Origin of the sequence: Seleniivibrio sp. (assembly GCF_021209385.1) — a bacterium.
Classification (GTDB): Bacteria; Chrysiogenota; Deferribacteres; order Deferribacterales; family Geovibrionaceae; genus Seleniivibrio.
Map to the genome: position 1 here is coordinate 1 of NZ_JAJOIL010000016.1, position 57,671 is coordinate 57,671.

General features: G+C 47.1%; 51 protein-coding genes and 1 pseudogene. 21 read left to right on the top strand and 31 right to left on the bottom strand.

Going from position 1 to position 57,671, the window contains the following annotated elements; genetic code table 11:
- Positions 1-624 precede the first annotated feature (624 nt).
- Positions 625-3,681 (bottom strand): DUF1566 domain-containing protein, encoded by a 3,057-nt coding sequence (locus LRY47_RS04480; RefSeq protein ID WP_295222966.1) that lies wholly within the window; start codon positions 3,679-3,681, stop codon positions 625-627.
- A 284-nt stretch (positions 3,682-3,965) separates the two neighbouring features.
- Between LRY47_RS04480 and LRY47_RS04485 the strand changes: the two genes are divergently transcribed.
- From LRY47_RS04485 to LRY47_RS04505, 5 genes are read left to right on the top strand one after another with little or no spacing between them, the layout of a single operon-like run.
- Positions 3,966-4,412, top strand: coding sequence for a hypothetical protein (locus tag LRY47_RS04485; protein ID WP_295222968.1), 447 nt, complete (start codon positions 3,966-3,968; stop codon positions 4,410-4,412).
- A 39-nt stretch (positions 4,413-4,451) separates the two neighbouring features.
- Complete coding sequence (locus tag LRY47_RS04490; RefSeq protein ID WP_295222970.1) at positions 4,452-5,720, top strand: tetratricopeptide repeat protein; 1,269 nt, start codon at positions 4,452-4,454, stop codon at positions 5,718-5,720.
- 10 nt (positions 5,721-5,730) lie between these two features.
- On the top strand, positions 5,731-7,302 hold the full coding sequence (locus tag LRY47_RS04495) for a FapA family protein (protein ID WP_295222971.1): 1,572 nt from the start codon (positions 5,731-5,733) through the stop codon (positions 7,300-7,302).
- A complete protein-coding gene (locus LRY47_RS04500) occupies positions 7,303-8,601 on the top strand; it encodes an oligosaccharide flippase family protein (protein WP_295222972.1) in 1,299 nt (432 codons plus the stop codon). It begins immediately after the preceding gene.
- Positions 8,602-8,603: 2 nt separating this feature from the next.
- Positions 8,604-9,017, top strand: a complete 414-nt coding sequence (locus tag LRY47_RS04505; protein ID WP_295222974.1) for a SoxR reducing system RseC family protein — start codon at positions 8,604-8,606, stop codon at positions 9,015-9,017.
- On the opposite strand, the gene LRY47_RS04510 is transcribed toward LRY47_RS04505, so the two are convergent.
- A complete protein-coding gene (locus tag LRY47_RS04510) occupies positions 9,004-10,014 on the bottom strand; it encodes a transglutaminase-like domain-containing protein (RefSeq protein ID WP_295222976.1) in 1,011 nt (336 codons plus the stop codon). The two genes, LRY47_RS04505 and LRY47_RS04510, sit on opposite strands and share 14 nt — an antisense overlap.
- Positions 10,015-10,082: 68 nt before the next feature.
- On the opposite strand from LRY47_RS04510, the gene LRY47_RS04515 reads away from it, so the two are divergent.
- Positions 10,083-11,450 (top strand): TIGR00341 family protein, encoded by a 1,368-nt coding sequence (locus LRY47_RS04515; protein WP_295222978.1) that lies wholly within the window; start codon positions 10,083-10,085, stop codon positions 11,448-11,450.
- Positions 11,451-11,452: 2 nt separating this feature from the next.
- Here the strand turns inward: LRY47_RS04515 and LRY47_RS04520 are convergent, their stop codons facing one another.
- Positions 11,453-12,742 (bottom strand): hypothetical protein, encoded by a 1,290-nt coding sequence (locus LRY47_RS04520; protein WP_295222979.1) that lies wholly within the window; start codon positions 12,740-12,742, stop codon positions 11,453-11,455.
- Positions 12,743-12,916: 174 nt separating this feature from the next.
- On the opposite strand from LRY47_RS04520, the gene LRY47_RS04525 reads away from it, so the two are divergent.
- Positions 12,917-14,443, top strand: a complete 1,527-nt coding sequence (locus LRY47_RS04525; RefSeq protein ID WP_295222981.1) for a tetratricopeptide repeat protein — start codon at positions 12,917-12,919, stop codon at positions 14,441-14,443.
- A gap of 682 nt (positions 14,444-15,125) precedes the next feature.
- On the opposite strand, the gene LRY47_RS04530 is transcribed toward LRY47_RS04525, so the two are convergent.
- The 11 genes from LRY47_RS04530 to LRY47_RS04580 all read right to left on the bottom strand — a co-directional run bounded on the left by LRY47_RS04530 (position 15,126) and on the right by LRY47_RS04580 (position 28,396).
- A complete protein-coding gene (locus tag LRY47_RS04530) occupies positions 15,126-16,136 on the bottom strand; it encodes a hypothetical protein (RefSeq protein ID WP_295222983.1) in 1,011 nt (336 codons plus the stop codon).
- A 6-nt stretch (positions 16,137-16,142) separates the two neighbouring features.
- Complete coding sequence (gene dapB / locus LRY47_RS04535) at positions 16,143-16,943, bottom strand: 4-hydroxy-tetrahydrodipicolinate reductase (RefSeq protein ID WP_295222985.1); 801 nt, start codon at positions 16,941-16,943, stop codon at positions 16,143-16,145.
- Entirely contained in the window at positions 16,940-17,812 is an 873-nt protein-coding gene (dapA, locus tag LRY47_RS04540) for a 4-hydroxy-tetrahydrodipicolinate synthase (RefSeq protein WP_295222987.1), read from the bottom strand. Before dapA ends, dapB begins: the two co-directional genes overlap by 4 nt.
- A gap of 27 nt (positions 17,813-17,839) precedes the next feature.
- Positions 17,840-18,658 carry a diaminopimelate epimerase gene (dapF, locus tag LRY47_RS04545; RefSeq protein WP_295222989.1) on the bottom strand — a complete coding sequence of 273 codons (819 nt, stop codon included), beginning with the start codon at positions 18,656-18,658 and terminating at the stop codon, positions 17,840-17,842.
- Between the two features lie 6 nt (positions 18,659-18,664).
- The gene (lysA, locus tag LRY47_RS04550) at positions 18,665-19,924 is read right to left on the bottom strand and encodes a diaminopimelate decarboxylase (RefSeq protein ID WP_295222991.1); all 1,260 of its coding nucleotides are present in this window, start codon (positions 19,922-19,924) and stop codon (positions 18,665-18,667) included.
- Positions 19,925-20,008: 84 nt separating this feature from the next.
- Positions 20,009-21,742: an ABC transporter transmembrane domain-containing protein gene (locus LRY47_RS04555; RefSeq protein WP_295222992.1), complete on the bottom strand. Its 1,734-nt coding sequence runs from the start codon at positions 21,740-21,742 to the stop codon at positions 20,009-20,011.
- A 67-nt stretch (positions 21,743-21,809) separates the two neighbouring features.
- Positions 21,810-22,472: a tetratricopeptide repeat protein gene (locus LRY47_RS04560; protein ID WP_295222994.1), complete on the bottom strand. Its 663-nt coding sequence runs from the start codon at positions 22,470-22,472 to the stop codon at positions 21,810-21,812.
- Positions 22,438-23,088: a DNA-3-methyladenine glycosylase gene (locus LRY47_RS04565; RefSeq protein ID WP_295222996.1), complete on the bottom strand. Its 651-nt coding sequence runs from the start codon at positions 23,086-23,088 to the stop codon at positions 22,438-22,440. The genes LRY47_RS04560 and LRY47_RS04565 overlap by 35 nt, the downstream gene beginning before the upstream one ends.
- Positions 23,085-24,104 (bottom strand): ankyrin repeat domain-containing protein, encoded by a 1,020-nt coding sequence (locus LRY47_RS04570; protein ID WP_295222998.1) that lies wholly within the window; start codon positions 24,102-24,104, stop codon positions 23,085-23,087. The genes LRY47_RS04565 and LRY47_RS04570 overlap by 4 nt, the downstream gene beginning before the upstream one ends.
- Positions 24,105-24,205: 101 nt before the next feature.
- Positions 24,206-26,413, bottom strand: a complete 2,208-nt coding sequence (locus LRY47_RS04575) for a molybdopterin-dependent oxidoreductase (protein ID WP_295222999.1) — start codon at positions 26,411-26,413, stop codon at positions 24,206-24,208.
- 15 nt (positions 26,414-26,428) lie between these two features.
- On the bottom strand, positions 26,429-28,396 hold the full coding sequence (locus LRY47_RS04580; RefSeq protein WP_295223000.1) for an FAD-dependent oxidoreductase: 1,968 nt from the start codon (positions 28,394-28,396) through the stop codon (positions 26,429-26,431).
- Positions 28,397-28,685: 289 nt separating this feature from the next.
- Here LRY47_RS04580 and LRY47_RS04585 point away from each other — a divergent pair, with 289 nt between their 5' ends.
- Both LRY47_RS04585 and LRY47_RS04590 read left to right on the top strand, forming a co-directional pair.
- On the top strand, positions 28,686-29,204 hold the full coding sequence (locus LRY47_RS04585; RefSeq protein ID WP_295223002.1) for a hypothetical protein: 519 nt from the start codon (positions 28,686-28,688) through the stop codon (positions 29,202-29,204).
- Positions 29,201-30,085: a formyltransferase family protein gene (locus LRY47_RS04590; RefSeq protein ID WP_295223003.1), complete on the top strand. Its 885-nt coding sequence runs from the start codon at positions 29,201-29,203 to the stop codon at positions 30,083-30,085. Before LRY47_RS04585 ends, LRY47_RS04590 begins: the two co-directional genes overlap by 4 nt.
- Here LRY47_RS04590 and larA read toward each other — a convergent pair.
- From larA to LRY47_RS14145, 5 genes and pseudogenes are all read right to left on the bottom strand, one after another.
- Positions 30,065-31,357: a nickel-dependent lactate racemase gene (gene larA / locus LRY47_RS04595; RefSeq protein ID WP_295223005.1), complete on the bottom strand. Its 1,293-nt coding sequence runs from the start codon at positions 31,355-31,357 to the stop codon at positions 30,065-30,067. The two genes, LRY47_RS04590 and larA, sit on opposite strands and share 21 nt — an antisense overlap.
- A complete protein-coding gene (moaA, locus tag LRY47_RS04600) occupies positions 31,317-32,306 on the bottom strand; it encodes a GTP 3',8-cyclase MoaA (RefSeq protein ID WP_295223007.1) in 990 nt (329 codons plus the stop codon). The genes larA and moaA overlap by 41 nt, the downstream gene beginning before the upstream one ends.
- On the bottom strand, positions 32,293-33,060 hold the full coding sequence (gene tatC / locus LRY47_RS04605; protein WP_295223009.1) for a twin-arginine translocase subunit TatC: 768 nt from the start codon (positions 33,058-33,060) through the stop codon (positions 32,293-32,295). The genes moaA and tatC overlap by 14 nt, the downstream gene beginning before the upstream one ends.
- Complete coding sequence (locus LRY47_RS04610) at positions 33,053-33,379, bottom strand: twin-arginine translocase TatA/TatE family subunit (protein ID WP_295223010.1); 327 nt, start codon at positions 33,377-33,379, stop codon at positions 33,053-33,055. The genes tatC and LRY47_RS04610 overlap by 8 nt, the downstream gene beginning before the upstream one ends.
- A gap of 137 nt (positions 33,380-33,516) precedes the next feature.
- Positions 33,517-33,570: pseudogene (locus LRY47_RS14145) on the bottom strand (CRISPR-associated DxTHG motif protein); the annotation flags it as partial.
- Between the two features lie 180 nt (positions 33,571-33,750).
- On the opposite strand from LRY47_RS14145, the gene radC reads away from it, so the two are divergent.
- From radC to LRY47_RS04660, 10 genes are all read left to right on the top strand, one after another.
- On the top strand, positions 33,751-34,416 hold the full coding sequence (gene radC / locus LRY47_RS04615; protein ID WP_295223011.1) for a DNA repair protein RadC: 666 nt from the start codon (positions 33,751-33,753) through the stop codon (positions 34,414-34,416).
- Positions 34,413-35,300, top strand: a complete 888-nt coding sequence (locus LRY47_RS04620) for a complex I NDUFA9 subunit family protein (protein WP_295223012.1) — start codon at positions 34,413-34,415, stop codon at positions 35,298-35,300. Before radC ends, LRY47_RS04620 begins: the two co-directional genes overlap by 4 nt.
- 100 nt (positions 35,301-35,400) lie before the next feature.
- Complete coding sequence (gene ndk, locus LRY47_RS04625; protein WP_295223014.1) at positions 35,401-35,814, top strand: nucleoside-diphosphate kinase; 414 nt, start codon at positions 35,401-35,403, stop codon at positions 35,812-35,814.
- 69 nt (positions 35,815-35,883) lie between these two features.
- Positions 35,884-37,260: a threonine synthase gene (gene thrC, locus LRY47_RS04630; RefSeq protein WP_366043266.1), complete on the top strand. Its 1,377-nt coding sequence runs from the start codon at positions 35,884-35,886 to the stop codon at positions 37,258-37,260.
- Positions 37,250-38,272, top strand: a complete 1,023-nt coding sequence (gene queA / locus LRY47_RS04635; RefSeq protein ID WP_366043268.1) for a tRNA preQ1(34) S-adenosylmethionine ribosyltransferase-isomerase QueA — start codon at positions 37,250-37,252, stop codon at positions 38,270-38,272. Before thrC ends, queA begins: the two co-directional genes overlap by 11 nt.
- 235 nt (positions 38,273-38,507) lie before the next feature.
- Positions 38,508-39,617 carry a tRNA guanosine(34) transglycosylase Tgt gene (gene tgt / locus LRY47_RS04640; RefSeq protein ID WP_295223019.1) on the top strand — a complete coding sequence of 370 codons (1,110 nt, stop codon included), beginning with the start codon at positions 38,508-38,510 and terminating at the stop codon, positions 39,615-39,617.
- Positions 39,618-39,938, top strand: a complete 321-nt coding sequence (gene yajC / locus LRY47_RS04645) for a preprotein translocase subunit YajC (RefSeq protein WP_295223020.1) — start codon at positions 39,618-39,620, stop codon at positions 39,936-39,938.
- A 2-nt stretch (positions 39,939-39,940) separates the two neighbouring features.
- Complete coding sequence (secD, locus tag LRY47_RS04650) at positions 39,941-41,485, top strand: protein translocase subunit SecD (protein WP_295223022.1); 1,545 nt, start codon at positions 39,941-39,943, stop codon at positions 41,483-41,485.
- Positions 41,486-41,501: 16 nt separating this feature from the next.
- Positions 41,502-42,395 carry a protein translocase subunit SecF gene (gene secF, locus LRY47_RS04655; RefSeq protein ID WP_295223024.1) on the top strand — a complete coding sequence of 298 codons (894 nt, stop codon included), beginning with the start codon at positions 41,502-41,504 and terminating at the stop codon, positions 42,393-42,395.
- Positions 42,396-42,485: 90 nt separating this feature from the next.
- The gene (locus LRY47_RS04660) at positions 42,486-44,699 is read left to right on the top strand and encodes an ATP-binding protein (protein WP_295223026.1); all 2,214 of its coding nucleotides are present in this window, start codon (positions 42,486-42,488) and stop codon (positions 44,697-44,699) included.
- Here the strand turns inward: LRY47_RS04660 and LRY47_RS04665 are convergent.
- From LRY47_RS04665 to LRY47_RS04675, 3 genes are all read right to left on the bottom strand, one after another.
- Positions 44,665-46,662: a PAS domain-containing sensor histidine kinase gene (locus LRY47_RS04665; RefSeq protein ID WP_295223028.1), complete on the bottom strand. Its 1,998-nt coding sequence runs from the start codon at positions 46,660-46,662 to the stop codon at positions 44,665-44,667. The two genes, LRY47_RS04660 and LRY47_RS04665, sit on opposite strands and share 35 nt — an antisense overlap.
- A gap of 112 nt (positions 46,663-46,774) precedes the next feature.
- Entirely contained in the window at positions 46,775-47,254 is a 480-nt protein-coding gene (locus LRY47_RS04670) for a bifunctional nuclease family protein (protein WP_295223029.1), read from the bottom strand.
- Between the two features lie 79 nt (positions 47,255-47,333).
- Complete coding sequence (locus tag LRY47_RS04675; protein ID WP_295223031.1) at positions 47,334-47,816, bottom strand: redoxin domain-containing protein; 483 nt, start codon at positions 47,814-47,816, stop codon at positions 47,334-47,336.
- 121 nt (positions 47,817-47,937) lie between these two features.
- Here LRY47_RS04675 and LRY47_RS04680 point away from each other — a divergent pair, with 121 nt between their 5' ends.
- Entirely contained in the window at positions 47,938-48,174 is a 237-nt protein-coding gene (locus LRY47_RS04680) for a metal-sensing transcriptional repressor (protein WP_295223033.1), read from the top strand.
- Between the two features lie 583 nt (positions 48,175-48,757).
- Here the strand turns inward: LRY47_RS04680 and LRY47_RS04685 are convergent.
- From LRY47_RS04685 to LRY47_RS04700, 4 genes are all read right to left on the bottom strand, one after another.
- On the bottom strand, positions 48,758-50,026 hold the full coding sequence (locus LRY47_RS04685; RefSeq protein ID WP_295223035.1) for a helix-turn-helix transcriptional regulator: 1,269 nt from the start codon (positions 50,024-50,026) through the stop codon (positions 48,758-48,760).
- Positions 50,027-50,215: 189 nt separating this feature from the next.
- Complete coding sequence (locus tag LRY47_RS04690; protein ID WP_295223037.1) at positions 50,216-50,704, bottom strand: aminoacyl-tRNA deacylase; 489 nt, start codon at positions 50,702-50,704, stop codon at positions 50,216-50,218.
- A gap of 1 nt (position 50,705) precedes the next feature.
- Positions 50,706-51,176 (bottom strand): pyridoxamine 5'-phosphate oxidase family protein, encoded by a 471-nt coding sequence (locus LRY47_RS04695; RefSeq protein ID WP_295223039.1) that lies wholly within the window; start codon positions 51,174-51,176, stop codon positions 50,706-50,708.
- Positions 51,163-51,639 carry an EVE domain-containing protein gene (locus tag LRY47_RS04700; RefSeq protein ID WP_295223041.1) on the bottom strand — a complete coding sequence of 159 codons (477 nt, stop codon included), beginning with the start codon at positions 51,637-51,639 and terminating at the stop codon, positions 51,163-51,165. The genes LRY47_RS04695 and LRY47_RS04700 overlap by 14 nt, the downstream gene beginning before the upstream one ends.
- A gap of 76 nt (positions 51,640-51,715) precedes the next feature.
- Here LRY47_RS04700 and LRY47_RS04705 point away from each other — a divergent pair, with 76 nt between their 5' ends.
- On the top strand, positions 51,716-52,345 hold the full coding sequence (locus LRY47_RS04705; RefSeq protein WP_295223042.1) for a queuosine precursor transporter: 630 nt from the start codon (positions 51,716-51,718) through the stop codon (positions 52,343-52,345).
- On the opposite strand, the gene LRY47_RS04710 is transcribed toward LRY47_RS04705, so the two are convergent.
- The 5 genes from LRY47_RS04710 to LRY47_RS04730 all read right to left on the bottom strand — a co-directional run bounded on the left by LRY47_RS04710 (position 52,338) and on the right by LRY47_RS04730 (position 57,557).
- A complete protein-coding gene (locus tag LRY47_RS04710; RefSeq protein WP_295223044.1) occupies positions 52,338-52,952 on the bottom strand; it encodes a class I SAM-dependent methyltransferase in 615 nt (204 codons plus the stop codon). The two genes, LRY47_RS04705 and LRY47_RS04710, sit on opposite strands and share 8 nt — an antisense overlap.
- Positions 52,953-53,013: 61 nt before the next feature.
- Positions 53,014-54,750 (bottom strand): ATP-binding protein, encoded by a 1,737-nt coding sequence (locus LRY47_RS04715; protein WP_295223045.1) that lies wholly within the window; start codon positions 54,748-54,750, stop codon positions 53,014-53,016.
- Positions 54,751-54,910: 160 nt separating this feature from the next.
- Positions 54,911-55,705 carry an ABC transporter ATP-binding protein gene (locus LRY47_RS04720; RefSeq protein WP_295223047.1) on the bottom strand — a complete coding sequence of 265 codons (795 nt, stop codon included), beginning with the start codon at positions 55,703-55,705 and terminating at the stop codon, positions 54,911-54,913.
- Positions 55,702-56,592 (bottom strand): ABC transporter permease, encoded by an 891-nt coding sequence (locus LRY47_RS04725; RefSeq protein WP_295223048.1) that lies wholly within the window; start codon positions 56,590-56,592, stop codon positions 55,702-55,704. The genes LRY47_RS04720 and LRY47_RS04725 overlap by 4 nt, the downstream gene beginning before the upstream one ends.
- Entirely contained in the window at positions 56,592-57,557 is a 966-nt protein-coding gene (locus tag LRY47_RS04730; protein ID WP_295223049.1) for an ABC transporter substrate-binding protein, read from the bottom strand. The genes LRY47_RS04725 and LRY47_RS04730 overlap by 1 nt, the downstream gene beginning before the upstream one ends.
- Between the last annotated feature and the right edge of the window lie 114 nt (positions 57,558-57,671).

Consider the following 57,671-nt stretch of genomic DNA (forward strand, 5'->3'; position numbering starts at 1 on the left):
TCATACCCACGTGTCCGGGGATAAGATCGGTGAAACTGGAACAGATGCCTATGTGCGCTCTGCCCATGCTGCTTTCCGGCATACCCGTGCCATACATAAGTGCTCTGGCGGGTGCTCTGTCTATGCCGACTTTTGTTCTGTCGCTTCTCATATTCACCTCTTATAAAAAACTGCGTCGTGCAGTTTTTTATCAAACGCTTAACACAGGCAGAAGCCTGTGTACGCTCACACTACGCTTGGTTTCACCGCAAAGCGGCTCAACCAGCACTCCGTGTCGGCGCGTCCTGCGCCTCCGACACTTTCACCTCTGTAAGAAAATCCACCCCAACCATCCTTTTAACAAAGAAGGGAGCTTTTTCTCCCCCTTTAGCAAAGGGGGAGAAAGGGGGATTTACATTCTCTTTTGCAATCGTTGCAGACTGCTTCGTGCAAGCCCTCGCAGAGACAAAAAGCCGTCATTGCGAGCGTAAGCAAAGCAATCTTATTTCAATACACCCCGAAAAGTTCAGGGCGGCTTAAAAAATTTAAGTCATATAATCTATCACAGCATGGGGCGTATATCAAACACTAAAATAATCTTTTTAGCGAAAAAAAGGGGCGCACGCTGCACCCCTTAATTGATTTTTACAGTCCGCCCCGGACACACCGGACATTGTAACTTTCCGAAGATTTAGCACCGAAATACATAGCGGGATAATCGAACCAGATTGTCCATGCAGCCTCGACTGCGCCGAAAACCTTATATGTGGACGAAGACCAGTAGCCGCTCCAGGCGGTATTCTGGAACACTGAGCTTATTGCAGGTTCGTGAGCGCTTTCTTCCCTGATAGACAAAAGCTCTCTGATGTTGGGCATTCTCCAGTCAGCATAGCCGCCAAGTTCTTTGTTTTCGCAATAGCTTATTGCGTCTGCCCACACATCTGAAACTGATGCGGCCTCTGCATCGTCCTGCCACATAAGCCCTGTGTTATTGTCAGTCACTATCTCTTTCGTATCATTCCTCACGAAATCTGCAGCGGGATATGAATTACCGCGGACACATAAAACATGAAGCAAATCAGTTCCGATATACGTCTGCGAAACACCGTCACGGAAATACATTCCCCAGTAATTTCCGTACGTACCATCGCCTTCTGCTGTTGACGACCAATAGTATGACTGGCTGACATTTACGAAGGCGGAATTTAACGCCGGACTGAACCCGTCGTAATTTACGATGGTCTCCAGTTCTTCGATTGACGGAAGCCTCCAGTCGCTGTAGCTGTCGATGGTAAGGTCTGCACAGATAGTTACAGCATTGTCCCATGTATCCGAATAATCATCCCCGTTATCCTGCCACATAAGACCGTTCACATTGTCCACGATAGCGGCATCTGTTACGCTCTCTCTGGTGTAGTCAGGATCTGCACCCGCCTGATATGCTCCGTCCTGCCCGCTTAAAAGACATGCCGCAGCATCAAGGAGCGTTCCTGCACTGTCCCAGCAGCTTGTCTGCCCCGTTTTGGTCATTACCCATGAAACTATCGTAAGATCGAACGTAAGCGTGTTTACACCGCCTGTTCTGCCGTCGGATACTGTTATGACTACATCTTCATATACACCCGCTTCCGCTGTTCCCGAAACCGCACCTGTAGAGGTGTCGATTGTCATCCACGTCGGATTGCCGGATATGCTGAATGTAAGGGTGTCGCCGTCATCGTCACTTGCCGTGGGCGTGAAGCTGAAAGCCTCACCGCTCATAACTGCAGTCGGTGTGCCGCTTATGGACGGTGCATGGTTCTGAACTTCTATATCGAACGATGCCAGAGATACGCTTGCCGTACCGTCTGAAACGCTGATAACTATATCGCTGTAAGTTCCGCTCACCGTGGGAGTACCAGCAAGCGCTCCTGTAGTTGTGCTGAACGTTGCCCAGTCAGGCTTATTCTCAATGCTGAAAGTAAGAGTATCGCCGTCCGCATCAGCCGATGTGGGCGTGAAGCTGTATGCAGTGTTGACATACAGGGATGTCGTCGGAGTACCTGATATTGTCGGGGCATTGTTGGGGTCTTCAACCGTTATGCTGAACGCCGCAAGGTCTGTTGTGGCTATGCCGTCGCTTACGGTTATTATTATATTGGTAAACGTTCCGGCAGTTGTCGTTCCTGTCAGCCCACCTGTTGTTGTGCTGAATGTCGCCCAGCTCGGTTTGTTCTGTATGCTGTAGGTCAGAGTGTCGTCGTCTGCATCACTTCCCGTCGGTGTGAAGCTGTATGATGCTCCTGTATCCGCCGATGCCGACGGAGTGCCGCTTATTGATGGCGTACGGTTTGTCACCGTGATTGTAAATGCGCCCATACTTGTGTTGTCAGTACCGTCTGAAACCGTTATCACTATGCCGCTGTATGTACCCGCAACCGCTGTGCCTGTCAAGGCTCCGGTACTCTGGTTGAACACCGCCCAGTCAGGCTTGTTCTGTATCGTAAACGTAAGGGTATCGCCGTCGGCATCAGCCGATGTCGGCGTGAAACTGTACGAAGCGTTACGGTATACTGCTGTCGTCGGCGTGCCGCCGATGGTCGGTGCATTGTTTTCAGCAACCGTCTCTGTCACAGTAATTGTGAACGGAGTCAGACTCGCTGAATCCGTCCCGTCCGATACGCTGATGGTTATTCCGGCATAAGTGCCTGTAACAGCCGTTCCGGTCAATGCTCCGGTTGCCGTGTCAAAGCTCGCCCAGTCAGGCTTGTTTTCTATGCTGAATGTCAGAGTATCGCCGTCCTCATCACTCGCCGTTGGGGTGAAGCTGTAGCTTTCGCCATCGGCTATGGTGTATGTGGGCGTTCCGCCGATTGTCGGTGCATTATTTACGGTTTCGTCGTCACCCGGTGTCGTCTGGCAGACATCGTTGCTTTTGACTATCTCACACACTGCCCCGAGACTGCCTAACCCGCCTGACGGGATAAAACAGGTCATCTGATAGCTCGCCAAAGCGGCGTTGGCATAGGTCATGCCGTAAACTTCCGCCAGTTTTGTTGTCATGGCAGTTTCAAGAGCATCACCGTTCCATGAACTGCCTATCTTCATATATATATTGCTGTCAACTGTCAGACCGCCGAATATAAATATCTTTGACAGTCCCACTGCTGATATTGCGTCGGATATTTCCGCAGCGGTGTAGCAGTCTGTTGACCAGCCCGTGCCGGTTCGTTCAGACGAGCCCATATATGCGCTGTTGAGATTCTTCGCATCGCTGCTGAAACCTGTCGGCAACCCGCCGTTCCGTTTGAGAACCAGCCCAAGATTATAGGAAGTCGCCCGCTCGGAACTGTATTTCACTTTTTTGTATCGGGGATATTGTGCCGCCAGCTCGGAAGGAGTGCCAATCAGCACGATATCTTCGTAAGTACCGCTGGCGTCCGATATGTAGACAACTGATTTGCCGCCGCTCTCCGTGTAAGTCAGCTTAACACCGCTGACCGGCTGCCCGTCCTCGTTCAGAGCGGCAACTTCATAAACGATCCCCAAAGAACTGCTTGTAATGTAAGATTTTCCGGAACTGTCCGTAACGGCGGATACGCTGTCTCCGCTGAATGTAACCTCGGAACTAAGATTCTCATCCGATGAAGAACCGCTGTCTAAATTGAAACAGCCTGAAAGCACAAGAAAGCATGCAAAAATAGCAATATGAATTAGTCTCACTGTAAATACCCCCGCATACATAAAAATAACCATATAGAGATAACCGAGTTAAACACATAAGTTTTAATTGTCAACATGCATATATGTGAATTTTAACAAAAAGAATATCAGATCACTTTTTCTTTCATTTTATCAATTTGTTTAAACATCAGCGAAAAAATATGTTGTTTTTATGTGTTTTGATGCATGCAGAATTCTGAAACCGTGTAACAGAGGCAAACGTCTAATATTAATTGCCTCGCCCCCGCCCGCATGATATAAAGGTATATATTCACGGGGGAAATATGACGTTTGAAAACTACTTTGACATGGCAGTAAAGACTTTCAGATCAATGGCAATGGGGCTTTTTCTTTATCCGCTCTTCGTTGCTCTTGCCGAAACGCTGGATATGAAGGTGCATTATTACCTGCCCAGACCCACTGTCGACCACTTGGGGATAGCTTTCATCATCATAGCTGTAATTTTTTTCCCGCTGTCAAACGCACTTCTGCCGCTTCTGCGCAGAAAATGCGGACGTTCGTGTGATCTCGGCAAAAAACTCATGATAGCCTCCGTCATAACCGCGGCAATGGCGGAAACAATAGCGCTGTTCGGACTTGTCATATATATAGTGTCAGCGGACGTGCGTTTCTTCTATCTTTTCTTTGTTCTCTCTCTTGTGCATCTTTTCATGCACAGACCGAAGATGGAGCAGTGGCAAAGGTATCTTGACGATCTCAATAAAGATTAAGTTCTTTTAAAATTGGTCTTTTCTTGATAAAATAAAAGTATGGCATACAGAAGTTATATAAAAAAAGTCCCCGGATTCACCTTTCTGGGACCAACCCTTATATTTGCCGGAATGCTAACCGCTTCGGACACAGGGCTTACCTATGCTCTGAATCCTGAGATGGTTCTGGACGAAATGAGCCGCAATTTTGCTGTGTTCTATTTCGTCTCCACAGCATTTTTCAGCTTTCTTCTCATGCATGCGGGTTATCTGCTGTACAACGGTATGGTATACAGCAGGTATTATGCAAGCATAGTTCTATACGCATGTCTGACTGCTGTTCTTGCCCGTGTTTTTCTTCTCGGCACAGAGCCTGCGCCATGGAAAATATATCTGGAGGCAGGATGCCTGGCAGTCGCTCTTCTTTACCTTGGTCAGAAACAGTTCCGTGTACGTTTTGAATACAAACGCAGCATTCTGGGCGTCACAGTCTTTTTTACATGGGTAATGGTGATGATGTCCGCAGGATACGCGTATATGCGTCTTAAAGACGGCTATACAGTTCTGCCGATCAACAGAATTTCATTTGAAGAATCACCATATAACGTAAACCTTACCCCGCTGCCTTTCAGCTTCGGTTTGCGGGTGCCGCCGAACTTCCACCTCTCTTCAATTGAGAACGAGGCAGGAACTCTTTCCGTTACATTCCACAATCCCGACTACGGATATATTATATTAAGCAATTTCTCCGCAATAACCCCCGTGTTCAAACGTATGAGAATATTGGGTTTTCACGATGAACTGGATTTCACCCGCAGGTTTTTCAACGAGACCGTCGGACTTGTTCCGCTATATCTGCGCAAGGCGATGACCAGCATGAACGTAAAGGAATACGACAGGGTTGACGTTGGCGGCATGTCGCTCCTTCTTGAAAAATCCGACGGCGACAACTCCATCGCACATATATTCCGCGGAAAAGAGCTTCTCGGTGAGGTAAATATCCTCTCCATCTCAATGAACGACACCGGACTTTACAACGAAATATTCTCCACGCTGAAAAGCCGTGAGCCGGAGACAGACGCACAGAAACTCTTTGAAGAGGGACTGAAACTCCAGAAAGACGAACACATTGAAGAGGCGAAAAGGCTTTTCGCATGCGCATCGGTGATAAATCCTGAAGACGCTGAATACAGATATGTGCTGGCGGAAACACTGGCGCTCACAGGGTACGTCTCAAGCGCAAAAAAACAGCTCGAAACATGCATCAAACTGTCTCCCGGACATCAGAGAGCGCAAAAGCTTATGGAAGCGCTCAACAAACTTAATTAGGGCAGAAAAAATGCCTGTAACAACCCTTAAAACACTTACTCCGCACAATGAACATGAGCTGAAAAAACTCCTCGAACACGTCTACGGCATAGAACAGGACTGGATAAACTTAACCTTCGACGAACAATGGCTTGCAACTATTGAAATAGAAACTGAAATGGACATAGACGCCCGCGTTGCCGTTGTTCTCTCCGAAGACAAAATGAAAGCTGAATTCTCACTCTTTCCTGCCATCAACAAAGGAAAAACCCTTAACAACGAAGCTGTTGAGAACTATCTCATAAAAGAGAAACGGCTCTCGAAGGAACTCTTCCACTGGGACGTCATAAAGCACTCAATTCAGTATTACCTGTCGGGTTATATTGTCGAAAAGGTTCTGATATCCGAAGGAATACCCGTAGAGGACGGTCAGGATGCATGGATGACCCTGCATTTTGAGATGGATGACAGGCGCCCGCGGGAACTTGACGACGGCAGAGTGGATTTCAAGGATATAAACCACATAGTAACGGCGGCGGAGAACGAACTGCTGATCTCTTACCACCCCGAAACGTCCGGCAGGGACGGAACCAAAGTTACCGGAGAAAAGATACCCGCCATACGGGGCAAAAAACTTGTAATTCATAAGGGCAGAGGCATATATTTCGACGAAGAGCGTCAGGGGTATGCCGCAAAAGAGGGCGGATACGTCATCTTTGAAAGCAACAGACTGAGCGTTAACCCCATCTATTCGGTCTACGGCGACGTGGACTATTCTGTAGGCAACATAAAATTCGACGGCACCGTATCCGTATCCGGCGACGTGCTGAGCGGATTTGAGATACACGCCAAAAACATTGTGGTTTGGGGAATTGTGCGTGACGCGCTCCTCACCGCTACGGACGACATCACCGTTAAAACCGGTGTAAAATCCACAGGCAAATGCGTTCTGAAAGCCGGAAGACATATCACCGCCGGATTCATAGAGAATTCCGACGTTGAGGCGGTTACAAGTATAACAATAAAAAATTACTGCATTAACTCGCATCTCAGATGCGAAGGCGAAATAACAGCCACATCCGGCGACGGCACCATAAGCGGCGGCGAGATAAGGGCGTTTTCGTCAATACACGTCCGCAGGCTTGGACTTGAGCAGGGACCGCAGTTCAAAGTTTTCGTCGGTGTAAAACATACTCTGGAAAGCAAACTGGAAACCGCGATGGCTGATAAAGACAAGCTGGAACAGATAATAAGGGAAGCCGACGAGAAAATCCGTGCGCTGGCAAAGGCAAACCCTGACATAAAAAAGAATCCTAAGCTGAAATCCATCATAACATCCAGAACCCTTCTGATGAAAAAATACGAAACTATGGATGAGCGGGTAGATCAGATGATAAAATCGTCGATGCATCCTATGCCTTTCATCCGCGTTGACCAGTCGGTACACGACGGCGTTACAATAGTTTTTTACGGCACCGAGAAAAACTTCACCGAAACCGAAGGATCGGGAAAGTTCGTATTTGACAAAGCGACAGGTAAAATTGTAAAGCTGAAAGCGGACGCCGTTCTGGAAAGCACGGTAACTGAAGTCAAGCTGGACTAAGTGAAACAATACATTGATAAACTGAAACAAAGACTGCAGGGCGACGGAGCGGCGGGAGTATTCCGCAACATGCTCATCCTCGCAACCGGAACAGGGGCGGCAAAGGCAATAGGCTTTCTGGCATCACTTGTGGTCACAAGGCTTTTCACGCCGGAGGACTTCGGCGTAATGTCCCTTTTCATAGCTTTTACATCGCTGATAGCCCCCATTTCAACCCTTTGCTATTCGTATGCAATTCCTCTTCCGAAAAACAGACACCTCGCGGTGAACATCATTCTGATGAATTTTTGCATAACAGCCGTAATGACAATGCTCACGGCTCTGGCATTCATCTTCGCAGGAAATTACATATTCCGCGCGGCAAACGCCGACGGTCTTCAACCATATGTCTGGCTTATAATTCTGACTCAGTTTTTCGCAGGAATATATGAAACGCTCAGCAGTTTCGCCACACGCGAACGAGCTTTCAAACCCATCGCCAGAACCAAGATGATACAGGCGTTCTTCGGGGCGCTGGTAAAGGTGGTTTCAGGTTTTGCCCACTTCGGCGTTCCTGGGCTTTTAATAGGTCAGGCATACACTCAGGCTGGAGGCAGTTTTGTTTATTACAAAGCATTTAAAGAAACACTCCGCACATCATTGCACAGGGTAAGCATAAAAAGAGTAATAAGAACCGCAAAGATATACAGAGATTTCCCTATGTACAGACTGCCTTCGCAGTTTCTGCTGACATTTTCCATTCAGGCGCCTCTGCTTATGACCGGAAAACTATTCGGTATGGCAACAGTGGGGCAGCTGGGGCTTGCCACATCTGTTCTGTCACTGCCTGTCATACTTTTCGGTGTGTCCGCAGGACAGGCATATTATGCAGAAGCCGCGCGCATAGGTGCAAACAATCCCAGAGAGATATACGATCTTTCAAAAAAGGTCGCTAAGAAACTGTTCATAGTCAGTCTTCTGCCGTTCGCGGTTTTACAGCTTGCAGGCGAACCTCTTTTCGTGCTTGTTTTCGGCAAGGCATGGCACCAGTCCGGTTCATTCGCCTCCATGCTTTCCGTATCGCTCCTTGCACAATTCGTCGTAGTGCCTATCGTAAATGTTCTAAGCGTTCTGGGCAAACAGGGCATGTTCCTTATGTTCAACATCATGCGCACGGTCAGTATAGTCGTTCTGTTCTCGGTGTGCGGCTGGTTCAGCATGCAGGCGGACACTGTTATACTGATATACAGCTTCGTGCTGGCATTAAACTATGCGCTGATGGCGTTTGTGATCTTCAGAGTGATACGGAGCAGATTTTAAAAATGGCGGAACTTCTTAAACATACAGGCGTGGTTATCAGCGTTGATTCCAACCGTACGGCAACTGTCGAGGTGATGCGCGAACACGCATGTACCGGATGCGGTGAAAAATCATCATGCACAATGTCCGACGGAAACAATGTACGCATCACATTTAAAAACGCAAACGACCTTGCAAAAGGCGACCATGTTGAGATAGCCATCGACAGCAGGAGCTTTTTCCGCTCACTGCTGACAGTTTACGCCGTCCCTCTGGTTCTGATGCTGGTCTTTGCCGCCGTTGCGGATTCCGTTCAGAAAAATCAGCTCGTCACAGCCGCTTCGGCACTCGCCGCACCAGCCGTATACTTCCCTATGCTGAAAATATTCCGACGCGGAAAAGTTTCGCAAACCTACCGAAAAGTCACCACGCCCTGACTACCTCTTTTTTCGCATGCACAAATTTCGGCATCTCTTCGCCTATATCCGCACCCGAACCCCTGTATGACGGGTCGAGCATTATACACGGCATCTTGTCAAACTCATACTGGCGAACGTTCGGAGCATGAACCGATTCTATCTGAACCTTCACGTCTGCATCCCCTTTGCCGGAAAGCATCAGCACGGCACCGTTTGAAGGAAACGCGCACTCTTTACTGAAGACCGTTACATCATCCGCGGAACAGTCGGGATAATAAGTCGAAGGTTTCTTCTCCATATGCCTTTTCTGGTCGAGCTTTGACGGAAACACCATAATGCCGAACCGCTGGTTCGACTGGGCTATGATGCGCACACGGCTGTTCTTGCCAAGTTCCATCAGCATGTACTTATTATCACTGACCTGAGTTGCTTTATCGTACACAACGTTATAGACAGGCTCGAAAACATGACCGCCGTTCAGCCCGCACGCCATGACATACATATGCTTCGGAACCGCTATAAGATATGGTTTCACTCCGTTCACACTGTTTAGCATGGAGGCGAGGAGAATTGACAGATCTTCACAGTCGCCGCCCTTTCCCAGTGTTTCATAAGGCGGAAGAATATTGTTAACCCCGTTGGGTTCGCCCACATACGGAACGTTGCCCCTGACATACTCAAATATCTTCTGCACCTTGCAATATGTATCATCTCCGCAGGAGGCTGTAATATTTGCAACAAGCGCTTCCAGAGCGGGATCATCCTTATAAACCTTTGAACTGTACTCATAAAACGGCGAACTCCTGTCCGTCGTTTTAAGAAAAGATTTCAGCGATGATTTCCCGTTTTCAGGCTGTGTCTCGGTCTCCGTAACTGTCAGCACAGGAGGGTGTTCCTCTTTCACGACCTTTTTCAGTGCAGAAGAGTTGTTCAGAAACGCGACATAATGGTCGGGAAAAAATGCAACGTACATCATCAGAAGAAAAATTATAAAAGATACTATTTTAAATTTCATGACAGCTCTTTATATTTATTGTCAGTTTTAATATTTAACTGATACAATTTGTGATACAGGAGTATCATATGACAAAATTTGAGAGATTTCTCCAGTTTTTCAATATAGAAACTGAACCGCAGTTCTTTGAGGATCTTTATCTCCAGTCGGAAATGACTAAAACCTATACGGTTCTTCTTCTGCTGGCGAACTTTATAGCCCTTTTCGGGCTTATAACAAACAGCGTGGCGGTGATCATCGGCGCGATGCTTATATCCCCTTTGATGGGTCCCATCATCAGCTTCGGTTTCGCATACATCACATCCGAAAAGATACTCATGAGGCAATCGCTCACTACAATCGGGAAAAGCCTCGTATACGTTATACTGTCCGCCGCTGTCCTCTCGTTTATCTCACCGCTTAACGAAATGAATGAGCAGATACTTGCCAGAACAAAACCTAACCTCTATGACCTTTTCATAGCCGTGTTCTCCGGTCTTGCTGTTGCCGTCAGCTACCTTTCAAAACGGGCAAGCTCTTTCTCCATAATCACCGGAGTCGCCATTGCAACGTCGATCATTCCACCCTTAAGCGTAGTGGGATTCGGCATAGGTACGGGCAACTGGTCGGTGTCTGTGGGATCGTTTCTGCTGTTCTTCACCAACTTCACGGCGATAACCGCCACAACGGCTTTGAGCGGTATTCTGTTCGGAAACCAGTATTTCCAGCATCTTAAAGATTTCAACTACGTCAAAAAACGGCTTATCATGATAGTTCTGCTGATACTTGCCATCTGCCTGCCCCTCTCTTTCACCCTTAAACAGTCGGTGGAAAACATTAAGATACGCAGAATCGTAAACAGTGCAGTGGGCAGTATAAAAAACGCAACGGTATTCAACGTCAGCTACAGTATGGACAAGGACAAGCTCACTCTGAATCTTGCCCTTGCCTCCAGCAAGCCGCTCACCCACGACGAAACACTTCTGCTCCGGTCTGAGATAGAAAGCAGACTGGGCAAAAAAAGTAACATAAACATCACACAGGTGGCACTGAAAGAGGATATCATCAGCAACACCAGAACCATAGTTAAGGCCGAAAAGCGGATAGTACCCGAAGAGACGGTGAAAAGCGCATCAGATAGATTTCTCAAAAAGACGGTCGGGATAAAAAGCGGCATAGAAAAACTTCTGGCTCCGGCAGAGGTGACAGATTACAACGTGGTGCTTAAATCAGACGGCACAGCAGTGATGCAGCTTAAAGTGATAAGAGAAACACCTGTTTCGCCGGAAGAACTTACGATGCTGTCAAAATTCGTCTCTACCAATTTCAAATACAACATGACGGTGGAAGCGGAAACCACCGTTCCTGTTATAGTGGAAGAAATACCTGAACAGCAGCCGGAAGCTGAAAAAGAACCTGTGAAAAAAGAGGAACCGAAAAAACTGAAGAAAAAGTAACGTTAGTCCTTTTTCTGAAGATTGTTGTAATATGTGCGCATTTTTTCTGTGAGAAATTCGCAAGGGTAGTAGATCCCTGCGGCGTTACCAACACCGAAGTCACCCTCGTCGGTGGAAATGCTCTGTTTTTCGGGTATGAATGTTTTGTGCAGACCTGAATAGGCACACTCTTTGTCGCATATCAGCCTCACCGGCATCATGTCGCCTGTAATACCCCATACAAGGGGCTTCTGAGGACATGCCTGCCTGAGTTTGAAAGCGTATTCAAGAAGCTGCTGTTTCTTCATAGGCAGAAACAGCCTGCCCAGCAGTTTTACTGAATCTATATCGGCATATCCGGCATAGGCGAGTTCATACATCACCTTATGTACCTCTATGCTCCCTGTAGTGTACTTATTCTTCTTAACTATATCCACAAACAGATTGACCGTCATAAGGATACGCATGAACGGGTTCTCCGCATTCTCCTGAATGTTAAAAACAGGAATTTCGTTATCATCACGATAGCTGTATCTGTGGAGTATCGCCCTGTAAACCTGCGGGTCGCGGCAAAGTTCCGATGCTATCTGAGCCGACTGGTGGCTTTTAAGCGACGCGTCAGAATCCTCCATTGCATATCCTGTAAAAATACCGGAATACTGCATGAAGGTTGTAAAAGTCATATTATGCATAAAATATTCTTTATCGGTGACGGAAGAGAGTCTGTTAAGATGCATGGAGGCAATGATAAGTCCGAGAAAGGTTGTATACACCGAGTTGGAAAACATATTCATGTGTCCGTCGATGTTACGCGCCATTTTAAGCAGAACCGTGATCCCCTTCGCGTTATCCATCACCTTTGCCAGAAAGCTTTCGAGACTTTTGCCTATCTTCGTCTTGTGGTCAACGTATTCATGGAATGCCTTGAATTTACCGCCGGCATTTTTAACCCTGTCCAAAGCTCTTTCAATACGTCCCTCAACTTTCAGTCTGTAAAGTTCCAGCACCTCGTCCGATACCTGAACCGCAAAAGAGGACGTTATGAATGACGGATTGGCAACATATCTTTCAAGGAGCGATTCAATATATTTCTCTACAGGAACATCTTTGTTTATCAGTATGTTCCCGCCCATATCACGAAGCTCGTTCGCCATGGGAACGTTGTGGGTAAATATGCTTATATTGTGGTATTTCAGGTATTTGACAAATTCAGACGCACCCTGAACCGTCAGGCGGTCACGAAGTGTGCCTTCAGACAGATCCAGGTCGGCAGCAAGCATTTCAAAAACGTTGGCGTGGGAAATAGTCTGCATCAGCAGCCTCTTTAATCATCTGGTTAAAACAATTGTATTAAAAAAAATCATGAATATCAACATATATTTACTGCATAAAAATTGTGCAGATGAACAAAAAAAAGGCAGTTTTCTATCATTTGTCATATGTGCATACTTGTGCTATCTTTGAAAAAACATCAGACGGACGTGAAAATGCAGAACGCAACACCCGAACAGATACTCCATGTGGCGATGCAGTACCACAAAGAGGGAAAACTGGACGCCGCCGAAAAGCTTTACAGGACAGTTTTAGAGGTTAAACCACATGCGGCGGAAGCATGGTTTTATCTGGGGATGATACAATATGCCAAAAGAAACCATTTTGAGGCGGAAACATGCCTTAAAAAAGCTCTGGAACTCGACCCGAAGAACGCCGACTACAGCAATAACCTCGGCGAAATCTACAGACAGAACGGAATGCTCGATCAGGCGGAATACTACATCCGCAACGCAATAGTAATAAACCCAAATCAGGCGGACGCATACGCAAACCTTGCACTCATCTGCAAAGCACGGGGCGATTACGACTCAGCAAAACTTCATTTCTCCCGTTCTCTCGACATAAACCCTAAAAACATCAACACTATAGTAAACGTGGGCAGACTGTTTTTAACGCTTGAGGAATACGACGATGCCGCAGAATGTTTTGTAGCGGCACTCAGCATTTCACCTGACAATCCGGACGCACTGCGCGGATGCGCACAGAGCCTCTATGAAAAGGGAGAATACAACACAGCCGCAGCCATGCTGAGCAAGCTCACCGCAGGCAAACCGGACATGCACAGGGAAAAGGTCGATCTGGCACTCATAACACTCCGCAACAAGGACTTCCGCAAAGGTTTTCAGCTGCTGGAATCCCGACTTAAACACCTTCCGCACATTATGCAGGGGGATGAAAAAACTCTCTGGCGCGGAAATGACCTTAAAGGCAAAACGATCTATATCTATGACGAAAAAGAGGGACTGGGAGGCTTCGGAGACACTCTGATGTTCGTCCGCTTCGTGCTCGACCTTGAAAAATATAATCCCGAAAGAATAATTCTGCGGGTTCAGCCGGAACTCGTTTCGCTGACAGCCGCAAACATGCCGGAAAAAGTAACGGTCGTCGCAGAAAACTACGAGTCATTCAACTTCCATTCGCCCCTTTTAAGCCTGCCTCTGGTACTTAACGTCAGAGCGAAATCAATGACGCACGCCGATGCATACCTTAAAGCGGACGGGGCAAAGACAGCACATTTCTTTGATAAATCAACAAAAAACATAGGCATAGCATTTGCGACGGATAAATCACACATCAAACACGAAACACGGAGTATCCCTCAGGATGCATTTGCTCCGCTTCTCTCAAAAGATGGTGTAAAGCTTTTCTACATATCAAAACAGGAACCCGACGCACCCCTTGACCCTGCCATAACCGATATGCGCCCGCACATAAGCACTTTTGCCGACACGGCGGATGTAATAGCAAATCTTGATATGGTTATAACTGCCGACACAGCGGTTGCCCACCTTTCAGGAGCCATGGGTAAAGAGACCGCGCTCCTTCTGAACAGGCTCCACGACTGGCGCTGGTTTAACATAAAAACAGGTCAGAAAACCGTCTGGTATGAAAGTGTCACCGGATATGTGAAAGAGGATGAAATGAGTTGGGAAGACCTGATTAAAACAGTCACAGTATAATAGTTGAAATAAGTCACAGGATGTGGCTCACGGAAACAATTTTTAGTGATTTATTACCAGAGCATTTAACGAAATAAATGTCATATGCCGTGCAATAAGACAAATGCGAGATCGCGTCGTCGCTGTGCTCCTCGCGAAGACGAGCTTTCTATTCGTCTTTGCGAAGCCCTTTAGGGGTGAAGCAATCTCGTCTTTCAGTATACGACATAACTTAAGTTAAGTACTCTAAAAGATGGAGTGTGAGCAAAACAAAGGCTTTGTCGTTGTTTCGAGTTATTAAAAAAGTACACATATGCAATTTTTTAAATGCTTTTTTAACAAAAAAATTGGCGGAGGTTTCAGGACCTCCGCCTTTTTGTTTGCCCATCATCGGGCAGAATCTCCTGTGTCCACAGGCACCCTTAGCTGCGCTGCAAATCACATTTGCTTCCTCCCTTGTCTTTGAATTAAGACAGCAAATAACAAACTTCAGGGTGTATATATCGGATGATTTCGTCCGGGAAATTTCTTTCCTTTTCTGGCTTCATAATCGGACTATTCTCATCTTCTGATTACTAACATATAACATGGCGTTGTTAATTCAATATGTAAATATTGTTTACATCATTATTTTTTTATTGCATAACGAATTGATTTAAAAGAACTTTTAATAAGGCTGTTTAATTTAACCTGTGTAATAGCGTTATTGCTGTGAATTGTCAAAGAGATGTAATATATCTTTATTCATCTTTCCGTGAACGCTTATCCTATCCACACTATCGTCGTCTTCACACAGATCGTAGAACTTCTCGCGTTTGTTTTCGGCGCAAGGCGAGATGAACACCATATGATCTGCATTTTTTATAACTGTCAGTGTCTTATTGGGGATGATGGATGCAACGTAAAGAGCGTTCTTATCGCCTGTGACTACTGAATCGAATTCCGCCGCATAGACTGAGACAGGAATTTTTACGTTTTTAAACGAATCCCCGCCGAACAGCACACCATATGCCGGAGCCATAAGAACTGCCGCACGCAGATTCGGCAGAGTAAGGTTTATGTCCGCGTTTTTGAGCTTTGCAAGTTTCCTTTGATTTATAGGCAGGCAAAGAAGAACAGGCGAATCAGGTCTCTCGCAGAAGCTTTTCAGCAAGCCAAGATCGACCTTTCCGCCAGCAAGTACAGCCGCCGTGTAGCCGCCCATAGAGAAGCCCGCGACGTATATGTTACTGAATGCTTTCTTGTTAACAGTTCCCGACTTTCTCAGGTCTTCAAGCGAAAGAACGGCAAGTTTCGGACGAAGGTGTGCGGGATGAAAAACGGCATCTCTCTGTTTCAGTCCCCACATGTCGGGATATGTGAGCGTTACGACGGCATAACCGTTCCGAGCCAGATATTCAGCCGTATCGTGCTGTCCGTACATGTTCCCGCCGAAACCGTGTGAGAGAACCACAACCCCTTTAATATCCGCAGACACGGGTGAGTTCTTTGCCGCCGATATCTCATAAAGACCGAACTCATGTTTTGTTTCAGCCTGTTTTGTCGGATACCAGAGAGCGTATTCAAAATCGTGTTCCTGATAGGGTAGAGAAAAATATCTGATTCCGGCATTAGAGGCGAAGGCTGTGACTGAAATGAAAAAAAACAGAAGTGAAAGGACGGAAACAAAAGAGACTGCCCCGCCTCCGGTTTGCAGAGTACGAAGCAGTCTCATATTATTTTACAACCCTAAAACGTCGAACATGTTGTAAAACCCGTTGGGCTTGTCAGCAACCCACACCGCCGCGGAGATGGCTCCGTTTGCGAATGTGTCTCTGGTGTGCGCTCTGTGGGTTATCTCGATGCGCTCGCCCTGCCCGCAGAACATTACGGTGTGTTCACCGACTATGTCCCCAGCGCGGAGGGTCTGCATACCGATCTCTTTATCGGTTCTGGGACCGATGATACCGTGGCGGCAGTATGCGCCGTCTTTTTCAATATCCCTGCCCAGAACGTTTGCGATAACTTCACCCATCTTCATGGCTGTGCCGCTGGGTGCGTCCTTTTTCAGCCTGTGGTGGGATTCCACTATCTCGATGTCATATCTTTCGCCGATTGCTTTTGCGACCATCTCAAGCACCTTAAAGGTGAGGTTTACGCCAAGACTCATGTTCGGCGAAAACAGAACGGGTACCTTTTCGCCGAGCTTTCTGACCTCTTCGGTCTGTGCGGCGCTAAGCCCCGTGCTTCCGATCACAACAGGCTTTCCAACCTTTCCGTAGGCTTCAAGGTTTTTCATTGTCACCTCTGCGCCTGTAAAATCTATGAAAGCGTCGCAATCGCCGAGAGCTTCCTGCATATCGGACGTTATCTTAACACCTATTTTCCCGATGCCCGCAACCTCTCCCGCGTCATGCCCCAGAAAGGGACACGCGGAGTGTTCCAGAGCGCCGGAAACGGTGCATCTTTCGTCTTCGTTAATAAGAGCTATGATGCGGCGTCCCATTTTACCTGCCGCACCCACCATTGCTATTTTCGTCATATAATGCCGACCTGTTTCATCACGGCAGTGAGTTTCGCAGTTCCGGCTTCCGTCATAGGTATAAGGGGAAGGCGGATCTCAGATCCGATAAGTCCCATCATCTCCAGCGCTTTTTTAACGGGGATGGGGTTTGTTTCAAGGAACAGCGCATTGAACAGGGGCAGCAGTTTGTAGTGCAGTTCTCTGGCTGTCTTCATATCGCCTGCAACGAAAGCGTCGTAAAGAGCTGCGGCTTCCGCGGGGCAAACGTTGACAGATGCGGAGATGACACCGCTCGCGCCGATGCACATCAGCGGATAGTAAAGTGAATCCTCGCCTGCGAACAGACCGAAACCTTTTTCTGCATTGCCGAGGATTGCGCCTGCCTGATCCATTGAACCGCTCGCCTCTTTAATAGCGACGATGTTCGGGATTTTGGAAAGGCGGACAACTGTGTCGGGCAGCATGTTAACGGATGTTCTGCCGGGAACGTTGTACATAACTATCGGGATGTCCACTCTTTCGGCAACGTATTTGAAGTGCTGATAAAGCCCTTCCTGAGTGGGTTTGTTGTAATAGGGCGTAATGATAAGCGCACCGTCTGCACCTGCTTTTTTAGCGTGTTCAGTAAGGAACACTGTCTCATGTGTGGAATTTGAACCTGAACCGGCAATAACCGGAACACGTTTTTTTGTCTGGTCTATAACTATGTCGATAACTCTGCAATGCTCTTCATGGGTAAGAGTAGCGGATTCGCCTGTGGTTCCACAGGGAACTATGCCGTCCGTACCTCTGGCTATCTGGTATTCAACCAGATTTCTGAGAGCTTCTTCGTCGACCTGATCGTTTTTAAAAGGTGTAGCAATGGCAACAATACTGCCTTCAAACATTGGAATTCCTCCGGTATATATTCTTTGTCAATAATTTACAGCTTCTTCTGTCAGCTCGCCCGTGTATATGACTCTGGCTTCGCCCTCCAGATACACTTTGTCGCCTTCAAGATAAACCTTAAGCATTTTGCCGCTGGTTGTCTTTATGGTGACTGGGCTTTTCAGAAGTCCTTTAGATACGGCGAACATGGCACATGCAACGGAACCCGTTCCGCAAGCCATAGTTTCGCCTTCAACCCCTCTCTCATAGGTTCTCACCCTGAGATGTCCGTTGTTGTCCACGCCGCAGAAGTTCACGTTTGTTCCTTTTGGCGCGTAATATTCGTGGTATCGCAGAGCGGGACCGTATTTCATAATATCCACACTCTCTACGTCGTCGGAGAAAACAACGCAATGGGGAACACCCGTGTTTACGCTGTTAACCTCAAGTTTTTCACCCTTAACATCAAGGGTGTACGATTCTTTATAGTCAAAAGGCTGAGTCATTCGCACTTTCACGTCAGGCTCGCCTTTGATCTCCGCCTCTATTATCCCCGCAAGCGTCTCGAAAGACATTTTTTCGCCTGCGATACCGTTAAGGTATGCGAAGCGTGCCGCACAGCGGGAGCCGTTTCCGCACATCTCCGCAACGGAGCCGTCGGAATTATAAAACTGCCATGAAAAATCCGTTCCCTGTTTCGGAGCCTCAATCAGAAAAAGACCGTCCGCACCCACAGAAACACAGCGGGCGCAAGTCTTCACAACGAAATCAACAAGGTTGATGCCGTCCATTTTTCCGTCTCTGTTGTCGATGATGATGAAATCGTTTCCGGAGCCGCTCATTTTGTAGAAAGGGATTTTTCTCATATATTTTTACCTGTTCCTCAGAAATGCCGGAACCGATTCGGGTCCGGTCAGATCAGCATAGGTTTCTCTTCGTCTTATTATATAATACTTTCCGCCGCTCACAAGAACTTCCGCAGCTCTCGGGCGGGAATTATAGTTGCTCGCCATGCTCATACCGTACGCACCGGCGCTCAGAACAGCGTAAAGCCCGTCCACAGGTACATCCGCAATATCCCTGTCCCGCGCCAGAAAATCTCCTGTTTCGCAGATGGGACCTACCACATCACATGTTATCCTGTTTTCCGTTTCATACACAGGCTTTATGCCGTGGTATGCATCGTAAAGTGACGGTCTCGCCAGATCGTTCATGGCTGCATCAACAACCTTGAAATGCTTTGTACCCGAATCTTTTGTATAAAGCACACGGGTAACAAGAACCCCTGCATTGCCGGAAAGATTTCTGCCCGGCTCAAAGATAAGGGTTATGTCAAGATCGCCTACAGCATCCAGTATCGCTTTGGCGTAATCCTCATGTTTCGGTACAGTCTCGTCTTTATATGTTATGCCGAGACCTCCGCCCATGTCCAGATATTTTATATTAATTCCGTCAGCCCGCAAGTCTTTAATAAGGCTTACCATAATCTTTGCGGCATCCGCAAAGGGGGAAACATCCGTAAGCTGTGAACCGATATGGCAGTGAACACCCTCAACATCAAGACTGTCAAGCCCTGCGGCATATCTGAACTGTTCCCGCACTGTCTCAACAGATATTCCGAATTTATTCTTTTTAAGTCCTGTGGAGATGTACGGATGTGTCTTGGGATCAACGTTAGGGTTAACCCGTATCGCTATCTTTGCGCGCTTGCCCAGCTTTCGTGCTTCGTCGTTAAGTACGTCAAGCTCCTGCTCAGATTCGGCATTGAACATAAGTATGCCAGCCTCAAGCGCCTCGTGTATCTCCTGCCTTGTTTTGCCCACTCCGGCAAAAACTATCTTCTGCGGGTTAATCCCTGCCTTAAGCGCTCTGTCAAGCTCGCCGCCTGAAACTATGTCCGCACCAGCACCGAGAGACGCAAGAAGGCTCAGAATACCGATATTAGGGCATGATTTGACCGCAAAGCAGATTATCCTTTCGCGTCCTTCAAAGGCATTGCTGAACGTATTGAAACTGTCTGTAAATGATTTTGCGCTGTAGACATAAAATGGCGTGCCGATCTCGGAGGCTATCTGCTCAAGAGAGGTATCCTCACAGTACATTGTTCCGTTTTGATAAGTGAAATAATCCATTAAGGCTCCCGAAAATCACCAGATATCAAAATCCTGCAAAAGTATTATGAACGCTACCACCGCCCCGCACTTTTGTCAAAGTGATTAATCCCCGACGCTCCCGAACTGAAGACGGCAAAGATTTGAATAAATATCACTGCTTTTAAGGAGTTCATTGTGTTTTCCGGTCGCCATCACACGTCCGTTGTCAAGAACGACTATCATGTCCGCGTTAACTATAGTTGAAAGCCTGTGAGCGATCACAAAGCTTGTTCTTCCCTTCATAAGGTTTGTAAGAGCCTGCTGAACGATGCGTTCGGATTCAGTGTCCAGAGCGCTTGTCGCCTCGTCGAGTATCAGTATAGGCGGGTTCATCAGAAGCGCCCGCGCTATAGTGAGCCTCTGTTTCTGACCGCCGGAAAGCCTGTCGCCACGCTCGCCTATGACAGTGTCGAAACCGTCGGTAAGTTCGTTTATGAACCCTGTTGCATATGCGCTGTCAGCCGCGGAACGTATCTTGTCCATATCCGCTTCCTCAACTCCGTACGCTATGTTATTTTTCACAGTCTCGTTGAACAGAAAAGGTTCCTGCGAAACTATGCCTATGTTGCGGCGCAGAGAGTTCAGGCTGAACTCGCGAATGTCAGTTCCGCCTATGGTTATGTGACCGCCAGTAACGTCGTAAAATCTGGGTATCAGCGCCGCTATGGTACTTTTACCCGCACCGCTGGCACCCACCAGCGCCACCGTCATTCCCGGCTCAACAGTGAGGTTCATGCCGTTAAGGACAATATCCTCACCTGTCTGATATTTGAAGAAGACGTTATCAAAACGTATCTCTTTGCCCTCAGCGTTGCACTCAAGGGTTCCGTCGTTGTCGAGCATCTCGTTCTGTTCGTCCAGAAGCTCAAATATTCTGTCGGCTGACGCAAACGCCGTCTGCACGGTGGTGTTGTCACCGATTATCTTTTTAAAAGGCTCGAACATAAGCCCGAACGCCGTTACGAACGAGAAGAAAGTACCAGGCGTAGTGTTGCCCTTTATAACCTCAAAACCGCCGTAAAATATGATCCCCGCCACAGCGAACCCTGCGATGGTCTCCATCATGGGTGAGCTGAAAGCCGTAACGGCAAGTTTTTTCAGTTTATAATGCACTTCCTGATTGTTCAGGCGTATGAATTTGTTTATTTCGCGGTCTTCGGAAGCGAAAGCCTTAACGACCTTAACGCCTGTAAAGCTCTCCTGAAGAGCTGATGAAACAACCCCCACCTGCTCCTGTTCTTTGCGGCTGTATCTTTTTATCATCTTGCCGGATTTTTTGATGAGGAAAAGCATTATAGGCAGAGCGATGAATATAGTTGAACCGAGTTTAAAATCCTGATAAAGCACAACGCCGATAAGGAAAAATACGGAAAGCGAGTCGCGGAATATTTTCACAGCGGATGGAATTGCGTTCTGCATGTTGTTCGCATCACTGATGATGCGCGCCATCATGGTTCCCGTCTCGTTGGTGTCATAGTAGCGCATGGGCAGGTATATCATTTTCGCATAAAGCTCTTCACGCAGTTTTTTGACCGCCATCTGAGCGGCGTACTGCATCTGATGCACCTGAATGAAACGCGCTCCGCACCGGAACGAATACATCACAACAATAATGATTGGGATAAGCCGAAGCATATCCTCTTTTTTCGCGATGAAGATGTCATCCAGAACGTGTTTGACAATGTATGCAGTCGCGCCGTCGGTCGCCGAAACAAAGGCGGACGCTATGAGCGCGAAGATTATTTTTTTTCTGTTTGGTTTGAAATATTGGTATATACGTTTAAATCTGCTATTCATTAGATTATTGTTACAGAAGTGCTTAAATATTTTCAACCGATTTTAATAAAATCACAAAAAAACCGTTTCACCGATACTGCTTCGCCGCCTCTTTGAACCACCGCAGAGCCTCTTTATTGTCCCGTTTGGTGCCGCGTCCGGCGCTGAGCATGCACCCGAGATTATACATAGCCTCGCCGTGTCCCTGCTCCGCCGCCTTTGTGTACCAGTAGACCGCGTCCTCATCGCTCTGTATTGTTCCTCTGCCGCCTGCGAAAAGCAGTCCGAGCTTGTTCTGTGCCGCAGCAAATCCCTGTTCTGCGGCTTTTTCAAAATAATCAAAAGCTTTCTCTGGATCCTTTTTGCCTGTATGCCCTCGCAGGTAATAAAGCCCGGCTTTATACTGCGCCTCTGCAAGCCCCTTCTGCGCCGCCGCCTCAAACATTTCAAGCGCGCCGTCAGCCCGCTGTTCCATGTATATCCCATGCCTCATGTAGTTGCCGAGAATAAGCATAGCATGGGGAGAACCGAGCTTCGCACTGAGAAAATACAGATTTATCGCCGCACGCACGTTCTTCTGTACCCCCTGCCCATTTTCATACATGGTTGCAAGTGTCAAACATGCCGCAGGATTCATCGCGTGCCTGCGAAGCACTTTCGCCGCCTTGCGAAACTGCCCTGCGGAATAAAGCTCACCTGCATATTCTATTGTAGGGTTAAAGAAATTTCTGATTCTGCGAAATAATCTCATTGTATCCGTACACACCGTAACAGCCCTTTTTAGGTTTTGCGGTGCATCTGTCCTGATATTTTTCATCTATGAAGCGGAACGGAAGATGCTCGTCCCTGCCCTGCGGAATCCCAAGACGCACGGTCTGAACTATGCGCTCCGGTCTGTATCCGTCGTCGGTCACACGGATATCGGTTTCATCTATCTGTTTTCCGTCATAATCCTTAACATCCATGCCGAGTGACCTGCAAACAAGCGTCTGACCGGAAGCAAGCCTGTTAACATCTCTCGGTCTGCCGTCGGGCATGGGGTTGTTTCTCTTCATGCGTTCCAGCGGTTCGCCCAAGCAATCCGTCACCGCCGATTTTATAAGCACCGCGTTGCCCTCTCCGTGCGCTGAAAAATTAAGCGAAGGTTTTCCGCGTGCGTAATACATGTATATCGTGCCGCCGTCCATGAACAATGCTTTGCGTTTTTCCGTGAATCCCAGTGAAGCATGACTGCCCCTGTCCGTTATAAAATAGCACTCAGTCTCCGCAATGCGAAGGCGCATACCGTCTCTGGTTATAATCTTGCCCAGAAGCTCAATGGCTACGAGCATAGCGTTGCGGTTAAAAAAGGCGGAGGAAAGATTCATTGCAGGTTGCTTCTGAACTGCGTCGGCTGCTGGTTCTGCTGTTGAGGCACAGGCTGCGCCTGCATCGGCTGTGTCTGCGCGGGAGCGGCAGGTGTCGTCGGGACAGGCTGGTTGAGCAACGGCTGTGCTGGTGTCTGCGTATCGACAGGAGCCTCCGGCATGGGTTCGCCCACGACGGTGCCGTCCTCTGCCTGCTGACCTGAAAGTATCTCCGCTATGTCCTCATGACCGAAGCGGAAGGCGTAGTCCTGTGCCGTCTGCCCTACGTTGTCGCGGGCGGTCTTGTCAGCGCCGAGGCTGAGTAGGGAAAGCACTATTTTTGTATATCCGTTGGCAGAAGCCTCTATAAGAGCCGTGCGACCAAGCTTGTCTTTAACGTTTACGTTGGCGTTATTGTGCAGAAGGAGTTCCGCAAGGTCTTCATGCCCGTAATGGGCGGCTATCATGAGCGGTGTTTGTCCTTCATTATTCGGCTTGTTTGGATTCGCTCCCCTTTCAAGGAGCAGTTTCGCAAGGTTCAGCCGTTCCTGTCTGGATGCGTGTGCTGTAGGTGTCATGCCGTTTACATCGGGAATGTTAGGATTTGCTCCGCCGATGAGAAGGGTTTTGACAGCCTGTTCCTTGCCCATGTATACGGCAAGATTCAGTGCCGTGAACCCAAGCAGATCCTGTTTATTAATACCGGAGCTGTCTGAGTTCATAAGCTCCATAAGTTTTTTTTCATCACCCTTCATAACAGCCTGCATCATGGGTGTGCGGCTTTCGGAATAGGTGGGGATATCAACTGACGGCGGTTCATCCATGCCGCCCTGCTCCTGTGCTGAAAGATCCTCCTGCCCCTGTTGAGCAGTTTCCTCATCCTTCAGCCCTTTTTTCTTTTCAGGATCCCAGTCCGGATATATCGCTTTGATTATTTTATTAGTAACGATGGGTCTGTCGAGGGTAGAATCTATTATCAGAAGAACTATGATAACAGCAAGAAGAACAGCAGAAATACTCAATACCTTTTTGTTCATCAGTACCCCGTTCTCAGAGTATAATCATTAAACGGCATAGTGGCAATAAAAAACAAAAGCCGGCACAAAGCCGGCTTTTTCGTATTGATTTCAGAGAATTATCAGAATTCTTTTGTTACGCAGAGAACACCTTTTGCGATATCGGCACATTCGGCACAAGTGACCTTTTCAGCCACAACCGGAAAGTGGAATTCCCTGTGTTCTTCCGTAGCGGGAAGGTATGACTTAGCAGTCATAATATTCGTATGATATCTGGGGTTAATTGGCATGATACACTCTTTCTCTGCGGGTTTCGCATAGGCGTATGCCGTCTTTTCCCATCTGTTTGTCTTAACTTTTGCGATGTGTCCGTCAACTTCGCCCATTTCCATATCCTGAGCGCCGAATATGGGAGCCACTTCGCTTTTAAATGTTTCGTAAGCACATGAATTGACGTCGGAGCCGATTATCTCGCCGAGATAAGCCGCAGTCTGAACGTGTGTCTTCTGTGTGCCTTTCGCCATCACAACACGGTTGACAGGAACAAGTCTGCCGTCCAGAGTTGTAAAGGTTCCCACTGTTTCAAGGCTGTCTTTAACGCCGAGAACGACCTGAGCATTCTTGGCAGAACCGTCTTTGAACAGGTCAACTGCAACGAAAGTTCCGGCTTTACTGAACGCCGCCTCAAGGCTTTTTGCATGAGGACAGCTCTTAACGCCGTTGAATCCGGCGCTGATGAGCAGTTTTATCTTTCCTGCATTAAGGTCTGATTCAAGCTGTTTCGCAGTGTATCCGCCCATGAAACCTGCAACGATGGCGCCCATATAGTTCACCTGATCGTTCAGCACTATCACGGATTTCAGTTTATCCTGACCTATGAAGTCGCAGAAGGCAAGTACCGCTTCTGCTGGAGAGCCTGACTGCATATATTCGTTACCGACTATCACAGTTACCTTTTTCGCTTTCGCAAGGTGAGCGGGGATATATCTTTCTGGATCGTTTTCAACCTCTATAACCTTAGGGTTTGAAGAGGGCTTCGGAGCGGGTGCGTCCTGTTTCACAATTTCCAGAGCGCCTGCGAAGTCACCGTATTCAGCCATGAATGATTTTGCAACGAACGAATCGTATTCATATTTTCTTGTGCCGACAGTGTAGAGCAGAGCATCGTTCTTTATGACCGCGTTCATCACTTTATGCTTAACGCCGACACATTCCCTGCGGAGGTCAGCGCCGATAACAAATATCATGTCGCTGTCCGCAACGTCGTCAAGAGTGCCGATGTTCTCCATAGTGCCGAATTTTTCAGCATATTTTTTGTAGAAATCACCGTAGTAAAGGTCAGTTTCAGACACATAATTTGAAGAACCGATAGAAGTCATAAGTTTTTTATATGCCGCGTATGCTTCATTTGTGAGCGATGCGGATGCGATGAGAGCAACCTCCGAGCCTTTCAGTCCGGCTATCTTGCCTTTCAGAAGAGCAGTTACTTCATCCCAGTTAGTGTCTGTGCCGTTGATGGCGGGATTAAGCGCGCGTGAATCGGCATCCAGATATTTATAGGCGAATCTGTCGGACGACGATATCTGTCCGCTGCCAACAGCTGTGGCACGCATTATCTGTCCGTTCATAGTGCCGTATTCAACCTGTTCGCCGCACGGAGAGAAAACGGAGGATGTAACAGTGTTTTCCAGATCCCATACTCTTGCGGCATGGTGGAACTGGGCATCCAGAAGAGCGCCCACGGGGCATCTGTCGATGCAGGTTCCGCAGAAATCGCATTTCAGAGTATCGCCCCTTGAAGGAGTGACGTGATTAAAAAATCCTCTGTCCTCCATCTTAAGAGCGGAGCATCCTGTCATTTCGTGACAGGATTTTATACATTTTTCGCACAGAACGCAGAGGTTCTGGTTATAGACTATCTTGTTCCATTTAACCACCGGGTCTTTCGGCTTGTCAGAAGTGACTATTTCTTCCATCATACCAAATTCGTACGCAGTATTCTGGAGTTCGCACTCGCCCGCCTTATCGCATACGGGGCAGTCCAGAGGGTGCTTAATGAGTATGAAGTCGAGCATCTGTTTTCTGTTCGCCCACACCCTTTCGTTTTCTGTGTCAATCTTCATTCCGTCCATTGCGTATGTAACGCAGGCAGCCTGAAGTCTGTCGGCTCCTTCAACCTCAACAAGACAAAGTCTGCAAGCGCCCGTGGGGGTGATATCTTTCAGGTAGCACAGCGTAGGGATCTTTATCCCGTTTCTGTTTGCCACGTCGAGAATGGACTCACCCTCGCTGAAAGAATAGGGTTTGTTATTTATGATAATTTCAGCCATTTTGTCCGCTCCGCCTTATTTCGTTCCCAGACCGACCATTGCCATCCGCACACAGCGGAGGCATCTGGTAGCCTCGTCATAAGCCTGCTGAAGTGTGAAGGATCTCTCCACCTCTTCATAGTTGTTGCGTCTGTCTTCGCCCGACATTTTTGCCTGATGGGTTCTGTGGATTGTTGGTGTCTCAAGTTCACAGACCTTTTCCGCCTTGTCGAACACCTTGTTCTTATAGAGAGAAACCTCAAGTGTTTCCTGCTCCGTAAGATAGGGTGCGCCCGATTCAAGGAAACGGTCTATCATTATTGCAGACCAGCGGGCAGCGCCGATAGCCTTAACAACAGTCATGGGACCCCATTCGCAGTCGCCTGCGGAGAATACTTTCGGGTCGGTGGTATCATAAAGGTCGTCTCTGACCTTGAATGTGTTCCATTTTGTAACAGCTATGCCATCCTTTTCCGTAAGGAAGGACAGATCAGAGAACTGACCGATAGCGGGGATGATCACGTCGCAGGGGAGTATTTTTTCAGAACCTGCTTTCGGTTCGGGTTTGCGTCTGCCGGATTCGTCAGGTTCACCCAGAACCATCTCAACAACCTCAACGCCTACAACTTTTCCGTTCTCAGCTATTATTCTGGTGGGGTTCCAGAGGAAATGGAAGTTAACGCCCTCTTCCATAGCGTCGTCAATTTCCCATGGTTCTGCAGGCATTTCCGCGCGGGAACGTCTGTATACGAGGTTGACGTCTGTGGAACCTTCGCGCATTGCAACGCGAACGCAGTCGATCGCAGTGTTACCGCCGCCCACAACAACGACCTTTTTACCTTTAACGCCCGTATCCTTGCCCTCTGCCTGTTCACGGAGGAAACCGATACCGCTTGCAAAAACTCCGTCGTATCCCTCTTTTTCACCTTCGATGCCCATGTCTCTCGATTTCCATGCACCTATGGTGACAAGAACTGCGTCGTAGTTCTTTTTCATATATTCAATTGTGATGTCGTCTTTTTCGTCGCCCAGTTTCTTGCCGTATTCAATCTCAACGCCAAGTGACTGGATTATGTCCACTTCGCGGCGCAGAAGATGGCGGGGCTGTCTGTAATCAGGGATGCCCAGAGCCACCATACCGCCTGGTTCCTGCATCCATTCGTATATTTTTACCGAATAACCCATAAGAGCGAGGTAGTACGCGGCTGTGAGCCCTGCGGGACCCGCACCCACGATACCGACTTTTTTACCTTTGTCGGCAGCTTTTTCTGGCAGTTTCGGAGTTTTATTGTTGTAATATTCAAAATCCCATGGTGCGCGTTTGAGAACCATGATGCTGACGGGAGTGTCGTCAACAAGTCCTCTGCGGCAGTTCGCCTCGCAGGGGTGGGGGCAGACGCGTCCGCATACGCCCGGAAGGGGCATTGTCTCGCGGATTGTCGCCAGCGCTTCCATATATCTGTGATCTTTTATCTGTTCAATGAACTCAGGAATCTGTACATTCGCGGGACAGCCTGCCGTACAGGGCGCCGTCACCTTGCGGTAAAATTCCATTCCGTCCTTATTAACCTGTTTTGTTATCTGGTCTTTAAAGTGTGTCAGGAAAAGTCTAACGGGGATGGTGGATGTGGGAGCAACTGTACATTTCGCAGAATTGAATATTGACTCCGCCATCTCCACCGTTTTTTCGATGTCGGAGTTTTCGCAGGCGCCCGCTCTCATCTTCATAAGCTGTTCAGCGAGAAGACGCGTACCGACCCTGCCGGGAAAGCAGCGTCCGCAGCAACCGTGACCGCTTATTTCAAGCATATAGTTGGCAAGAGCCGCAAGAATATCTGCACTTTCGTCAAAAACAAGGAAGCCGTCCCAGTCGATAAAAACCTTGAGCGGTTTGTCCCTGTACTCGTCAGGCGTTTTGAACGGGGATTCCGTCCACTCCGACCTGTCTTTTCCTCTGTTGTCTATTTTGGTATCCTTATAGTACCCGTAGCAAACTTGTGCCATTACACACTCCACGGAAATTTATCTTTATGCACTGACATGCACTAATACGCCAATGGTATACTGTATACAATTTCGTATAACACAATTATAAATCCATGTCTATAATTTTGTTAGATTTTGCGGGTGTAAAAACTGTCGGCGCGCAATCCTTTAACAAGCCTAAATTACGCTGATTTAAGCCTTATCCGCAGTTAAACAAAGATGAACTTATGCTCTGGTGGAAACTGCCTGATTTTTTTGATATCATTAAAACGGTTGCAATGTTCTATAATTTTCGGGGTTTAATATCATGAAAAATACGATTTTTTTCCTGACATTTCTTTTCGCATTTAACGCTTTCGCCTTAGGAACACTGGATATAAACGTAATACACGAACGCTCGTCATTTGAGATAAAAGAGACAATATGCGGATGGTCGCCAGATCCGGAAAAGGGTTTTATGCCCGACGGAAACGGATGCTTCTATACTGCATATGAAATGAAAGCTCCGCTGAAAGGATTCAGCATAGTCCCCAGAACAGGCGACGTGCCTCAGGCTGCCAGGGCGGCATACTACATTCAGTTCCTTGGACCTGATCTTCCTGCGCAGGAAAACCTGCATGCAGAGGTGACCTCAGGCGGAAAACCGGTTCGTTCAATAGATTCCGTCTATCATGACAACACCTTGCAAGGCATAGCAGCTCTGGAAACGGGCGAAGCTTTAAGGCTTTACAGTGATGCTGAACCGTCTTATATGTACATATATGTTATCACCGTCATCATCATTATATTGGGTATGACATTCATAGTGAGGCGTAAAGACAAATGAACATAACCCTGTTCACAGCCAATGTCACAGGCGTATTACTTCTGGAAGACCTGAAATCCGAAGGGATTTTCCCGCGCGTTGTAACCTATGCCAGAGGTTTCCAGCGCACTGGACTTGCCTGCGATTTTGAAAGGTTTGAAAAAGATTTTATAGTGACCTACCTCAGCTCAAATAACTATTCTGAATCGGCAGACATATTGGGGGACATCGGACTTCCGGTCTGTATAGATTTCACCAAGGATTTCTTTGAGGGTGCAGAGTTCCCCGTCATATATGCTCATCCCTCACAACTCCCTCTGTACAGGGGTTACAGCGCTGTTACAGAGCAGTTCGAGCGTGGAGTGGCGGTGAGCGGAGCCTCTTTTTATCTTCGGGGAGAAAAGATCGACGGCGGGGATGTGATTTATAAAACACCGTTACGAATAGGCTTCGAGGACTATCCTGATGACTTCCTTGCCAAATATGCCATAGCCTGCGCTGAGTTTATAAAAGCCCTTTATGTAAAGGGGCTTGACGGTTTCACGTCAGTTCAGCAGGACGATGCGGCGGCATTTTATCTTCAAAGAAAGCGCACACGGGACGCACTCATAGACTTCAACAGGGATTCTTTCAGCCTTTACAACCACATACGCGCATACAGCCATCCGTATTTCGGAGCATATTTTCTGTCAGGCGGGCAACGGTATGTAATCTGGCGGGCAAAACCTGAAAAATGGCAGGGTGATTACGGAGACGTAGGCACTGTTCTTAACATATCCGACGACGGCATAGAAATAGCCTGCGGCAGCGGCACCATACTTCTCACCGATATTGAGGGCTTCAAACCCGAAGATTTTCCTTTCGCGGCGGGTACAAATATTCTATTTAACGAACAAATCTGACGGAAAAGGCACAAAGCCGATTCTGTCGGCACTTGCGGCGAGATGTGGTACACCTGAAAGGTCGGCAAGTTTCAGAAAGCCCATGCGTTCGCAGTCTTTTTCTGAAAAATCCGAATAGAGGTACACTTCAAACCTCTCCAGATTACTTTTCAGGTTAAAAGCCGTCTGGCGGTTTATTTTATAGTCATCCATCAGCCCTTTAAGCATATCCGAACTGAGTTTGACATCAAAAAAATCTTCAAAAAATTTATTGCCGTATCCGTCGGGACACTGCGCAAAGAATACTATTCTGCCGCCCTCTTGCACCAGAGGCAATACTCTGTCCAGATATTTCTGGGACTGTATCATATTTATATCTTTAGGATATCCGCCTGCACTGACAAACAGTAGATCGAATTTTTCTTCAGCTTCGTAAAGACAGTAGGAATCCAGCCTGTTGCACGCCTCAATATGGGACATAAAAAGGTCGCCGCACACCATGTCGGCAATCTCCCCCTCTTCCGTCAGAATGGTATTGATGGCATAGAAGTTATGACCGGAACGGGCTATCATCACCGCTTCCACAAGGTCGTCGTGGACAGGATTATTCCTAAGATTACCTGTGACCGCGTTGATGTGGCGCTTCTTTTCAACAGGGTCGATGGCAAGTTTATGGTTTGCCGTTATCGCCTTATGTCCGCCGAGTCCCGGAAAGATGAGCTTGCGTCCGCCGCCGTAGCCGGCGAAATAATGATAGCTCACTGAACCGATGGTTATGATGGTGTCGTGAAGTCTGTATGCCTTGTTCAGAAGAACGGTGGTCTTGCGTTTTGTTATGCCGTAAAAGTCCATATCGGCATAGTTCTCGCTGTCGTGGCGAAGGATGTTCCCTGAGTATTTTTCATATATTTCAGGTGTCATTATCTTTTTGAGTTCAGCTTCGGTGGGCTGTCTGTGTGTACCGACAGCTATGATGAAATTCAGCTCTTTGCCCTTCTCCTGCGCATAGGCTGTAAGTTCGGGTAGAATTTTTTCCGCGCCGGATTTTCTGGTGGCATCGGGAAGGACAACGAGTATCTTTTCTGCATCTTCTATGGTTTCGTACAGGTTCGGAGACATAACGCCGTCAGCGGACAGAACATCTTTTATCTGTCCGTCGGTCATGGCGGTCATGCGTTTTTCGGCTTTTATTATCTCCGCCGTTTTCGGCAGAGCTATGTCAACGGCAGAGTTTCCGCAGGCGAGCCTGAAGTTATCCGCCGATCTTGGACATTGTGCGTTTGAATCCCTCATCCCTGTGCTCCGACATCAGATGGTGCTCTTTCTCTTTAAGGCGCAGTCCGTTGATTATCTCTTTGCGCACAGCCTCTCTGTCTCCGCTTCTGATGGCGGGCATAAGGTCTATTTCCGCATCGGAAAGCAGGCAGGGGCGGAGTTTTCCGTCCGCTGTAATGCGCAGTTTATCGCAGTCGGCGCAGAAGTGGTTTGAGATGGGCGTTATGATGCCTATTCTGGCACCGTTCGACAGTTTATAGTTCACTGCCGGACCCGAGAGCTTCTCTTTCTGAATCTGTTCGTATTTGTATTTCGTGCCGATGATGTCCAGAATCTCTTTTCCGGTGATGGGTCCCGTATCTTTCCATTCCTCAAAATTGCCCACAGGCATGAATTCGATAAAACGGACGTTGATATCGTTCTCAACAGCGAATTCGCAGAAATCCAGTATCTCATCGTGGTTGAAATTCTTTATGGCAACCGTATTGGTTTTGACGCCAAGCCCGATACTTTTGGCATATTTAATGCCGTCCAGTATCTGCGCCATTCCGAACCCGCCTGTTATGGAGGCATATCTGTCCTCGCGCAGCGAATCGAGACTGACGTTTATGCGTTTGATACCCGCTGCCTTAATATCGTCAGCATGACGTTTCAGCAGCGAACCGTTTGTGGTGATGGTCACCTCTTCTATACCTTCGAGCTTTCCGACCTTTGCCAGAAAAACGTCGACACCGCGGCGCACAAGCGGTTCCCCGCCGGTGACGCGCACTTTGCGGACTCCAAGCTCGACAAACACCTCCACAGCGAGCATCATCTCTTCATAAGAGAGGATGTTCGGATGCGGGATGAAGTTAAAATCGTGTATCGGCATACAGTATTTGCATCTGAAATTGCATCTGTCTGTGATGGATATCCTGAGATATCTTATCTCTCTGCCGAATTTATCAACTATATTAGGCGTAGACATCTTCCTCTTTTATCTCGCGTTTGCGTCCGAAAACTTTTGCAACAAAGACGCTCACTTCATACAATATCATCATAGGGCAAGCCATCATCATTTGCGAAAATACATCGGGTGGTGTAAGTATAGCCGCGATGATGAATATCCCAAGATAGGAATATTTTCTGTATTTGTTCATCATTCTTGATGTCAGAAATCCCATCTTTGCCAGAAAGAAGGTGAAAACCGGCATTTCAAAAACAAATCCGAACGCCATTATCATCTTCGTGAAAAAGCCGAGGTATTCCTGCAGCGAAAGGGTAGCCGTTACGCTCCCCTGCGCATAACCGAGGAAAAACTTAAAACCGAACGGAAACGCACCGTAATAAGCAAATGCCGCACCGCCGATGAAAAGCAAAGTGGCGGATATTACGAACGAAACTATATATTTCTTTTCCTGAGCGTAAAGTCCGGGAGCAATGAATTTCCAGAGTTCATAAAATATTGCGGGCATACTGAAAAAGACCGCAACAACAGCGCAAAGCTTAAGCTCTACGAAGAATCCTTCTGTTATCTTTATCATAGAAAGGCTGGCATGTGGGGGCAGAGCCGCAATTACCGGAGCTGTCACAAAATCCATAAATATCTTGCTGTTGCTGTATACAGCGCAAAAAACTATTATTACGATTATAAATATTCGGATGAGCCTTTTTCTGAGCTCCTCCAGGTGTTCCATAAGGGGCTGTTTCGCTTCAACGCCCGTATCTTTCTCGTTAGGCATCCTGTTTCTTCTCCTCCGCCTTTGCAGGCTCCTCTTTCGCAGGTTCCGCCTTCACCGGTTCAGCATCAACATCAGCGGGTTCATCCTTAACTGTGTCTTTGTAGTGTTCTTCATATACTTTCTGAGCGGGAGAGGGTTTGGGTTTTTCAACTTCGTCGATACCGACGTTAACTGCATCTTTGAATTCATTCATGTATTTTCTGAATTCTCCATATGCCTTTCCAAGTCCCTTCGCTATTTCGGGCAGCTTTTTGGGCCCGACAACCACCAATGCAATGGCAAGAATCAAAACTATTTCACCGAATCCTAGTCCGAACATATCCTCACCTCCCACATGATAATATTAAATTGACGGCAAAAAGCAAGAAAGGTTTTCAATTACCACCTCAAAAATGACTTCCTGTCATTTTTGAGCAACGCAAAACACGGGTAAAACCCGTGCTTTGCTCACACTACTTAAATTTTTGTCATAAATTGCCAAAAATTCACTCCGTGAGACACATCCATGTGTCTTTATTACCACCTCAAAAATGACTTCCTACAATTTTGAGCAACGCAAAACACGGGTAAAATCCGTGCTTTGCTCACACTACTTAAATTTTTGTCATAAATTGCCAAAAATTCACTCCGTAAGACACAACCCCCTGTCTTTCGTTTACACTTTTAACCAGTTTATGATATATTTACCTTATGAAAGAACACTACACCGGACATAGGCAAAGGCTCAAACAGAGGTTTTCAAAAGAGCCGGAATCTCTGTATGACTATGAAGTTATAGAACTTCTGCTCGGATACGTTATTCGCGGCAGAGATGTTAAACCGCAGGCGAAGGCTCTTATAGAGAAAGCAGGCGGTATAAGCGGGGTCGCAGGATATTCAATGGCAGACGTCGAAGGATTGGGGGACGAGGCGAAATTTTTCTTCTCCGTGCTGAAAGAACTCTATTCCCGCATAAGCTACGAAGAGATAGAGATTGAAACAGTCACCATCGACAATCCTGAAAAAGCGGCATCCTTCCTCCGTTTCCGCATAGGATACGAACAGAAGGAACAGTTTTTCGCGCTGTTCATGGATGTGAATAAAAAGCTCCTCGGCTACAAAACCTTTTTCAAAGGGACGGTGGACAGACTTTCCGTTTACCCGCGCGAGATAGCAGAAGAAGCGCTTAAAAGAAAAGCAAGCTTTGTTATCGTGGCGCATAACCATCCGGCGGGCAGTCTGAACCCTTCGGAAGAGGACATAACCCTCACGGATAAACTTATAAAGGCGCTCGGCGCACTTGATATAGCAATGGCTGACCACATAATTGTCAGCAAGACAGGTTTCTTCAGTTTCAAAAAGGAGCATGTCATATGAAGAAAGTACTCATAACAGGAGCCACAGGCTTCGTCGGCAACGCGGTCATAGAATCGCTGAACAGACACGGATACGTCCCCTATGCACTTGTTCGCAGAGGCAGTGAAAAAAAACTGAAATATCCCGCAGTGGAACTTTATGGAGACGTACTCGACCATGTCAGCCTCACAAAAGCTATGCAAGGCATGGACGCCGTCATCCATCTCGTTGGGATAATCCGCGAATTTCCGCGGAAATGGATAACCTTTGAAAACATGCACACCCGCGCCTCTGAAAACGTTGCGTCCGCGGCAGCAGAGTGCGGAGTCAAACGCTTCATACACATGTCCGCCAACGGCACCAGAGAAAATGCCGTGAGCATGTACCACATAACCAAATGCCGCGGGGAAAACGCCGTAATGACCAAAGGGCTGGACTATACCATCTTCCGTCCGTCGCTCATATACGGTCCGCAGGACACTTTCATAAACATGCTGGCTGACTATATGAAAAAGACACCTGTTTTCAGCTATTTCGGCGACGGTTCATACCCCATGCAGCCCATATACGTTCAGGACGTGGCGGACTGCTTCGTTAAAGCTATCGAAACGCCTGAGACCATAGGGCAGACTTATAGCCTTTGCGGATCTGACGTCGTGACATATAAGGGACTTTTGAAGATGATAAGCCGCGTACTGGGCAAAAACCACCTTCTGCTCCCCGTGCCGGAGGTATTCATTAAAGCGGCAATAGGGATGCTCGGAAAAACCGACTGGTTCCCCATAACAAAGGATCAGTTCATCATGCTGACTGAGGGCAACGTCTGTTCAGACGACAGCGTATTCAAAATTCTCGGCGTGGAAAGACACAGACTGGAAGAAACAGTCAGGGGCTATCTTAAATAATATTGCATTTATGTAACCGTCCGGAAAAAAATTGCATATCTTTATAACTTATGATAGAGCATACATGCACAAATAAAACAACTAACCAAGAGGATTAATGATGGAAAGAACATTCGCGATCATCAAACCCGACGCAACTGCAAAAGGCAACGCAGGCGCTATCATCAGCAGAATTGAAAAAGAGGGCTTCAAAATAGTAGGTCTGAAAAAAATGCACATGACAAAAGCTGAAGCTGAAGGCTTCTACGCTGTTCACGCTGCACGTCCCTTCTTCAACGACCTTACAAACTTTATGTGCAGCGCCCCCTGCATAGTAATGGTTCTTGAAAAAGACAACGCGATCAAAGGCTGGCGTGACCTTATGGGTGCAACTAACCCCAAAGACGCAGCAGAAGGCACACTGAGAAAAGAGTTCGGCGAAAGCATCGACAACAACGCAACTCACGGTTCCGACGCTCCCGAAACAGCTGCACAGGAGATAGCTTACTTCTTCTCTCAGCTTGAACTTGTTTAATTTTTTCAAAACGAAATAATCTGAAAAGGGGGCTTTATGCCCCCTGTTTTTTCACCGGAAGAGGCAAAGATGAAATATATCAGCACAAGAGGAAAAACTGAACCGGTCGGTTTCAAAGATGCCGTCATGATGGGACTTGCGGAGGACGGAGGACTACTTCTCCCCGAAAAGATTCCCGCACTTACCAAAGACGAACTGAAAGCTATGTCAAAAATGACATACCCTGAGCTTGCGTTCGCAGTACTCAGCAAATTTGCGGACGACATCCCTGCAAACGACCTTAAAGAGCTGATAAACAAGAGCTACGCTTCTTTCGATACACCGGAAGTGGCACCCGTTATAAAGAAAGGTGAACTGTTCGTTCAGGAACTTTTCCACGGTCCCACCTTCGCGTTCAAAGACGTTGCGCTCCAGCTTCTCGGCAATCTGTTTGAATATATTCTGAAAGAACGCGGAGAAAAGCTGAACATTATCGGCGCAACCAGCGGCGACACAGGCTCAGCTGCAATCTACGGCGTGCGCGGAAAGGATAATATCAATATATTCATCCTCCACCCCGAAGGCAGGGTCAGCCGTGTTCAGAAAATGCAAATGACCTCCGTCACCGATAAAAACGTTTTCAACGTCGCCATAAACGGCACGTTCGACGACTGTCAGGACATAGTGAAAGCTATCTTCGCAGACGTTGAATTCAAAAAACAGAACAAGCTCGGCGCGGTGAACTCAATAAACTGGGCAAGGGTTCTGGCACAGGTTGTCTACTACTTTTACGGATATTTCCGCGCGCAGGAACAGGGAGCTGAAAAGATACGCTTCGTTGTCCCCACTGGCAACTTCGGCAACATTTTTGCCGGATACTTTGCCATGCGCATGGGTCTGAACATCGACAAGCTGATACTCGCCACCAACGCAAACAACATCCTGTCACGCTTTATAAACGACGGCGACTACAGCACAAAAGAAGTTGTCATCACACACAGCCCCAGCATGGACATTCAGATAGCGTCCAACTTTGAGCGTTACCTCTATTTCCTTTACGGAGAAAATCCGGCAAAGGTTGTGGAGAAAATGGCTGAACTGAAAACTACAGGAAAAATCACCTTCACCGACAAAGAAATAAAAGACACTCAGAAACTGTTCGGCACTTTCAGCGCGTCAAACATCCTGACCGAAACTGTAATTCAGTATTTCTACAATACGTTCAAATATATCCTCGACCCACACACAGCATGCGGAGTGGGCGCGGCGCTGGAATTCCACGATGCGGACTATATCTGCCTTTCAACTGCGCATCCGGCAAAATTTCCGGAAGTTGCGGAAAAAGCGGCAGGCGTAAAACCCGCTGTTCCGTCGGGAATATCCCAGCTTGAGGATCTGCCGAAGAAATGTATTCTGATGGACAACGACATAGATAAGGTTAAGAAATATCTTGCGGATAATATCTAATAAGACACCGATAAGCGATTACGATTTCAACCTGCCGGAAGAGCTCATCGCTCAGAATCCTGCCGAGACCCGCGGTAAATCGAGACTGATGAACATCAGCCGTGCGAACGGAACAATATCAGACCGCGTGTTCACTGATATCACTGATATGATAGACGACAACTGCTTTCTGGTGGTGAACTCCACACGCGTCATGAAGGCACGCCTTTATGCTAAAAAGCCCACAGGCGGACTGGTTGAGCTTCTGGTTCTGGAAAAACTGGATAATGAACACTGTATGTGCCTGACCAAAGGCAACGTTAAACAGGGAACAGAACTGAATTTTCCAAATGCTTCCGCTGTCATAGAAGAGATGCGGGAGGACGGAACACGTCTTGTGCGTTTCAGCGCCGACCCGTCGGAAATAATGCACAGATTCGGGCATATCCCCCTTCCTCCTTATATCCACAGAGAGGACACCGAAACCGACGCGAACAGATACCAGACGGTCTATTCTGCGGACGAGGCGTCCGTTGCCGCACCCACTGCCGGGTTGCATTTTACCGATGAGATACTCGACAAACTGAGAGAGAAAGGGGTTAAGATACTTGAGCTGACCCTTAATATAGGAATCGGGACTTTCAGACCCGTTAAAGCGGACTATCTGGAAGACCACGACATGCACTGGGAGAAATACTATATTTCGCCGGAAACGGCAAAAGAGATAAACCATCTGCGGGCAAACGGAAAACAGCTTGTAGCTGTGGGAACCACAGCGGTTCGGGCGCTGGAATCAGCATACGATGAGGGCAACATAAAGGCTGGCTACGGAGAGACGAATCTTTTCATCAAGCCCGGCTATAAGTTTAAGGTCATCGACCGCATGATAACCAATTTCCACCTGCCGAAATCAACTCTACTGGTGCTGGTGAGCATGTTTGCAGGATACGGACTGACAATGAACGCATACAAACACGCCGTTAAAAAGAAATATAAATTTTTCAGCTACGGCGATGCGATGTATATAGAATAAGGTTTCAGGATGAAACCCGCTTGCGAAAGCAAGACAAGGCTTTGCTTTGGCTTGCGTTGGCAAAATTTTCCCAAGGATGGGCAAAATTTTGTAGTTATTGACGCGATGTATATAGAGTAATTGGATCTTCTCTCCCCCTTAGAAAAAGGGGGATTAAGGGGGATTTACATTAAGTAGAATGAAATCCACCCCAGCCCTCCTTTATCAAAGGAGGGAGAAAATATAAAGGATACAGATGTTTTCATTTAAACTGGAAGAAACAGACCAAAGAGCCAGAACAGGAACCATAACGACGCCCCACGGCATAATCGAGACACCGATATTCATGCCCGTCGGCACGGTAGGTTCCGTAAAAACCATCAGCCCGCAGGAGCTTGACGACATGGGCGCTCAGATAATTCTGGGCAACACATATCACCTGCATCTGCGCCCAGGCGATGAGGTGGTGGCAAAATTCGGCGGACTAGCAAAGTTCAACTCATGGCATAAACCCACACTGACTGACAGCGGCGGATTTCAGGTTTTCAGCCTTGCAGAGATGAATAAGATAACCGACGAAGGAGTGCATTTCCGCAGTCACCTCGACGGCAGCAGGCTTTTTCTGAATCCCGAACGTTCAATTGAAATTCAGCAGAACATCGGTGCGGACATCATGATGGCTTTCGACGAATGTGTTTCCCTCCCCGCAGAAAGGGAATATGTGCGCAAATCTGTTGAAAGAACCTACCGCTGGGCGATACGCAGCCGCGCCGCAAAGACCAACGACCATCAGGCGCTCTTCGGCATCATTCAGGGCGGAACGGATAAGGAAATGCGCAGAATCAGCGCGGAACAGATAACTTCGATAGACTTTAACGGGTTCGCCATAGGCGGGCTTTCAGTGGGCGAGGAGATACCCCTCATGTATGAGACGACCTCATACACCACCGAATACATGCCGAAAGACAAGCCCAGATACCTTATGGGCGTCGGCACTCCGCAGGATCTTCTGCACGGCATAAAATACGGGGTTGATATGTTCGACTGCGTAATGCCCACCAGAAACGCAAGAAACGCCCTGCTCTTCACATCGGCGGGCAAGGTGCATATAAAGAACAAGCAGTGGGAGCTTTCCGACGAGCCTGTGGATGCGGAATGTTCATGCTACACCTGCCGCAATTTCAGCCGCGGATACCTTCGCCATCTTTACAAGGCAGGCGAGTATCTTGGGCTTCGGCTTAACAGTATTCATAACCTGCATTTCTATCTTTCACTTGTAAAACGTGCCAGAAATGCTATAAAGTTAGGGGTTTATGATAATTTTATGAAAGAAACGCTCGAAAAAATGAGCCAAGGAGGACTATAAATGTTCAATAGTATCGCATATGCAGCAGACGGAGCCACCGCACAGGGCAGCCCTTTCGCGCCTCTTCTTATGATGGTCGTGATATTCGGTATATTCTACTTCCTGCTTATCAGACCTCAGCAGAAAAAACAGAAAGAGCATTTGAACATGCTGAACGCCATCAAAGCCGGCGATGAACTCATCACCGGAGGCGGTATCTATTGCAAAGTAACTAAAGTTCTCGACAACAATACTTTTCTGGTTGAGATTGCAGACGGTGTCACCGTTAAGCTCACCAAAAACGGCATCGCACAGAAAGTCACCGAACAGGAGAAAAAATAAACATGAACCTGAAAGTCCGCTGGGCAGTAATTTTAATTGTTCTCGCCTGGTCGCTCTATTCAATGTTTCCGCTTAAGGACAAGATCAATCTCGGTCTCGACCTTCAGGGCGGTATGCACGTTGTACTCGGTGTCGACACAGACAAAGCTGTCGAAGGAAAAATCGACAACACCGTTGTACAGCTCAGAAAAGAGCTTGCAGCCGAAAAAATAAACTTTAATTATGTACAGAAAGCCAGCGGGGGAAAGATAAACATCTCACTTAAAACCCCCGAAGACTTTAACAAGGCAAAAGACGTCATAGCCAAGAACTATAACACTCTTCAGGACGTCAGCATCTCCGAAGAGAACACACTCTCCTTTATCCTTGACCCAAAAGCGGTCAAAGATATCAAGGAATCAGCTATCGACCAATCCCTTGAGGTTGTCCGAAACAGGGTTGACCAGTTCGGTGTTGCCGAACCCATCATCCAGAGACAGGGAACCAATCAGGTGGTCGTACAGCTCCCCGGTATCACAGACCCAGAGCGCGCAATCAACCTTATCGGTAAAACTGCGCAGCTCACTTTCCACATGGTTGACGATACCGTCTCCGAAGCGGAAGCAACAAGCGGCAACATACCGTTTGACGATATTATCCTCTACCAGAAACACACAGACAAAGCCTCAGGCGCTGTCAGCAAGATACCTTTTGTTCTGAAACGGGACGTGGTTCTCACAGGGGACTATCTTACAGACGCACAGGTGAGCTTCTCAAACACATATAACCAGCCCATAGTTGAGTTCAAGCTTGATGCGGCAGGAAGCAAACTCTTTGAAGAACTTACCGGAGAGAACATAGGAAAACGCATGGCGATAGTTCTTGACGACAACGTGTACAGCGCGCCCGTCATCAAGTCAAAAATCCCCGGCGGTTCCGCATATATCGACGGTATGTCAAACATGCAGGAAGCGAAAGACCTCGCGATAGTTCTTCGCGCCGGCTCTCTGCCCGCTCCTGTTAAGATCGAAGAGAACAGAACCGTCGGTCCCTCACTCGGTCAGGACTCCATCAACGCAGGCGTTAAGGCATCAGCCATCGGCTTCGTTCTCATCGTTGTGTTTATGGGCGTCTACTACAGATGGTCAGGCTGGGTTGCGAACCTCGCACTGTTCACAAACTTTGTGATCATCCTCGGAGTCATGGCGCAGTTCGGCGCAACGCTCACCCTTCCCGGTATAGCAGGTATCATCCTCACCGTGGGTATGGCTGTTGACGCGAACGTGCTTATCTTCGAGCGTGTGCGTGAAGAGCTGAGGCTGGGCAGAACCCCGCTGAACGCTCTGGAATACGGTTACGAAAAAGCGTTTTCAACAATTATGGATGCGAACATCACAACGATCATCGCTGCGGTTGTTCTGTTCCAGTTCGGCACAGGTCCCATCAAGGGCTTCGCCATAACGCTTTCAATCGGTATCGTGGCATCCCTTTTCACGGCTATCTTCGTTACTAAGGCGGTCTTCTGGACTTTCCTCGGCAAAAAAGATGTCAAATCACTGAGCATATAGCCGGAGGGAGCAAGACATGTTTCAATTGATAAAACAAGGAACAAAAATAGATTTCATGGGCAAAGCGTATTATTTCTTTGCCTTTTCCGGACTGCTCATTGCCATCAGCATTGCGCTCATGGTGACAAAGGGATTCAACTACGGAATCGACTTTGCGGGCGGTTCAATCATTCAGGTCAAGTTTGAAAAAGCACCCGATCTGAACTCTATCCGATCTGTTGTGGATGAACTGAAACTCGGTGAAACCATAATCCAGAACTTCGGAACCGACGAAGAGGTTCTTATCCGCGTTGTAAAAAACGACAAAGACCTTAAAAACGTATCCGATTCCATTCAGCTGGGACTGAAAGAGAAGATGAAAGACAACAAGTTCGAGGTTGAAAGGGTTGAACAGGTTGGTCCGCAGGTCGGTAAGGAACTGAAAAAGATGGCTATTTACGCCGTTCTTTACTCTCTGATAGGTATCCTTATCTATGTTGCTTTCAGATTCCAGATAATATTCTCTGTGGCGGCGGTTGTTGCGCTGTTCCACGACGTTATAATCACCATGGGCTTTTTCAGCCTTATGGGAAAAGAGATATCCATCTCTGTGGTTGCGGCGATTCTTACTCTTGTGGGTTACTCGCTTAACGACACAATCGTCGTTTTTGACCGTATAAGGGAAACGATGCACGAGGACAAAGAGGGCAAAATATCTCTGAGGGATCTTATGAACCTCAGCATAAACGAAACACTCAGCCGTACGATAATTACATCTTTCCTGACACTGCTTACAGTTATAGCGCTGTATTTCTTCGGCGGAGAGGTGATAAACGGCTTCGCGTTCACACTGCTCATCGGTATCATAATAGGTACCTACTCTTCAATAGCGGTCGCAAGCGCACTGGTTTATACAGTCAAAAAGAAATAACTCCTTCAGCGGCGTGCCTGTCTAAAACACGCCGCTCTCTTTTTTATCAACTTTCGTTTGAATGTCAACTTCCGCGGGTTATACTTCACTATGGAATATAACCAAGGGATTAAACACAAAATATTCATTTATGTCAGTATAGTTCTTATAACTGTATGTGTACTTTTTGCGGTTTCAAACATAACGGTACGCTACATCGAATACACTTCCGCCATGCGTCAGGAAGGCTATTTAGTGGAGAACAATCAAAGATTTCTTACATCGCAGCTTTCGCGGGTGCTTAAATCAAACCTGAGCAGAATTATTTATGATTCATCTCTCGTAGAAGCTGTGGTAAGCAGAAACATACCGCTTCTAATGGGCAGAATGTCCATGCACACAAATGCACTTGATTTTGAATACCCGGACGATGTATTTGTCTTCCGTATCGTGGCAAAAGACGGCAGGCTCCTTTTCTCAAGTGACCGCAGAACGGATCACTGTCCTAAACCGATCTCTGACGCCGCATTGAACGAGCTTTCAGGGAAAGCCGCAGGCAATGCTTACGAACTATGTACCAATAAGATACTCCAGTTTTCCGCTCTGCCTATTTACAATAGCGGCGAGCTGGTAGGTGTGGTCGAGCTTGGCACTTCGCTCGAATTTTACGGAAGAGCAATGGAACAATCCACAGGCTACAGCATGGCTGTGCTTGCCAACACAGATACAAATCTCTTGGAGGGCATGCCCAGATACGGCAGATACGCTCTCATGCAGAACACTGACCAGACCATGTTCAGAAGGCTGCTCAATTCTGTACAGAACTATGACAAACTGCCGGATATGGTTAACATCGGGAACATGCATTACCGAATTTCAGACGACATGCGTTTCTACTCTGCGGAAGGCAGGGAAGCTGGACGCTTTATATACGCCAAAGACGTCACATCCGACGTTTCTGCAATGCTTTCGTATACTCTCAGCGTTGTATTTATGACCATGGTTTTCTGTATCATATCCCTTATGCTTATCCGTGTCGGTTTCAACAGAACAGTAGGGACACTTGAAAAGGCACATGAACTCACAATCAACAAACTCCTTGTAAGTGAAGAGAAGCATAAGGAATACATAGATAACTCACCCATGTCCATTTTCACGACGAATGATTCAAAAATCTTTACGGATGCAAATAAGCGATTTCTTGATATGACCGGCACGTCAAAGAACGAACTGGTTGTAAAAAGCCTTTACGATTTTGTAACGGATAACAGACGCAACGACATAAATAAGTTCTATTCAAAAGCTTTCCATGAAGGCAGCAACTCCGGCGTTTTATACGTCGTCAACAGGACAGGAAAAGAGATCGCCATGATGGCAAAGGCTGTAAAAATGAGCGAAAGATCGCTTCTGTTCAACTGTCTCGACATAACTCACTCAATCGAAATGGAAAACAAACTAAAAGAACTCAACTTTGAACTTGAAACAATGAACAGAAACCTTGAAAAACGTATTGAAGAGGAGGTTGAAAAGAACCGTCGGCAGTCGCATATTCTGGCGGAACAGAAAAAGCTGGCGGATATGGGTCTGATGGTCAGCGCAATCGCCCACCAGTGGCGGCAGCCTCTGAATGCACTGGGCATAATGCTGCAATCAATACCGGATGCATTAAATATTGATGAAACTTCCCCGGAATATACCGATTATGAAAAGACCGCCATGCTGCTTGTAAAAAAGATGTCGGATACAATAGATAACTTCAGATTGTTTTTTGAAACAGGCGAAAGAAAAGAAAAATTCAATGTTGTGGATGAACTGCAAAACACTCACGCGCTGCTTTCAGTACACATAGCCTCAAAGAACATAAAGACAAAATTCATGTGCAGAAGAGAACCGGACATACATTTTTCACCCTGCCTGTCTTGCGGAAGATGCAACGAAATAACGCTTTACGGCCAGCCGGGGGAATTCCGTCAGATGCTGATGAATATACTGAACAACAGTTACGAAGCGATAATCGAACGTATGAGCAGGCAACCGGAGCTGGAGGGCAGTATAGCAATCAACATAGTATGTTCTGATGAAAGGGTAACCATAAGCGTGGAAGACAACGGAACAGGCGTTTCGCCTGAGATACTCGACAGGATATTTGAACCCTATTTCTCAACAAAGAACGACGCTAAGTTTTCCGGTATCGGTCTCTATATGGTCAAGGTTCTCACTGAACAGAACCTCGGCGGCAAGGTAGCGGCATTCAACAATCACCTTGGCGGACTCACCGTTGTGATGGATTTCAGGCTGAGTGGGAAACCGGATCAGGTTTCCTGACAGGCAGAACAATGCAGAACACAACTCCGTTTTCAGTATTCTCAAAATACAGCTTCCCGCGCATGTAGTTCTCAATGATATTCTTAGTAAGATACAGCCCGATGCCGGTACCCTTGCCTTCACCCTTTGTCGTGAAATACGGGTTGTATATCCTCTCCGCGACATATTCAGGTATGGTCTTGCCGTTATTGAATATTTTTATTACAATACGATCGCCGTCCAAATCGACGTCAATCGAAATGGTCTTTTCCCTGCCGTTTTCATCGAAATCTTCATCCACTGCGTCAACAGCATTCTGAAGAACATTGATGAAAGCCTGTTTGAACTCGTCCTTATATCCGTCAACCACAACGCTGGTATACTCACACCCCATGTTTTCATAAAATCCCTGACAGTCCATAAAGTTTGAACCGCAGATGCATGAAGCGTTAAACGTTATCCCATGATAAGCGAGTTTAGCTTCGTATATTTTCAGTATCTCACGAACCTCAGACATTACCCTGAAAGCAGAACTGTTGCCCTGCGGTCTGAAAAATTCGCTGAAATTGTCTATAGTTGATGAGAGATTTCCTATGAGATGCATACATGTGCTTTCAAATCCCTTTATGTAGTCATTGTCCAGACCGTCGTCCCTGTATGTCTGGCAGATATCCTGAATATACAGCCCCAGTGCGTTCAAAGGCTGACGCCAGTGGTGTGCCATGGCGCTTATTATGTTGCCAATATCTGCAAGTTTCTTCTGATTAAAAAGTATCTGCTCATATTTTCTGTTCTTTTCAGTCTCTCTGGCAATAGTGGCGTGAAGATTCAGGTTGATATCCTGAAGCTCGCAGGACTGCCTGTGAAGCTCGGTTATGTCGCGGCTTATACCAAACAAACCCACAAGTTCACCATCGGCATCCAAAAAAGGAGTTTTAACTGTTGACATAAGGTGTCTTGAACCGTTTTTAAACTCAACCCATTCGTCATTCAGGCGCGACTGGCGCATTGCAAACATGATCCTGTCGTTTGCTATGAATTCCTCCGCAACCTTTTTGCCGAAAAGGTCGAAATCTGTCTTTCCGATTACAGTGTCCGGTTCTTCACCTACAAAATCCGCAAACGCTTTGTTGCATCCGAGGTAAACTCCATTCATATCTTTATAGAAGATAAGATCGGGAATGATATCGAACAGAGATTTTATAAGTCCCGCCTGCCTTCTTATCTCGTTGTATGCATTTTTGAGGTCGGTTATGTCTCTTCCGAGAACCACCAGACCTTTACGCATAGTCTTCTCATCATCGTAGAAAAGCGGGACTTTTATAGTATCAAAGACCCGCACAGTGCCGTCCGGCATTGTAACAATCTCTTCTTCGCGGTTAATCACCTTCTTCTCCCATGTCGTCTCATCCGAATTGGCACAGGCTTCCAGAGCCTCTTTATATATGGGAAGAGTGTAGTTTGCGAGTTCCTGATCGTTTTTACCGGTAAAATCATCTTTTCTGAGTGAAAAAGCGGTAAGACAGCTTGAATTCGCCTCCAGCCAGCGTCCTTTGCTGTCTTTGAAACAGATAATGTCCGGTGTGGCATTTATAAGAGTTCGGAGCTGTTCCTGTTTCTCTCTGAGAACTGTGACTGCGGATGACAGTTCGCTGTCGTCACGAACTATAAGCGCAAGTTCACCGTCTGAGGATCTCACCGATTCGATGTGAAATCCTTTGTCAAGCTCGGCAACAAAATAGAAAACCGGAATGGTTATCGCATCTTTTACAACGTTTTCAAAATCGTTTTTAAAGAAAAGGCAGCAGAGATCCGCAACGTTACTGCCTATCAGTTTTTCCACAGGACATCCTGTCATAGCTGTAAAAGCTTCGTTTGCATCCAGAATGACAGTTTTTTGGAAATTATCAGCAACAGCGGAACTTAGAAGCACATACCCGAAATCAGCCTTATTAATAATGGATCTAAAAAAATCTTTCTCCATCGGAAAACTCCGAAATGATAATCAAATAAGCTCTCATACTTATTATACACATATAAAAACTTAAACGGCAATTTCATTAAATATTATTACATAAAAAAGCGGACGTATGATTTCAGATGTGCCAGAGAGGACCATCCTGATCATCTATCAGATTGGCGAGAACTTTGTTGTCTCTTTCATTGATGTTGGTGCGGTCAACACAACAGGTGGGGCAAAGGATATCGTCTTCAACATAAACCGGAACACCCATACGCATGGCAAGAGCTATTCCGTCGGATGGTCTGCAGTCTATCTTTTTCTCGGACTTGCTGCATATAACATAGATGCTCGCCTTGTAGTTGCCCTGTTCGTACCTGTCAACTACAACACGGTCAATGTTCGCATCCTCTATGCTGTCTATGATGCGTGCTATGAATTCATATGTCATGGGTCTGGGGGTGTTGATCCTGTTTAAAACGCAGTAAATGGACTCCGCTTCGAGATCTCCGACATTGACAGGGATAAGATAGTGTCCGCAAAGGGTTTCCAGCAAAAGAACGTATCTGGACGTAAGTGGTTCTCTGATGACACATTTAACCGTTGTCTCTATCATTAAGATTCCTCCGGATCAAGCGTAATACCTATGTTAAAAATAGTTTTGCCAAACATAAAATCAATGGCAAATCCGGCACTTATTTTAATTTTGTGGCGATATATTCAAGCTGGTTCTCTGTGAGGGGACCTTCAGCCCTGTCGAACAGCTTGCCGTCCGGTTTAAAAATAAAGGAAACGGGGATGGTGTTAACGCTCATCTCCATGCCAAGGCTGTCGTCGCTGTGAACAACGGGGTAGGTTATCTTGAACTCATCTACAAATTTCTGTGCGTCCTCTGCTGTTTTGTCCACAGAGATACCGACTATAACGAAATCTTGGTCTTTATATTTTTCATACGCTTTAACAAAATCGGGTGTTTCGCCGCGGCAGGGGGGACACCACGAAGCGAAGAAATTGACGATCAGGGTCTTTCCTGCATACTGCTTTTTCAGTTCCTCTAAATAGCCTTTTGAGACTGTCTGTATTCCCTGTTTATTTTCGGTTTTTTCCTTGCTGCCGAAACAACCGGACAGAAGGAACAGAGACATAAGCGCTATAAGCAGAAAGATCACTTTTTTCATTTTCATCCTCCGAAGTATCACCTTCCAAATATGCACTTTCGGCTATATTGCGTCAAGGATTTTCAAACGACTTTTATATTTTTTGATTGACATATCCTATCCTATAGGATAGGATATTCTCATGGAACAGACGGCAAACGAGGATATCGTTAAAAGACTGCAAAGAGCGAACGGGCATTTATCAAAAGTCATCGAAATGCTGATTGAAGGTGATGCGGAACTGAACGTCGCCCAGCAGATGCAGGCGGTTTCAAAAGCGGTAATAAACGCGAAGAATCAATACATAAGAAACAGTATAGATGCGCGGCTGGACAAAACGGCAGCAAGAGAGCTTGCCGAGCTTTCAAAATTTCTCTGAACGGATACTATGCGCTGCGGATGCTGCGAACTCCGCTGCGCTTGCTCATATCATACCTCGAAAAAAAAAGCGGGATTTCACACCCGCTTTTTTTACTACAGAACCCGAAGGTCTGCGCAATAACATATCGGCATCTTTTTATATCAATGCATGCCTTTTTGAATATGCAGAGAACTCAGTTTGTATTCTACACGCTATAAAGAGGTCTATTCCATAATTTTAACATAACCCGAAACCATATCCGCGCTCTTCCGGAAACCGGAGCGTATAACCGACGCCCCAAACGCAAACAACGCCCTCTCTGTCCCTTCATGAGCAAACACACCGGAAAAATTGCTGCCAACATCCGCACCCATTTCCGGATATAGAAGGGGCATTGCGATCGTCCTCAGGTTCAAACCGGATAAGCCGCTTCCGCTGTTTTCTCCGCTTTTTTATTCTTCGCCGCCGCTGTTATTGCAGTATCGTCATTCATAACAGAGCTTAAATAAAAATTACGGAAAAAACATCGACCATAAGGCTGAAATTTCAGAGGAAATATCTAATACTAAAGTATGAGAGAGTAAATTATCAGATAGTTAGCCTATCTGCTTTTAAGAAGCAGGCTGATAAGTTCCGCACGCGTATTCACATTGTATTTTGAAAAGATACTGCGCGCATGGGTTTTGACAGTGCTTTCGCTGATGTTCAGAGAATCGGCTATCGCCCTGTTTGATATTCCTGTGAGAATAAGCTCCAGAACCTCCTGTTCGCGTGCAGTCAGCGGTTCAAAGACGCTTATCTCCTGAACCTGTGCAGGCTCTGTGACATAATCCTCTTCCACAAGGTACGCGTGACTTTTGAGCTTCATGACAAGCATGCGGTTCAGAAGCGGCAGCATCGCAAGTGTTATACAAACCACCGTAAGGGCTATCACTGCAATCTCGGAATCAGCCAGCCCAGCGGATGTAATGAACATCCCCAGAGCGCCGCCGCATAGCACTCCCAGAACGTTTGCTGAAAGATTCATTCCGAACATCTTCACCGGATTGTCTGTATAATCAAGCATTTCACCAATTATACTCCACCAGAAAAGATCAAATATACCGCATGCACCCAACATCAGAGTATTTACTATGAGATAGTCAACAACGCCTCTGCCCAGAAGCATGAAACAGATGAACGACGCTATTATGGTCGCCATACCGACATAGAGTATCACATAACGCTTTATCCTGCCCGGCAGGTTGCGCATCACTGCCAGAGCAGCAATATAGGGGACAGCCCAGTACCAGCTTGTCAGCGTTGTAAGATGCCCGAAAGCCGGATTCATAACCTCGTACATCAGACCAGAATTTATTGTGATCACAAAAACGAACAGAAACAATATGAGCATGGGTTTCTTTGTGCCGCCCGCTTCGCAGCACCTTTTCTCCTGAACGTCGGAAGGGAGCTTCCGGATTAAAACGGCACCTGCCGCTATACAGGCAAGCGAAAAGGTAAGCCCGACAGTGTGCGATATATGTACAGCGGACATATTAACCAGTATCATAATGATGTTGGAGTATATCAGGACATCAGCGCAAGTCTTTATACGCTGTTTTTTCGGTGTAAATGTCTTCAGGAAATATCCCCATGAAGCGACTGCCAGAGCAGACGAATAGCCCGCTATAACAAGCGATACGAACCATAGAGCCGACGGTTTGAAATAGAAAGGAAGAGTGCAGATAAAACTGACCGCCATACCGATAAGAACAACCTGTTTCGCTCTGCGGAGTGAACTAACGAAAAAACCGCATGTGAAGAGCCCCGCAAAATGGGCAACTATTGCAGAAAGAACAAGACTGCCCTCCTGAACTCCGTAAAATTCCATCACGCTGTAGAGAGCTCTCCCTTCAAAAAGGAAAGAAAGAATGTACGCAAAAAGGAGTGAGAATCCCCCTAAAGACACTATACGACTGTTCACTGCACCATGTTCATTCATTAGTTATCCCATATTTACAAAGACATAGAATAATATAGTTTAACTTCGTTACGCACCTTAGTCAAAACAAAATACCCGCTATTTGTCTATCGCCACTTCAACTTCCACAGGTTTCAATATCTTTGTAACCACGGCAGGACTGATGCTCACCAGAAAACCCCGCTTGCCTCCGTTGATATATATTTCCGGCAAAGCTGCGATGGTTTTTTCCATATATACTTTCATAGCGCGTTTAGTACCGAACGGAGAGGTTCCGCCAACGAGATATCCGGTATGTCTGTTCGCCGTATCCGGTTCACACGGCTTTAAAGTTTTGACATTGATGTCCCTTGCGAGCTTTTTAAGCGATATTTCTTTATCGCCGTGCATCAGCACAACTATTGGGGTTTTAGTCTCGTCTTCAAGTATTATGGTCTTTATAACCATATGCATGTCCACCCCAAGCGCCTCGCTGGAATGTTTAGTTCCGCCCTTTTCAACATAATCATAAAGATGCGGCTCAAAATCCGCTTTATTGTCCCGCAGAACCCTTATCGCCTGCGTAACGGGAAACTTATCCTTCGACATCTCACTCACCTTTTACGGGAGCTGGAGAGGTTTTGCCTGTACAGCTATCTATAGTCAGTTTCAGGACGCACGTCCTCTCCACCATCTTATCGGCATAGGTATTCTCCATTTTGCCGTAATGCTCCATCAGCGCGTCCAGTCCCGCACGTTTTTCCGCATCGCCTTCAATGATTTCTATGGTTCCGTCTCCCATAACGCTGGTGAAGGCGCATGTCCAGCCGCAAGACGTTTCCTTCTTTATCAGCTCGCTTGAAGAAACAACCATAAAAGCCGCCTTCGGGTTTTTCTTTATGATATCCATCTTGCGCCCTTCATATGCGCAGTGCAGGTAAACGGCTCCGTCCTTATATCCGTAGTTCATCGCAACTCCGTAAGGCGTGCCTTCGTCCGCCAGCGAAAGATACATCACTTCGCCCTTTTTAAGCAGTTCCTTAGTCTGGTCGTCCGTGAGCTGTTTTTCACTTCTTCTCATTGTATCCCGCCATCTTTAATATTATTCCGTATTCCTCTGCGGAAACAGGCTGAACGGACAGTCTGGAACCCTTTTTAACCAGCTCCATACCGGAAAGTCTGCCATCCGCTTTTATCTCTTTCAGGCTGACGAGCCTGTCGAATTTCGCAATATACTTAACGTCCACCATCATCCATATGGGTTTTTCAGGAATTGATTTCGGGTCGTAATGCTGATTTGCCGGATCAAAGGCTGTGAAATCAGCATAGGATTCGCTCGCCACCTCCGCAAGCCCCACAACACCGGGTTCATCGCAGTTTGAATAATAAAAGAGCACCCTGTCGCCGATCTTCATATCGTCGCGCATGAAGTTGCGCGCCTGATAGTTTCGCACGCCGTCCCACGGACTAGTGCTTTCGGGCAGAGCCTTCAGATCTTCCATGGAAAAACACCCGGGTTCTGATTTCATTAGCCAGTAACGCATGTCAGCCTCATATTTATCTGGATTTTTAACCCGCATGGGGATATATTCCGCAGTTATACACCAAAAAGAGGGAAAAATGAACGACAGAAGTCTTGCCGTACTCACGGCAGTGTTTATTTCATCACTGACGATAGCTTCGGTTCTCGCCAGCAAGATAATCATGATAGCGGGAGTTGTTGTCCCGGCGGGTATACTCGCCTATTCCGTGACATTCATAATGTCCGACACGATAACAGAGGTCTGGGGAAGAAAGACCGCCAACAATATTGTGACAGGCGGATTCATAAGCCTTGCGGTGGTCGCCGTACTTATACAGATATCTGTTGCGCTGCCGTCTGCACCTTTCTGGCAGAATCAGCAAGCATACACGTCCGTACTTTCATCTTCATCACGGATAATAGTTGCGTCCCTCGCAGCATATCTCATAAGCCAGTACCATGACGTGTGGCTGTTCCACTTCATAAAAGCAAAAACAGGTGACAAACACCTCTGGATACGCAACAACCTCTCAACAGCTATGTCACAGCTTCTGGATTCGGTTATCTTTATCATGATAGCGTTCTACGGACAGATGCCTGTCATTCCGCTCATTCTCGGACAGTGGGCTGTGAAACTTGTGATAGCGCTTCTCGACACACCGATAGTATATCTTCTGGTGCATCTGCTCAGAGATAAAAAACAAAACGAAGCGGCAGAGGCTATTTGACCCCTGTTGCCAGAAATACGGGATAGGCGGTGACAACGCCGCCTCTCTCCTTCTTTATCTCCGCCGCATTTGCAATGACAACATCCTTAAATCCCGCTTTTTCAAAAAGCTCTCTCACAAGAGCCATGCTGAATCCGTGATGATGCACTTCGCTGTGGTTATCGTGGAAATCCCCGCCCTCTTCGCAAAGATCGCTGACGCAGAGATATCCGCCATTAGAAAGCCCTTTGTAAGCCTTGTTGAAAAGTTTTTCAGGATGCTTAAGGTGATGGGTGACCATGCTCGCCGTGATGATGTCCGCGCCCTCCGGCTCAAAATCATCCTTCTCTATATCAAACTCGCGGGTGGTGATATCTATCCCCGCGGCTTTCGCCTTCTCTCTCAGAACGTCGAGCATCCCTTTTGAAAAATCAAGCCCGGTCAGGCTGCCTGCAATATCCGAAAGCCCCAGAAGGATAAGCCCCGTTCCGGTTCCGAAATCTGTCAGCCTGCTGTTTCGGTCTATTTTCACGCGTTCCTTTATAGCCGCGCATACCTTTTTTGCCAGTTCGATCCTGCGGGGTTTCTCATCCCATTTTTTTGCTGCCGTATCGAATCTTTCAGACATTCCGCCCCCATATTACATGCAGTTTTTCATATAATTGCACATCGGGACACAATGTCAAGTGTCAGGACTGGAAGACAGGAACAAGGATGATAAATGACGCACCGTCGTCTGTGTTGTGGGCATAGATTCGCCCGTTCATATGTTTTTCGATTATATTTTTAGTAATGAAAAGCCCGAGACCGCTGTATCCGCTCCCCTTCGTGGTATATCCGGAGTCAAATATCCTTGCGATATTGTCTATGCCGCCTCCGTTGTCCGTAACTGCGACCCGAACGTTCCCGCCGTCCACCTCAACGTTTATACGGACAGCCGCTTCAAAATCAACCGAGTCGGGATGTTTCACTTTCAGAGCGTCCACAGAGTTGGTTATAATGTTCATCAGCGCCTGTTTAAACTCGCCTCTGTACCCGAAAACCTCCATGCTGACAGCTTCCTTCTCAGTAAGATAGACCTTTATATCGTTCTGTTTCAGGTGACTGCGCATGATGTAAAGAAGCGCCTGTATCTCTTCGGAAACGTCAAACACCTCTTTTCCGTCGTATTTGCGGAAATAGCTGTTCACCTCGTCCAGATACTGCTCCATCTCCGCAATCAGTGCCAGCTGTTCTTTGGCGGTTTCACTGTTTTCCATCTTCTGTATGCTGTTCTTCATGTAAGACAGCGGCTTTGCAATCTTCTGGGACATAGCGTCGGTTATGCGTTCTATATCCGACATCTTTTTTCTGTTCTGTATGGTCTGTTCGGATTCAGCCAGTTTCTCAAGCGCAGTGTCCATCTGATTTTCAAGATTCCGGCTGTAATCTTTCAGCTGCTGTTCAATCTTGTTATGTCTGTATTCCAGATCGCCTATAAGGTCTATGAAGTTACGCTTCATAACCAGGATTGAGATGACAATTATGAACACGCCGATAAGCGCGGAAATTACGATATGACGCATCATTTTATGATATTGCCCCGTCTCGTCGGACAGAAAAACCAGTTCGCCGATTACGGTACCCGTAACATCCGGTATGTCTATACCGCTTATGATATGATATTTTCTGTTCTGGTAAGATTCATGGACATCCTTTCCCTCGCTCTCGTAGAAACTGCTGAGTATCGAACGGAAAAGCACGTCGTCCGTGCTGAAAAGCATGTATCTGTCAGAGAATCTCGTATAGTCGGTTATTCCTGATATCATGTCGGCAAATCTGCTGAAAATAATGACAGCGCCGTCCATTTTCATTGTTGAGCTTATGCGCTTTACCAGAAAATCAATGATAACGCCCGTCTCCGCGTAGCCTATGCATATGCCTTCGGAGTAGATGGGAAGGATATTGCGTATGAAAACCCCGCTCAGCCCCTCTTCAGTTCCGGATTGTCCGAAACCTGTTTCAGCAGCCCTGTCCAAAAGAACCCGGCTTCCTTTCAGAATATCCCCGTATTTTTTCGGTGCCGACATACGCAAAAGAACTGTGCCGTCCGGCGTTATAAAATTCATGATGATCTTTTCGCGGTTAAACTCGTCCGCCATTCTGTCATAAAGATTATATGCGGCGGCGGACAATGCGGTTCGGTCTTTTCTTTTCAGGGCTGAAACGACATCTCTGTCCGAAGCTAATTCTCTTGTTTTCTGGCTTAAAAGTTTGTCGATGCGAATGGGGAAATCGTTGTAAAGACCGGATATGACCTCTTTCTTTTCTTCTGCCGCTTTTGCTGCCTGACGTGCGCCCTCATACTCCAGAAGACCGGTGTATATGGTGCAAATCAGCACAATAATAGCCGTGATAAAAACAAAGGTACGCTTCTGAACTGACATGACACGCCTCGCAACGGAGTTTTGCCGCTTATTAAATATAAAGCATCGCCTTGTTTTTAATATCAAAGAAATGTAAGATTAAGATTGAAAATGAATGAAACTATTTCACCTCCGTTTTAGTCTTCGCGAAGGCTTCAGCCTGAAGCGATTTCATTTTTATCTAAGACAGCAAAAGTTTATCGTCCTCTATGCCTTCGCCGCGCACCTGCTCAAACATGTGCATAAGGTCTGCCACCTTAAGCCCCTGCCTCTCGGCGCCGCTGACATCAACGACAACCTCGCCGCCGTGCATCATGATAATGCGCGAACCGAACTCTATCGCCTGTTTCATGTTGTGAGTCACCATCAGGCATGTCAGGTTCATCTCCTCCACAAGCTTTCTGGTAAGACTCATAACAAGTTCAGCAGTCTTCGGGTCAAGAGCCGCCGTGTGCTCATCCAGAAGCAGTATTTCCGGGTTCGCCATAACAGCCATCAGAAGTGTGAGGCATTGTCTCTGACCACCGGAAAGAAGCCCTGCGTTGCTCTTAAGCCTGTTTTCAAGTCCAAGCCCCAGTGTCGCAAGCTTTTCTGTGAAAAATTGCCTGTTTTTCCTGTTCACGCCCTTGCGGAACCATCTGCCATGCCCCCTTTTGAGGGCTATCGCCAGATTTTCCTCTATGGTAAGGGATTTCGCAGTTCCGCTCAGCGGATCCTGAAAAACAGAGCCGATGAACGATGCCCGCTTATAATCCGCAAGCGCAGTTATGTCTCTGCCGTTTGCAAGAACCTGCCCGCCGTCAGGCGACAGTATCCCCGCTATCAGGTTAAGCATAGTGGATTTTCCGGCTCCGTTGCTGCCTATCACTGCAACAAACTCGCCCTTTTCTATCTTAAGGTTAAGCCCCTTTATGGCGACGTTCTCGTTTACCGTTTTCGGGTTGAATACCTTGCGTACGTTTACAAGCTCTATCATTTTCCGACCCCAACCTTTCTGCGCATCCCCGGAAACGTCAGCGCCGCAACGACTATCACCGCGGTGATCATGTTCAGGTCGCCGGGAGAGAAGCGGAAATCACCTATCTGGAAAGAAAGCGCGTAGGCTATCGCCATGCGGTATATCATCGAACCGAGAATGACGCCTATAACAGCACGCAGAACACTGCGGCTTGAAAGCACCGCCTCGCCGACTATGACAGACGCAAGCCCCGCAACAACGGTGCCTATGCCCATGTTAACATCGGAAAAACCGAGGGACTGAGCCGCTATCGCACCGCAAAGCCCAACCAGACCGTTACTGAACGAAACGCCGATGAATATCATTCTGTCGGTGCTTATCCCCTGCGCGCGCACCATCTTCATATTGTCGCCCGTAGCACGGAGCGCAAGCCCCATATCAGTATGGAAAAACCATATGAGAAACAGCCCTGCCAGAACTGCCGCACATGCGGAAAAGATTATCGCGGCTATCTGCGGTGAAAACCCGAGATTCTCAATGGGTGTGAAGATGGTGTCATATCCCAGAAGCGGAAGGTTCGGCATACCCATAATGCGCAGAATGACTGAATATGACGCTATCATCGTAAGGATACCCGCAAGCAGATTCAGTATTTTAAGCTTAGTGTTGAGAAAAGCTGTAACAAAACCGAGACCGGCTCCGGCAAAACCGCCGGCAACAACAGCGGCATAAGGATTTATCCCCTTTGTGATGCAAACTGCACAGACTGCCGCACCCATAGGGAAAGAGCCGTCGACGGACAGGTCTGGAAAATCCAGAGCGCGGAATGTAAGAAAAACACCGAGAGCCATGAGGCTGAACATAAGTCCATGCTCAACGGCTCCCAGTAAAGCGTATGTCGTCATTATTTTATAACTTCGTCAGCGTTTTTAAGCATTACAGCGGGAACTTTAAAACCGATCAGAGCTGCTGTTTTGGCGTTTATAACTAGCTGAAGGTCGTGCTGAAACTCAACGGGAGTGTCTGCAGGCTTAGCACCTTTCAGCACTCTGCAAACCATTGCACCTGTCTGGAGACCGTGTTTGTAATAGTCGAAACCCCTCGCCGCCAGAGCGCCGCGTTTAACGGAATCCGTATCCGACATAAAGACGGGAACCTTGTTTGCGTTGGCAACCTTAAACACTGATTCCAGTGCGGAAACCACTGTGTTGTCGGTTGTTATGAATATTGCGTCAACCTGCCCCATAAGCCCGTTTGTAGCCGCGGCAACGTCAGCCGAGCTTGCGATGGCGCGCTCAACCAGCTTAACCTTGCGGGCGGCGGCGGCCTTTTTGGTCAGATCAAGCTGAGAACGGCTGTTCTGCTCGCCTGCGTTATATATTATGCCCACTGCCTTTGGTTTAAGTCCCATGTCGTAGATAAGCTGAAACTGTGTGTCTATAGGGAGCATGTCGCTCACGCCTGTGATGTTTCCGCCTGGTTTTTTGATATCCTTCACCAGCTTCGCACCGACAGGATCGGTCACTGCCGAAAAGATAACAGGTGTTTTGGGTGAATTTTTCATGTATGCACTTGCAAGAGCAAGAGCCGTCGGGGTGGCTATGCCCACAACAACATCCTTTTTCGCACCGATGAATTTATCGGCTATCTGACCAGCCGTCACCATGTTTCCGTTGGCAAGCTGAACGTCGAAAACAACGTCTTTACCGTTTTTAAGTCCGCATTTTTCAACACCGTCGATGATACCTTTCTGAACGGCGTCAAGAGCGGGATGCGCAACTATCTGGGAAATACCTATCTGTTTGGGTCCGCCCGCCGCGTATGCTGAAAAGCACACCAGTGAAAGAACAACTGCTAATATCTTTTTCATAAACTCACCTTTTAAAAGCAGACTGCCGCGTCAGCCTCCGGCTTCCTCGCAGAGACGGTTTAAATCTTCGTGAGGAATAAAACAACGAAGCGATCTCATTATCTTTTTGTCATA

Coding starts and splice junctions, on each gene's coding strand:
- tgt (WP_295223019.1), top strand. CDS start 38,508: ATGTTTTCATTTAAACTGGAAGAAACAGACCAAAGAGCCAGAACAGGA.
- dapA (WP_295222987.1), bottom strand. CDS start 17,812: ATGTTTGAAGGCAGTATTGTTGCCATTGCTACACCTTTTAAAAACGAT.
- LRY47_RS04525 (WP_295222981.1), top strand. CDS start 12,917: ATGCAGAACGCAACACCCGAACAGATACTCCATGTGGCGATGCAGTAC.
- LRY47_RS04570 (WP_295222998.1), bottom strand. CDS start 24,104: ATGAACAAAAAGGTATTGAGTATTTCTGCTGTTCTTCTTGCTGTTATC.
- LRY47_RS04680 (WP_295223033.1), top strand. CDS start 47,938: ATGGAACAGACGGCAAACGAGGATATCGTTAAAAGACTGCAAAGAGCG.
- LRY47_RS04670 (WP_295223029.1), bottom strand. CDS start 47,254: ATGATAGAGACAACGGTTAAATGTGTCATCAGAGAACCACTTACGTCC.
- LRY47_RS04715 (WP_295223045.1), bottom strand. CDS start 54,750: ATGTCAGTTCAGAAGCGTACCTTTGTTTTTATCACGGCTATTATTGTG.
- lysA (WP_295222991.1), bottom strand. CDS start 19,924: ATGGATTATTTCACTTATCAAAACGGAACAATGTACTGTGAGGATACC.
- yajC (WP_295223020.1), top strand. CDS start 39,618: ATGTTCAATAGTATCGCATATGCAGCAGACGGAGCCACCGCACAGGGC.
- LRY47_RS04660 (WP_295223026.1), top strand. CDS start 42,486: ATGGAATATAACCAAGGGATTAAACACAAAATATTCATTTATGTCAGT.
- LRY47_RS04485 (WP_295222968.1), top strand. CDS start 3,966: ATGACGTTTGAAAACTACTTTGACATGGCAGTAAAGACTTTCAGATCA.
- thrC (WP_366043266.1), top strand. CDS start 35,884: ATGAAATATATCAGCACAAGAGGAAAAACTGAACCGGTCGGTTTCAAA.
- radC (WP_295223011.1), top strand. CDS start 33,751: ATGAAAGAACACTACACCGGACATAGGCAAAGGCTCAAACAGAGGTTT.
- LRY47_RS04690 (WP_295223037.1), bottom strand. CDS start 50,704: ATGTCGAAGGATAAGTTTCCCGTTACGCAGGCGATAAGGGTTCTGCGG.
- dapF (WP_295222989.1), bottom strand. CDS start 18,658: ATGAGAAAAATCCCTTTCTACAAAATGAGCGGCTCCGGAAACGATTTC.
- LRY47_RS04725 (WP_295223048.1), bottom strand. CDS start 56,592: ATGACGACATACGCTTTACTGGGAGCCGTTGAGCATGGACTTATGTTC.
- LRY47_RS04575 (WP_295222999.1), bottom strand. CDS start 26,413: ATGGCTGAAATTATCATAAATAACAAACCCTATTCTTTCAGCGAGGGT.
- moaA (WP_295223007.1), bottom strand. CDS start 32,306: ATGTCTACGCCTAATATAGTTGATAAATTCGGCAGAGAGATAAGATAT.
- LRY47_RS04610 (WP_295223010.1), bottom strand. CDS start 33,379: ATGTTCGGACTAGGATTCGGTGAAATAGTTTTGATTCTTGCCATTGCA.
- LRY47_RS04700 (WP_295223041.1), bottom strand. CDS start 51,639: ATGCGTTACTGGCTAATGAAATCAGAACCCGGGTGTTTTTCCATGGAA.
- LRY47_RS04510 (WP_295222976.1), bottom strand. CDS start 10,014: ATGAAATTTAAAATAGTATCTTTTATAATTTTTCTTCTGATGATGTAC.
- secF (WP_295223024.1), top strand. CDS start 41,502: ATGTTTCAATTGATAAAACAAGGAACAAAAATAGATTTCATGGGCAAA.
- LRY47_RS04585 (WP_295223002.1), top strand. CDS start 28,686: ATGAAAAATACGATTTTTTTCCTGACATTTCTTTTCGCATTTAACGCT.
- LRY47_RS04505 (WP_295222974.1), top strand. CDS start 8,604: ATGGCGGAACTTCTTAAACATACAGGCGTGGTTATCAGCGTTGATTCC.
- secD (WP_295223022.1), top strand. CDS start 39,941: ATGAACCTGAAAGTCCGCTGGGCAGTAATTTTAATTGTTCTCGCCTGG.
- LRY47_RS04720 (WP_295223047.1), bottom strand. CDS start 55,705: ATGATAGAGCTTGTAAACGTACGCAAGGTATTCAACCCGAAAACGGTA.
- LRY47_RS04620 (WP_295223012.1), top strand. CDS start 34,413: ATGAAGAAAGTACTCATAACAGGAGCCACAGGCTTCGTCGGCAACGCG.
- larA (WP_295223005.1), bottom strand. CDS start 31,357: ATGAGGGATTCAAACGCACAATGTCCAAGATCGGCGGATAACTTCAGG.
- LRY47_RS04665 (WP_295223028.1), bottom strand. CDS start 46,662: ATGGAGAAAGATTTTTTTAGATCCATTATTAATAAGGCTGATTTCGGG.
- LRY47_RS04580 (WP_295223000.1), bottom strand. CDS start 28,396: ATGGCACAAGTTTGCTACGGGTACTATAAGGATACCAAAATAGACAAC.
- LRY47_RS04530 (WP_295222983.1), bottom strand. CDS start 16,136: ATGAGACTGCTTCGTACTCTGCAAACCGGAGGCGGGGCAGTCTCTTTT.
- LRY47_RS04495 (WP_295222971.1), top strand. CDS start 5,731: ATGCCTGTAACAACCCTTAAAACACTTACTCCGCACAATGAACATGAG.
- LRY47_RS04695 (WP_295223039.1), bottom strand. CDS start 51,176: ATGAGAAGAAGTGAAAAACAGCTCACGGACGACCAGACTAAGGAACTG.
- LRY47_RS04520 (WP_295222979.1), bottom strand. CDS start 12,742: ATGCAGACTATTTCCCACGCCAACGTTTTTGAAATGCTTGCTGCCGAC.
- LRY47_RS04515 (WP_295222978.1), top strand. CDS start 10,083: ATGACAAAATTTGAGAGATTTCTCCAGTTTTTCAATATAGAAACTGAA.
- LRY47_RS04685 (WP_295223035.1), bottom strand. CDS start 50,026: ATGGAATTTTACGGAGTTCAGGAGGGCAGTCTTGTTCTTTCTGCAATA.
- LRY47_RS04705 (WP_295223042.1), top strand. CDS start 51,716: ATGAACGACAGAAGTCTTGCCGTACTCACGGCAGTGTTTATTTCATCA.
- LRY47_RS04710 (WP_295223044.1), bottom strand. CDS start 52,952: ATGTCTGAAAGATTCGATACGGCAGCAAAAAAATGGGATGAGAAACCC.
- LRY47_RS04675 (WP_295223031.1), bottom strand. CDS start 47,816: ATGAAAAAAGTGATCTTTCTGCTTATAGCGCTTATGTCTCTGTTCCTT.
- LRY47_RS04555 (WP_295222992.1), bottom strand. CDS start 21,742: ATGAATAGCAGATTTAAACGTATATACCAATATTTCAAACCAAACAGA.
- LRY47_RS04590 (WP_295223003.1), top strand. CDS start 29,201: ATGAACATAACCCTGTTCACAGCCAATGTCACAGGCGTATTACTTCTG.
- LRY47_RS04490 (WP_295222970.1), top strand. CDS start 4,452: ATGGCATACAGAAGTTATATAAAAAAAGTCCCCGGATTCACCTTTCTG.
- tatC (WP_295223009.1), bottom strand. CDS start 33,060: ATGCCTAACGAGAAAGATACGGGCGTTGAAGCGAAACAGCCCCTTATG.
- dapB (WP_295222985.1), bottom strand. CDS start 16,943: ATGACGAAAATAGCAATGGTGGGTGCGGCAGGTAAAATGGGACGCCGC.
- LRY47_RS04560 (WP_295222994.1), bottom strand. CDS start 22,472: ATGAGATTATTTCGCAGAATCAGAAATTTCTTTAACCCTACAATAGAA.
- LRY47_RS04730 (WP_295223049.1), bottom strand. CDS start 57,557: ATGAAAAAGATATTAGCAGTTGTTCTTTCACTGGTGTGCTTTTCAGCA.
- ndk (WP_295223014.1), top strand. CDS start 35,401: ATGGAAAGAACATTCGCGATCATCAAACCCGACGCAACTGCAAAAGGC.
- LRY47_RS04565 (WP_295222996.1), bottom strand. CDS start 23,088: ATGAATCTTTCCTCCGCCTTTTTTAACCGCAACGCTATGCTCGTAGCC.